Genomic DNA, 57,671 nt, shown 5'->3' on the forward strand with positions numbered 1-57,671 from the left:
CATTCAAACTGTTTATATCAAAACTACTTAAGGAACGCCTAACGGCGTCAATATGGGGCAATCTTGTTTTCTTTGGAAATAAATTTTTAAATCTTCCTTTTTCCAACCAATGTTCGAGTCTATTAAAACTTTTAAGTCTACAGATAAATGTGAACAGAACTATAAATGAAATAGTTGAAGTTTCAATTTGAGGATTTATTCTTCCATCTTTTAACCCCTTGATTTTTTCTCCAAGATGGTATACCTTAGAGAAGTAGGTGAGCATTTGTTTTAAATAACGTTTGTTCATCTCAAAACATCCTTTCTATTGGGTTTGTAGCAAAATTCATTATAGAAAGGATGTTTTCATTTTTAAACCCTAAATTTTTTCCAGTAAAAATCGGAATTTACATATTTCAATTATTATTCATCTAAACCATTACATATCAAGGGGCTACGCCCTATTTATTTTTTAATCTGCGAAACTTCTGAATAATAATAAGAAATATGCAGAATTACTAAAAACTGTTATAAAACAAATAAGCTTATTAAAGGGTGAAATACAACAAGAACAATTATCAATTGATAATATATCTAATATAAATGATGAAAGAATTAAAAAATTTTATGATGAATATCTTTTGTTTTTAAAAAACTACAAAAAAGGTGATATTAACTCGTGTTTACGTAATTTGGCTAATGAGATTATAATATTAAAAAATTTTCATTAGTCCAAATTTCATAATAAAGAATGTTAGTAAAATATCAAACAAGGGGAGTGAAATTATGAATCAACAAAATTGCTGCTGTTGTGGTGGAAATCAAGTAGACGAAAGATTAGAAAATGCAAAAGAGGTTATCCAAAAATACAAGGATGTTAAAGGTGGCCTAATACCAGTATTACATCAAATTCAAAACATTTATGGTTATCTTCCTGAAGATGTTTTAAAGATTGTATCACAGGAGCTAAATGTTCCAATGTCAGAAATTTATGGTGTAGCTTCCTTTTATTCATATTTCTCACTTGAACCAAAGGGTGAACATATAATTAGAGTATGCCTTGGAACAGCTTGCTACGTTAAAGGTGCACAAGGTCTTATCGATAGACTATCTAAGGAGCTTGGAATTGAAGTTGGAAAAACAACTGCCGATGGAAAGTTTACATTAGAAGCTACAAGATGTCTTGGTGCGTGTGGCCTTGCTCCAGTTATGGTTATTGGAGAAAAAGTATATGGTAGATTAACCCCAGAAGATATTCCAAACATCTTAAAGGAGTATAAATAAGAGGAGATTTTATGAGGGAAATTTCTCTTCATATTATGGATATAGTAGAAAATTCGATTAATGCGGAGGCTACGTTGATTGAAATAGAAATAAAAGAAAATATAAATGATAATCTTCTCACAGTTAAAATAAAAGACAATGGCAAAGGGATACCTAAAGATATGTTAGAATCTATTACTGATCCTTTTGTAACTTCAAGGACAACAAGAAAAGTTGGCTTAGGCTTATCTTTATTTGAGGCAACATGCAGGGCTTGTAATGGGTTTTTAAAGGTTTCTTCACAGGTAAGTAAAGGAACAGAAGTTGTTGCTGTAATGCAGTATGATCACATTGATAGGCCTCCGATGGGTAGAATTGAAGAAACGATTGTATCCTGCTTGTTGAATCCTAAAATAGATTTTGTTTATACACATAATATTAACGGTAAATTATTTTCAATTGATACGAGGGAAGTAAAAAAAATTTTAGGCTTTGATGACTTAAATCATCCAGAAGTTTTGATGTGGATAAAGGAATATATAAAAGATAATTTAAAAGAAATAGGTGGAGGTGCCTAAAATGAAAACATTAAAGGAATTAGAGGAAATAAGACAAAGGACCCTTGATAGAGTAAACCAAAGGAAGGACAGAACAACAACAAGAATAGTAGTTGGTATGGCAACCTGCGGAATAGCAGCAGGAGCAAGACCTGTTCTTCTTGCTATTATGGAAGAGGTTGAAAAGCTTGGATTAGCAGATGTTACAGTTGCTCAAACAGGATGTATAGGTCTTTGTAAAATAGAGCCCATTGTTGAAGTGTCTAAACCTGGCGAAGAAAAGGTAACTTATGTAAAGATGGACGCAGAAAAGGCGAGAAGAATAGTAAGGGAGCATGTTAAGGACGGTAAGGTAGTAGAGGAATATACACTTCATGTAGTTCAAGGTAAGATACTAAACGATTTTAAGGCAGAAAATGAATGATTGGAGGGGAAGTTATGGCATTTTATCGTTCACAGGTATTAATCTGTGGTGGGACAGGCTGCACATCATCAGGTTCAATGGATTTAAAGGAAAAGTTTCATGGAGAAGTAAAGAAAAATGGAATAGAAAATGAAATAGAAATAATAAGGACTGGATGTTTCGGACTTTGCGAATTAGGCCCAGTAGTTATAGTATATCCAGAGGGAGCTTTCTACAGCAGAGTAACGGTTGAGGATGTAGAAGAGATTGTAAAGGAACACCTTGTAAAGGGGAGAGTAGTAAAAAGACTTTTATATACAGAATCAGTAGACGAAGGAAGAATAAAGTCATTAAACGAAGTAGACTTCTACAAGAAACAATACAGAATAGCCTTAAGAAACTGCGGTGTAATAGACCCTGAAAACATAGACGAATACATAGCTTTTGATGGATACAAGGCTTTAGCGAAGGTTTTAACAGAAATGACGCCACAGGAAGTTATAGAAGTAGTTAAGAAGTCAGGTTTAAGAGGAAGAGGAGGCGGAGGATTCCCAACAGGACTTAAGTGGGAGTTTACGGCAAAGTCACAGGGTGATCAAAAATATGTAATATGCAACGCTGATGAAGGGGACCCAGGTGCCTTTATGGATAGATCTGTTCTTGAGGGGGACCCACATTCAGTATTAGAAGCGATGGCAATAGCAGGATATGCAATAGGAGCAAATCAAGGGTACATTTATGTAAGGGCGGAGTATCCAATAGCGGTGCAAAGACTTGAAGTTGCAATAAAGCAGGCAAGGGAATATGGAGTTTTAGGCAAGAACATTTTTGGGACAGGCTTTGATTTTGATATAGAGGTAAGACTTGGAGCAGGAGCCTTTGTATGTGGAGAAGAAACAGCTCTAATGAACTCAATAGAAGGAAAAAGAGGAATGCCAAGACCAAAGCCTCCATTCCCAGCACAGTCAGGACTATGGGGCAAACCAACAGTAATAAACAATGTTGAGACCTATGCAAATATTCCACCAATCATTTTAAATGGAGCGGAATGGTTTGCATCTATAGGAACAGAAAAGAGCAAGGGAACGAAGGTATTTGCCCTTGGTGGAAAGATAAGAAATACAGGGCTTGTAGAAGTTCCAATGGGGATAACATTAAGAGAAATAATATATGAAATAGGTGGAGGAATACCAAACGGAAAGAAGTTTAAGGCAGTTCAAACAGGAGGGCCATCAGGAGGATGTATACCTGCAGAACATTTAGATACTCCAATTGATTATGATACATTAACAGCTTTAGGTTCAATGATGGGATCAGGCGGTATGATTGTAATGGACGAAGATAACTGTATGGTAGACGTTGCAAGGTTCTATTTAGAGTTTACGCAAGATGAATCCTGTGGAAAATGCACTCCATGTAGAATAGGAACAAAAAGATTATTAGAGATACTTGAAAAGATAACAGAAGGAAAAGGAACAGAAGAGGATCTTGAAAAATTAGAAGAACTATCTATTCAGATAAAGAATACAGCCCTTTGCGGACTTGGACAGACGGCACCAAATCCAGTATTATCAACTTTAAAATACTTTAGACATGAATATGAAGCACATGTAAAGGAAAAGAGATGTCCAGCAGGAGTATGTAAGTCACTTATGAAGTATGAAATAGTAGCAGAAAAATGTAAGGGCTGCAGCATCTGTGCAAGAAACTGTCCAGCAAACGCAATAAGTGGAAAGGTAAAGGAACCATTTGTTATAGACCAAGATAAGTGTGTAAAATGCGGCGTATGTATGGAAAAATGTCCATTCAAGGCAATCGTGAAAAAGTAATTTAAGGGGTGAAGACGATGGAATTAGTTAAATTAACTATAGATGGCTTTGAAGTTGAAGTTCCAAAGGGAACAACTGTCCTTGAAGCTGCAAGAAAGATTGGAATTGAAATACCTACACTTTGCTATTTAAAGGATGTTAATAAGTTTGGAGCTTGTAGAGTATGTGTTGTTGAAGTTGGTCCAAGGCTTCTTGCTTCATGCACACTAGAGGCTGAAAATGGCATGGTTGTTAAAACAAATACTCAAAAGGTTAGAGAGGCAAGAAAGGCTGTTGTTGAATTGATCCTTTCAAATCATAAGAGAGAATGCACAACTTGTATAAGAAGTGAAAACTGTGAACTTCAGAAAGTATCAAAGGAGCTAAATATAAGGGATTTAAGATTTGAAGGAGAAAAGACTCATGAAGATATAGACAGTGCTTCAGCTTCAGTTGTCAGGGATCCTGAAAAGTGCATACTTTGTGGTAGATGTATTGCAACTTGTAGCGAAGTTCAGACAGTCTATGCTATTAACTTTGCAAGAAGAGGATTTAAAACAAAGGTTTCGCCTGCCTTCAATAAATCGTTAGCTGATACTGTTTGTATAAACTGCGGACAATGTATAATGGCATGTCCTGTCGGTGCATTGTATGAAAAGGAAAATATAAAAGAAGTATGGAAGGCGATTTCTAATCCAGAAAAATTTGTTGTAGTTCAAACTGCGCCAGCTGTTAGAGTTGCTCTTGGTGAAGAATTTGGCATGCCAATTGGAACAAGAGTAACTGGTAAGATGGTGGCAGCTTTAAGAAGATTAGGCTTTGACAAGGTTTTTGATACAGATTTTGGAGCTGACGTTACAATCATGGAAGAAGGAACAGAGTTATTAAATAGATTAAATAAAGGCGAAAGGTTACCACTTATGACATCCTGCTGCCCTGGATGGGTAAAGTTTGTTGAACATTATTATCCTGAAATGACGGAAAATCTTTCAACCTGCAAGTCGCCAAGTGAAATGGAAGGAGCTTTAATTAAGACTTATTTTGCTGAAAAGATGGGAATCGATCCAAAGAATATAGTGACTGTTTCCATAATGCCCTGTGTAGGTAAAAAATTTGAAGGACAAAGAGAAGAATTGTCCCATAACGGCTTACAAGACGTAGACTATGTATTAACAACAAGAGAATTAGCACAAATGATAAAGGAAGCAGGTATTGACTTTGTAAACCTTCCTGATGAAGAATTTGATAATCCATTTGGAGAATCAACTGGTGCCGGTGTAATTTTTGGGGCTACTGGAGGAGTTACAGAAGCTGCATTAAGAACTATATATGAAATAGTTACTGGAAAGGAACTTGAAAATATCGAAATTACAGCAGTAAGAGGAGTAGAAGGAATTAAAGAAGCTGAAATTGAATTAAACGGAAAGGTAGTTAAGGCAGCAATTGCACATGGACTTGCTAATGCAAGAAGAGTATTGGAAATGGTAAAAAGTGGAGAAAAGCATTATGACTTTATAGAAGTAATGGCTTGTCCAGGTGGATGTGTAACAGGTGGCGGTCAGCCTATAGTTGATGCAAAAACAAGGGAAAAAGTTGATGTGAGAGTAGAAAGAGCAAAGGCTATATACGAAGAAGATAGACACTTACAAATCAGAAAATCCCATAAAAATCCATATGTAATAAGACTTTACGAAGAGTTCTTAGGTGAGCCAAATAGCCATAAGAGCCATGAGTTGTTGCATACACACTATGTAAAAAGAGAAAAGTATTAATTTAATATAAAGCGTGCAAGATGTCTTGCACGCTTTATTGATACTTGTTTTTATTCATAATTAATGCTAAACTATAAAAGAGAATTTGATAAGTATGTTTAAAAATTAATAAAATGTTTAAAAATTATTAAAGGGGTAGTCAATATGGGTAAGTATAATTATAGGGGAATAGGTTATCTAATAATACTGCTTTTAATATTTGGCCTTGCAGGGACAATGCTTGGAGAGATAATTGGTTCATCCCTTAATCAACTTTCTATTTTACAAAAAAGTTATTTCTTAGGGCTTAATAAACCAATATTTTTGGATTTAAAGATTTTTACATTGACCTTTGCTTTATCTTTTAAAGTTAATATACTTACTATTGTAGGAATGATTTTGGGCTTTTTCCTTTATAAAAAAATGTAGGTGATGATATGAAAAGAATCCTTCTTGCTTCATCATCCCCAAGAAGAATTGAATTGCTTCGTAAATTCAATATAGATTTTGATATTGTCCCTTCAAGTTTTGAAGAAAAAATTTTCGAAATGGATCCTATATCATTAGCAATAGATATGGCAAAGGGTAAAGCTCTTGATGTTGCTAAAAATATTAATAGAGATTTTATAATAATTTCAGCTGATACCATTGTTACTAAGGATGGTAAAGTTTTTGGAAAGCCTAAAGATGAAGAAGATGCAATTAAAATGTTAAAGGTATTAAGTGGCAGCACCCATGAAGTTGTAACAGCTATTTGTGTATACGATTTAGGTAAGGAAATTTTAAAATGCGACTTTGAGAAAACAGAAGTGGTTTTTAAGGAATTAACAGAACAAGAGATTTTGGATTATATAAATACAAAAGAACCCTTTGATAAAGCAGGGGCATATGCCATTCAAGGCATTGGTAGCTTGTTTGTCAAGTCAATAAATGGATGTTTTTTTAACGTTGTTGGTTTACCAATATTTAAACTAGATCAACTTTTAAGGGAAGTGGGGGTTAATTTGTTAAAAGGGAGTGTTTCTTTTGAGTAATTTTAGAATCAGGGATATCCCCCACGATGAAAGACCAAGGGAAAGACTTATAAAATTTGGTCCAGAATCTTTATCAAATGCTGAACTTTTGGCAATATTGTTAAGAACAGGGACAAAGGATTTTAGTGCAATAAATTTAGCACAAAACATAATTTCAAAAAATGGTCTTGACTTTTTATCTAATTGCACTATTGAAGAATTAAGTAGTATTAAGGGCGTAGGCTTAGCAAAGGCTGCACAAATCAAAGCTGCCATTGAATTAGGTAAAAGGTTAAGAGGTTTGAGAAATTCAAACAAAATCAAAATTACTTCTCCAAAGGATGTATTTAACTTAATAGGAGAAGACATGAGGTATTTAAAAAAGGAATTTTTAAGAGTTATTTTTCTAAACACTAAAAATATTGTTATTGATATAAAGGACATTTCAATAGGAAGTCTTAATTCTTCTATAGTTCATCCTCGTGAGGTGTTTAGTGAGGCTATAAGAAGGAGCAGTTCTTCCATAATTATATGTCATAATCATCCATCAGGTGATCCTGAGCCAAGCATGGAGGATATAAATATAACTAAGAGGTTATTCGAAGTTGGCAAATTAGTTGGGATAGAACTGCTTGATCATATTATTATTGGAGATGGCTGCTATATTAGTTTAAAGGAAAAAAATTTATTCTAGGAAAGGAGTATATGACATGGCATTATTTGGATTTTCAAAGGATATGGGTATCGATTTAGGAACAGCAAACACATTGATATATGTAAAAGGAAAGGGTATTATATTAAGGGAGCCTTCAGTAGTTGCTATTAGAAACGACAATTCAAGACAAGTATTAGCAGTTGGCGATGAAGCAAAAGAAATGATAGGAAGAACACCTGGAAATATTGTGGCAATTAGACCATTAAAGGATGGGGTTATTGCTGATTTTGACGTTACACAGACAATGCTAAAAAAGTTTATACAAAAGGTTACTAATGGAGGTGCCTTTGTAAGACCAAGAATTGTTGTATGCTATCCATCAGGTGTAACAGAAGTTGAAAAAAGGGCAATAGAAGAAGCAACTAAACAAGCAGGAGCAAGGGAGGTTCATTTATTAGAGGAACCAATGGCAGCAGCAATTGGTGCAGGACTACCTGTAAATGAACCTACGGGAAGTATGGTTGTAGATATTGGTGGTGGAACAACAGAGGTTGCTGTTATTTCATTGGATGGCATTGTAACAAGTAAATCTCTAAGAATTGCTGGAGATGAACTTGACCAGTCAATTGTTAATTATATAAAGAAGGAATATAATTTAATGATTGGAGAAAGAACAGCCGAACAAATAAAGATTCAAATTGGTTCAGCCTTCCCAGAAGATGAAGAAATGACTATGGATATAAAGGGAAGAGATTTAGTTTCAGGTCTACCAAAGGTTATAACAATTACTTCATCAGAAATAAGAGAGGCAATAAAGGAGCCTGTTACAGCAATAGTTGATGCTATAAAATTTACATTAGAAAAAACTCCACCCGAACTTGCAGCTGATATTATGGATAAAGGAATTATGCTAACAGGTGGAGGAGCCTTATTAAGAGGACTTGATAAATTAATTAATAGTGAAACACATATTCCAGTTCATGTTGCTGAAAATCCATTAGATTGCGTGGCCATAGGAGCTGGTAAGGCATTAGAATATATCGATAAACTTTCTGGAACTAAAGGATTTGGACTTTCCAAATCAAAATAGAAAGAGGGATAATTATGGACTTTTTAAAGAACAAGCTACTTACAATAGTGCTTGTTCTTTGTCTTGCATTTACGATATTTATAGGAATAACCGCTGGTAATAAAGGAAATACTGGCATAGTTCAAAATATATTAACAATGGGGTTTAGACCCCTTCAGAAAACTTTATATGTAGCAGGGCAAAGAATAAGTAATATTTTTCAGTTTGTATCCTCTCTTGCCAGTTTAAAAAAAGAAAACGATGAATTAAAAAAGGAAGTAGAGGAGCTAAGGCTTAAATTAGTAGACTTTGAAAAGTTTAAAAAGGAAAACGAAGAGCTTAACAAGCTACTTAATTTTAAAAATTCCAATAGAAATATTAAATTATTAGGAGCAAATGTTATAGCAAAAGTTGGTGGGGAATGGTTTGATATTTTATTGATTGATGTAGGAAGTAACGATGGTGTAAAAAAGGGTCAATATGTTATTGCAGGAAACGGTTTTGTTGGACAAGTAATAGAAGTTAATCAAAATAATTCCAAGGTAATGACTATTTTGGATGAAATGGCTAATATTCCTGCTAAAGTTTCTTCTACTGAGGATATTGGTCTTCTTACAGGTATAAAATCAATCAACAAAGACAAACAATGCAAAATCAGTATGCTTCCCTATGATACTAAGGCAAAGGAAGGAGATTTAGTTGTAACTACCAATATTATTTCTGAAGGAGATAGTATCATTCAAGACAATATTTTAATAGGGAAAATAACATCAATTGAAGAGGAAAAGCCAAATCTTACAAAAGTTGCCTATATAAAACCAGAAGTAGATTTTAAAAAATTAGAAAAAGTTATGGTTATTATTAAGTAGGGGAGAAGAATAAAGTGAAAAGAGCTTTAACTTTTATTTTAATTTCAATTTTTATTTTAATATTGCAGCAATCCTTTTTATCAGGGCTGAAAATAAACTTTTTGGCCCTTGATGCTACTCTAGCTTTTATTGCTTGCTCATCTTTGCTATTAGATGAGGTTGAATCCTTTATTGTTGCATTAGTAACAGGACTAATTGTTGATAGCTTTTCACCCTATGTTTTTGGAGTTAATTCGATTATATATATATCTATATCGTATTTGTTTGCATTAGTCCAAAAAAAGATTTATAAAGAAAGAACATTAATACTAATATTATTAAACGTCTTGGCGGTTATATTGAAATATTTGATTATATTTGGGAGTTATTATATTGCATCAATAAAAATTGACTTTATAAAGATAATTAAAGATGTAGTTCCTTTTGAGCTGATTTCTAACACAATTTTTGCTATTTTACTATTTAGCTTTTTAAAAAAGATAGTTAATATTGCTTTTTTACAAAAAGAATGGAAGTTTTAGAATAGGGTGATAATATGAAAAAAAATGAAGCAGCAAGAATTGCTGCCTTTAAATATATTATTTATTTTGTTTTCATTACATTGATATCAAGAGTATTCTATCTACAAGTCGTTAACGGCGAATATTATAGAACACTTGCAGAAGAAAAGGGAAGAAAGTTTATAAATGAAATTGCACCAAGGGGAGAGATTTTAGATAGAAATGGCAATAAACTTGCAACGAATGTTCAAAGTTTTAACATAACTTATAATAACGTCAAGTCAAAGGCAGATAATGATGAAATTAATAAGGTTTTATTAGACACGATTAGATTAATAATTAAAAATGGTGACGAACAAAAGATAAATACACCAAATTTTCCTATAGTGTATGAAAATGGTATCTTTAAATTTGATTTTGGCTCATCAGAGAAGGAGATAAATAAAAAAAGAGAAGTAAAATTTAAAGAATTTTATAAACTTGATGAGGGCTTAAATGCAAAGGAAAGTTTTATAGAATTAGCAAATAAGTTTGGCCTGTTAGATTCATATAACAATAATAAATTTATCTTTAAATATAATATGACAATTGACGAAGCTTTGAAGTTAATCGCCTTCAGGCATTCTATTCAAGAGTCGATATTTTCACAATATAGGGCAATATATGTTGCAAAAAACGTTAGCAAAAAAACAGCCCTTGCTGTTGAATATAAAAGAAACAATTTGCCAGGGATTTTTACAGAAATATCACCAATAAGAAAATATCCATATGGTGAAGTTGGTTCAGCCTTTTTAGGATATTTAGGTAAAATTAGTGAGGAGGAAAAGGACTACTATTCAAGCTTAGGCTATGATATAAGCAGGGAATTGATAGGAAAGCAGGGACTTGAAAAAGCATTAGAAAATAATAAGGAGTTAAATATAGCACTAAGGGGAGAGCCAGGAGGTATTGAAGTTGATGTAGATAAATTTGGAAGGATACTGCACGAAACAGCAAGACTTGATTCAATACCTGGGGATTCAGTTGTAACGACCATTGATGTTGAATTACAAAAGGTTGCCGAAAAGGCCCTTGATGAAACTATGGAAAATATTAGAACAAGAAAAATTCCAACTGATGAACCATATCCTAACGCAAACATTGGCGCTGCAGTTGTCGTTGATGTAAAAACTGGAGAAATTTTAGCTTTAGCAAGTAGGCCAGGATTTGATCCAAACTTGTTTGCAGAAAAAGGGTCACCACCAAAGGAGCTTGTAGAGTATCTGTGGCCACAGGGTCGAGATTTTGGTTTAGTTCCTCTTCCTACATTTAATTATGCAACTTATGGGACTGCACCACCAGGATCAACATTTAAACCATTGGTTGCTATTGCAGGATTGCAGGAGGGCGTGATAAGTCCAGACACAATAATAGTTGACAAAGGGGTATATGATGGATTACCAGGATTTCATCGTGCCTGCTGGATATGGAATGAAAAAAGAAGGACTCACGGTCCTGTAGATGTTGCAAAGGCTATACAGGTTTCCTGCAACTACTTTTTCTTTGAAGTAGGAAAAAGATTAGGGAGGGAAAAATTTAACGAATGGGCATATAAATTTGGACTTATTAGAGACCCTAAAACAGGAGAGATGCCTAAAACGGGAATTGAGATACAAGAAAATCCAGGTGAAGTTGCAAACCCTCAAAAAATAGTGAGAAGCAATGTTGATTATACTATGTATGTTATAAAAGAAACACTAAAAAATAAATACAAAATTTACACAATCGATAGTGGAACGCCTGGATATAGGGCATTAAGAAATATGCTAATATCGGGCCAGTATGATGAAAATTTACTTGATTCAATTGGAATATTTGATGAAAAGGCTAAAAAATTTATAAAAAGTGAATTAAATATTCTTCATACTGATGCAAATAAATTTTATCAGATTTTAAATGCTTCGATTGGTCAAGGTTATACGGATTTAACTCCCCTTCAGATGGCAAGCTATGTTTCTACTTTGGTAAATGGAGGAACAAGATATAAACTGCACCTTGTAAAAAAGGTATTAAACCCTGATGGGACGGTTAAATATGAAAATAATCCTGAAGTTTTGCAAAAATTAAACTTAAATCCTAAATATGTTGAAGCTGTTAAGGAAGGTATGAGGAAGGTTACAGAAGAGGGTGGAACAGCTTCTTCAACATTTAGAAATTTCCCTATTCCAACAGGTGGGAAAACAGGAAGTGCTTCGGTAGATGATTCATTAAAGCTCAAAGGGCGTGCTGCCTATGGCTGGTATATTGGATTTGCTCCCTATGATAATCCAGAAATTGCGGTTGTTGTTGTAATTTACAATGCAGGACACGGAAGCTATGCTGCACCTGTTGCAAGGGCAATATATGAACAATATTTTGGGCTCAATAAACCTGCAACTAATTCCACAAATAATACAAATAGTAGTTCGAATAATCAGCTCAATAGAAATAATTAAGTTTGGCTGTCGTTTTGCGAAAACGACAGCTTTTGTTCACTTTATGTATTTTTTTAGTTTCTTTTGTATGATAAAATAATAATTAAACGAAAAAATAATTTGAAATTATGAAGGATTTAAGCTTTTTGTGAAGAATTATATTAAATAGAAAGTGGAGGTTAGGAATGGGTTCTGTAGTTTTCAAAGGCAATAGAAATGGTATTGTTGTTTATGTTTTAGGAAAAGAACCTAACGAAATTAAAAAGGATATCTTTGAGAAATTATGTCAGGGCAAGGACTTTTTTTATGGAAGTAGGATGTATCTTAAAAGTGACTATGAGCTTTCAGAGGAATTCCTACATAGCTTGAAGGATGAGTTATTAAAGGAATTTAACATAAACTTGATTTTTGAGGATAAAAAGACCAATACACCTAAAAAAGGTCAAGATTTAAATGAAGCGATAACAAAAATATATAAAAGAACAATAAGATCAGGACAAAGAATCTTCTATGATGGCAACATCGTCATTATAGGCGACGTAAATTCAGGGGCTGAAGTTGTAGCAACTGGGAACATAATAGTTCTTGGAGTTGTAAGAGGTATTGTCCATGCAGGGGCAGATGGAAATTATAAGGCCTTTATAGCGGCTTATGAATTACAGCCGGAACAGATTAGGATTGCTGATGTGATATCAAGATCGCCGGATGATAAGATGAATAAACCTAAGATTCCAGAGGTGGCAAAAATTAAAGGAAAATTTATTTCTATAGAACCATATTTACCTAATAAACTAATCTAAAGTGGAGGGATTTTAATGGGAACATCGATAGTAGTAACATCTGGAAAGGGTGGAGTAGGAAAAACCACAACTACAGCAAATATAGGAACAGCCCTTGCAATGCTTGGGAAGAAGGTTGTAGTTGTGGATGCTGATACTGGTCTTAGAAATCTTGATTTACATTTAGGTTTGGAAAATAGGATTGTTTATAACCTTGTAGATGTAGTTGAGGGAACCTGCAAATTAAAACAAGCTCTTATAAAAGATAAGAGGCTCGATAATTTATTCTTGCTTCCGACAGCACAAACAAAGGACAAGACAGCAGTTACGCCTGAGCAAATGCAGGAACTTGTTGAAAATCTAAAAAACGAGTTTGACTATGTTATTATAGACTGCCCTGCAGGTATAGAACACGGTTTTGAAAATGCTGTAGCAGGAGCCGACAGAGCAATAGTGGTTACAACCCCTGAAGTATCAGCAGTAAGGGATGCAGATAGGATAATAGGAAAGCTTGAAGCAAAGGGCTTAGAGGACCATCAGCTTATAATAAACAGGATTAAATTTGAAATGACGAAAAAGGGAGAGATGCTAAATATTGATGATATGACTGATATTTTAGCGATTAAGCTATTAGGAATCGTTCCTGATGATGAAAAGATAGTCATTTCAACAAACAGGGGAGAGCCAGCTGTAACTGATCCGGCATCTAAAGCAGGACAAGCTTATAAAAATATAGCAAGAAGGCTTTTAGGTGAAGAAGTGCCATTTATGGAATTAGATAACGAAGAATCCGGATTCTTCTCAATATTCAAAAAGCTATTTAGAAGATAGGAGGGGTGTTATGGATTTTTTAAAATTATTCAGCAAAGAGCCTCCGTCAAAGGATGTAGCTAAGGAAAGGCTTAAATTAATATTGATACATGATAGGGCAAATGTTTCTCCCACTTTTCTTGAAATGCTAAAAAGCGATATAATTAGAGTGATATCCGATTATGCTGAAATAGATGAGAGAGGTTTAGAAATAAAATTAACTAAAGCAGGTGAAGAAGGAATCAGCACTCCAGCTTTAATTGCAAATATTCCAATTAGAAAAATGAAGGATACCGCAAAATAAAAATCATAACCCTTTACAAGAAATATATATTTACCTTGTAAAGGGTTATGATTTTTAATATAATTATTTAGTAAAAGAGCCTATATATAAGGAGTGTTGTTATGCTAACAAAATTAAGCGTTGATAAGAAAATTATGAAAAATATAGATTATTCTATTATTTTTAGCATGATATTTATAATTGCATCTGGCATAATATCGATAGGAGCAGCAACTTTAGCCTTTAGCCAGGGAAACTTGCAGAGGCTAATTTTTCAATCCTTATTCTTTATAATCTCTATGGCAATATTTTTTCTAATTATATTTATTGATTATAATATAATTGGTGGATATTATAAGATACTTTATTCCATCTCAATTATCTTATTAATAGCAGTTCTATTATTTGGAAGTGTAAGAAATAACGCAAAGGCATGGCTAGGGGTAGGACCATTAGGTATTCAGCCTTCGGAGTTTGCTAAATTAGCGACTATAATAACAATAGCAAAGGTTTTAGAGGATATTGAAAACATCAATACCTTTAAAAATTTATCAAAGATAGCCATAATAGCATTAATTCCTATGGCCCTTATACAACTTCAGCCGGATACAGGAACCAATTTAATATTTGCAATGACTATCTTAGGCATGATTTTTGTGGCGGGGCTTGACCTTAGATTTATTTATTGGACTGCAATTGCTGGATTAACTTCATTTATAGCTGTTTGGAAGCTTAATATTTTAAAGGAATACCAAAAAAACAGAATTTTAGTTTTTCTAAAACCAGAAATGGACAAACTTGGTGCAGGCTATAATGCTTATCTGGCTAAAATAGCAGTAGGTTCAGGGAAGTTTTTTGGAATTGGGCTTTTCAACTCTGGTTTAACCGATGGAAAGTTTATTCCCGAAGCACATACAGATTTTATATTTTGCGTTTTTGCTGAGAAATTTGGGTTCATTGGCGTTCTTTTATTATTACTTGCTTATTTGAATATTTCCTTGAAGGGATTATATATAGCTAAAAATTCTAAGGATAGATTTGGAAGGTTCTTGGTTATCGGAATTTTATCTATGTTTGTATTTCAAATATTGCAAAACATAGGTATGGATATAGGACTTATGCCAATAACAGGGATACCTCTTCCATTTATGAGTTATGGCGGTAGTTCACTTCTTACTAACGTCATATCAATAGCACTTATTGTTAACGTCGGAATGAGAAAACAAAAAATAAACTTTTAAAATTTCCCCCTTAACATATAGGAATAATTTAATTCATATAATGTTAAGGGGGTGATTATATTGTATTCACAAAATTATTATAATCACATTAGAAATAGAAATAAAAAATCAAGCGATTTTTTAAGCAAGTTAATAAATAATTTATCGATAGTTCTTATAATATTAATTTTTTTTATAGTATTAAAGGCTGTAAAGACAAATACAGCCCTTTGGATGAATGAAGGAATTAAAAATGCCTTTTACAAGGACTACACACAGCAAATAAAAAGCTTTGCAATGAATAAACTAAGCTCATTTAACTTAGGCTCGATTAAGGTTTTCAAACAGCAGGAATTTATTATCGATCAGGTTCCAATTGAAGGGAAAATAGTTTTAAAGTTTGGTGAAAAAATAAATGAAGATAATATTTCAAAAGGCATTATTTATGAAACGGAAACTTCAAAAGATGTTAAGGCAATTTTTGATGGAGTTGTAGAAAAAATAGAGGCAAATGATGAATATGGGCTTTTAATCACTATAGATCATAAGAATGGTTATAAATCTATATTCGGTTACTTAGATGAAATAAGATTAACTGAAGGGGAGACAGTAAAAAAAGGAATGGTAGTTGGAGTTAACGGTTTGATTCCGAAAACAAAAAAGTATGCATTATACTTTGAACTGCAATTCAATAATACTTCTGTTGATCCATTAAAATACATAAAGCAATATTAACCGCCAATTGGCGGTTATATATTTTTATTGCTTATTTTAGAATACTTTGTTATTATATGATATGTTAATATTAAGCTGCTTTGGGAGGAATTTATATGGTAAAAATACCTGAAGATATATTAAGGAGAGTTCAAAAGCCTGCTAGGTATATAGGAAATGAAATAAATATGGCAGTTAAAGATCCGACAACCGTTAAGGTTAGATTTGCTATGTGTTTTCCTGATGTTTATGAAGTTGGGATGTCGCATCTTGGGATTAAAATATTATATCATCTATTAAATGAAAGGAAAGATACATATTGTGAGAGGGTTTTTGCTCCATGGGTGGATATGGAGGATGAGATGAGAAAGAATGATATTCCTCTTTATGCCTTAGAAACTAAAGATCCTATAAAAGATTTTGATTTTGTTGGTTTTACTTTGCAGTATGAAATGAGTTATACAAATATAATAAACATGCTTGATCTTGCAGGCATTCCCTTCCTTTCAAAAGATAGGGAATCGGGTCCTTTTGTAGTTTTTGGCGGTCCTAGTGCCTTTAATCCTGAACCTTTAGCAGATGTTGCTGATTTCTTTATAATAGGCGAAGCAGAAGAGGCATTAATAGAGGTTATTGATATATATGTAAAGTGGAAGGAAAGAAGAGGCAAAAGAATAGAATTTTTAGAAGAAATAACAAAGATCCAAGGAGTATATGTTCCTCAGTTTTACGATATAGAATACAATGAAGACGGAACTATAAAAAGAATGATTCCTAAGAAGGAGGAATATCCAAAGGTAATTAAAAAAAGAATTATAAAGGATCTTAATAAATCTTATTATCCAGAGGCCTTTATTGTTCCATTAACCGAAATAGTCCATGATAGAATAATGCTTGAAACCTTTAGAGGCTGCACAAGGGGATGCAGGTTCTGTCAAGCAGGCATGATATATAGGCCTGTTAGGGAAAGAACTGCAAACAAACTATTAGAAATGGCTGAAAAACTTGTAAATAATACAGGTTATGATGAAATATCGCTAACATCCTTAAGTATCTGTGACTATTCTGATATTCAAAATTTAGTAATGAGCTTAATATCAAGATATGAAAAGGATAAGGTAGGTATTTCACTACCTTCATTGAGAATAGATGCTTTTTCGGTTAATTTAATAAACGAAATTCAAAAAGTTAGGAAAACAGGACTAACCTTTGCCCCTGAAGCAGGTTCACAAAGGATGAGGGACATTATAAATAAAGGCGTTACTGAGGAGGATTTAATAAATTCCGTAACTTCGGCCTTTCAGTCGGGATGGAATACAATAAAACTTTATTTTATGATAGGACTTCCCTTTGAAACCATGGAGGATGTTGAAGGCATTGCCCATTTAGCCCAAAAAGTGGTTGATGCATATTTTTCGTTGCCTAAGGAAAAAAGGACAAAGGGGTTAAGCGTAACCGTCAGCACATCCTCCTTTGTTCCAAAACCCTTTACTCCCTTCCAGTGGGAACCTCAGGACAGAATTGAAACTTTACAGGAAAAACAAAGATTCTTAAAGGGAAAAATAAAAAGCAAATTTATAAATTATAACTATCATGAATCCTATATAAGCTTTCTTGAAGCGGTATTTTCAAGGGGAGATAGAAGATTAACAAAGGTCCTAATAAAGGCTTGGGAAAAGGGATGTAAATTCGATGGCTGGCAGGAATACTTTAAATTCGACAAATGGATGGAGGCATTTAAAGAGTGTGGCATTGATCCTGAATTTTATGCTTATAGGAAAAGAGCACTTGATGAAATTCTTCCATGGGATTTTATAGATGCAGGTGTAAGCAAGGAGTATTTAATAAAGGAATACCAAAAGGCAATGGAGTGTATATTAACTAAAGATTGTAGGTTAGGTTGCACAGCCTGTGGTATAACAAAATATCTTGAAGGTGGTGCTTGTTTTAATGGTGCGATATTTAATAAAGTTTCAAAAGACTGATTTAGTAAAGTTTCTTTCCCATTTAGATACTTTAAGGACTTTACACAGGGCTATTAAAAGGGCTAAGCTTCCAATAGTTTATTCTAAGGGTTTTAACCCACATCCTTCAATATCGATTGCTTCTCCTTTATCAGTAGGGATTGGTAGTTTAGGTGAATATGCAGATATTGAGCTTGAGGGGGATTTTGATGAGGAAGTTATTAGGGATAGTTTAAATCAATGCCTTCCTAAAGGCCTATATATTACTGATTGCATAAAGATAAAATCAAAAAAGCCTTCAGCTATGAGTGTGGTAGAAGCTGCAAGTTATCAAATACAGCTAGCATGTAACTTTTATAAGTTAGGTGGTGTTATCGAAAAAGTAAAAAATGAAAAGTATATATTAAGAATAAAAAGGACAAAATCAGGAGAAAAGGAAATAAATATAAGACCGATGATCTATGAAATTTCTTTAGAGAATAACGAAAAAATAAGTAACTTGAAGGTGTTAGTTCAAAATAGCAATAAAGGAAGTTTAAATCCTGAGATGCTTATTGAAGTATTAAGGGATTATGGAGTTGACTTTTCAATTTTTGAAATAACAAGATTAGAGCTTTATGCAAAGACAAACGATTTTATAGCATTAGATAAATTTTTTAGACTACCATAGAGGTGTTTGGATTGAAGAAAATTTTTGTTGACACTGGAATAACACAAAATAGGTTTTTAGTTTTTGAAGATGAGGAACTAATTGATATTTATATTGAAGATATTTCATATAAAAAATTAGAGGGAAACATATATAAAGCACGGGTAGAGAACATTAACGCTTATTTAAACATAGCCTTTTTAAATATAGGCGAAATCAAAAATGCCTTTATAGATTTAAAAGAAGCTCCAAATTTAAAAATTGGCGATGAAATAATAGTGCAAATAAAGAGGGATTCTGAAGGCAAAAAAGCTCATAAAGCTTCCAGTCGAATATTATTTCCTGGGAAAAAATTACATTTGTTAGTGGGCATAAAAGATATAAAATCACCAAATAAAGAAATTTACAAGAAAATAAAATCAATGTTTGAAAATAACATAAAAGAAAATTATGGTGTTTTAGTTGAAGCTGAAGAATTTAATACTGAAGAGTTAATAAATGAATATCATTCTTTAATAGAAAAGTGGGAGAATATTAAAGACAAAGCAAACTACATAAAGGCTCCATGTCTTTTGATGAAGTCAAAAGATTATATTTCAAAACTGATAGATGATCACATTAATGGAAAAGAATCCATAGAACTTTATTTTTCAAAGGAAAAGGATAAATCTTTATTTCAAAAATACATCGACGTCAAAAACTTTAACGTAAGTATAGATATAATTAACACCATCGATAATTGCATTTTGGATACCATGAAAAGGAAGCACTTCTTGATAGGTGAAGCCAATATCGTGATGGATGAAGTAGAGGCATTTACAATAATAGATGTTAATTCAGGAAATATAGATTATCATAATGCTGAAATTAAATCATTGATGGAATTTAATAAATTGGCCGCCCAAAGGATATTTAGACTTTTAAAGCTTAGAAATACAGGAGGAATTATATTTATCGACTTTGTGGATGTAGAAAATAAGCAAAAACAAGAACTATTAAATTTTATTATGGAACTGTCAAAAAACGATAATAATATAAGCAGGATTTACGGTTGGACTAAATTAGGAGTTCTTGAGCTTGCAAGGGCAAGAAAGGGTAAGAAACTGAAGGAACTAATCTATTACGATTATTATAAGGATATTTTAAATCCAAGTTATGTTTTAAAGCTTATTGAAAATAAATGCCTCTACAACAAGGAAAAGTTTTTTAAAAAAGAATTTGTCGTATCCATTCCACAAACTACATTTGAATTATCAGAAAAGATTGGCTTTAAGGATAAATTAAAAAAAGAGTGGGATATAGAATTAAAATTTTTAATAGAACCAAATGTCATAAATTATGAATTCAAAAATTAGATTGTCCATTGACAAACTAAGGGTATTATGTTAGAATTGCTTTGTAAACCGCTCGCAACGGGCTAAAAGGTAAGACCTGCCTAGATTGCGGCGAGTCTCGGTTGAGGAGGTGTAAAGGAATGTACGCATTAATAATGACTGGCGGAAAACAGTATAGGGTTCAAGAAGGTGACGTGCTATTTGTTGAAAAGCTTGCTGCAGATGTTGATTCAACAGTAGAAATCAAGGAAGTTCTTGCAGTTTCAAAGGATGGCAAGCTAGTTGTTGGAAAACCATTCGTTGATGGTGCTAAGGTGACTGCAAGAGTAGTAAAGCACGGAAAGGCAAAGAAGATAATCGTTTTCAAGTTTAAGAAGAAAAAGGATTACAGAAGAAAACAAGGTCACCGTCAACCATATACTCAAATTAAGATTGAAAAAATCGAAGCATAATTGAAATAGAAGGCCTTCAAAGGAGGTGTAATAAATGGCTCATAAGAAAGGTGTCGGCAGTTCCAAGAACGGTAGAGATAGTGAATCCAAAAGACTGGGGATTAAAAGACATGATGGTCAATTCGTTTTAGCGGGAAATATACTTGTAAGACAAAGAGGAACTAAGATTCACCCAGGAGCAAACGTTGGAAGAGGAAAGGACGATACTTTATTTGCTCTTGTAAGCGGAATCGTAAGATACGAAAGATTAGGAAGAGACAGAAAAAAGGTAAGTGTATATCCACAAGAAGCTGTTCAATAATTAGATTAAAATGCACCCTTAAGGGTGCATTTTTGTGGTTTAATAGAGGTGGATTTTATGGATGAAGAAAAATTAGTCGAATATACAGTTAAACAGCTAAGATTATTAAGACATAATTTTATGAATACTCTCCAGGTTATATATGCTTATTTACAGATAAATAAACCGGATAAGGCTATTGAGTATATGAAAGAAATAAATAAAAATATGTTTAGTTTAAGTTTAATTTATAACCTCGAAAATCCCTTTATTTCTCTGCTTATGCAGGACATAATAATGGAAGTAGAAAAAATCGGGGCAGACTATGAAATAATAACAAATATTGATTACATACCAACTGAAGTTTTTACAAAAAATAAAAACGAAATACTAACATTGTTTGAAAACATTAAAAAGTATTTGCTTAATGGCTTAAAAGGCAATAACGTTAGTAAAAAACTCTACATTGAAATAGGCGAAGATGATAAGGCATACTTAATCGACTTTTATAACACTGGCCTAAAGGAAAAAATTAAGTCTACCAATTATGAAACGCCATATAAAATAGATGGTTTAAATTTAAGGCTTTACGAATTTGGAAACTCCTTTCTTTTGGAAGTGAGTATTGAAAAAAGTAGGTGATTATATGTTCGTAGATGTTGCTAAAATATATGTCAAAGCCGGAGACGGAGGACATGGAGCAGTATCTTTTAGAAGAGAAAAATATGTTCCGTTTGGTGGACCAGATGGAGGAGACGGAGGAAAAGGCGGAGATGTAATTTTTGTGGTCGACAAAGGCCTTAGAACTCTTTTAGATTTTAGATACAAGAAAAAATATATAGCTATGTCAGGAGAAAATGGGGGAACGAACAACAAGTTTGGTAAGGATGGAGAGGATTTAGTCATTAAAGTTCCACCAGGAACAGTCATAAAGGATGCAGAAACTAATAGAATTATAGCAGATCTTAAGGATGAATCAGATGTGGCAGTTGTTGCAAAGGGAGGACGCGGAGGTAGAGGAAATACGAAATTTGCAACCCCTACAAGGCAAGCTCCTAACTTTGCTGAACCAGGAATGCCTGGCGAAGAAAGATGGATCGTTTTGGAGCTCAAATTATTAGCAGATGTTGGTCTCGTTGGATTCCCGAATGTTGGAAAGTCAACTATATTATCGATGGTTACAGGGGCAAAACCTAAAATTGCCAACTATCATTTTACAACTTTAACTCCTAATTTAGGCGTTGTAGATCTTCCAGGAGTTAAAAGCTTTGTTCTAGCTGATATTCCTGGAATTATTGAAGGCGCCCATGAAGGAGCGGGCTTGGGAATAGACTTTCTAAGGCACATTGAAAGAACAAGGGTGCTTATTCATGTTGTGGATGTTTCGGGAATAGAAGGAAGAGATCCCATTGAAGACTTTTATCAGATAAATGAAGAATTAAAATTATATAACGAAAAACTTTCTAAGAAGCCTCAAATAGTAGCAGCTAACAAAATGGACATTCCTGGTGCAGAAGAAAATTTTGAAAGGCTTAAGGCTGAAATGGATAAACATGGAATAAAGGTCTTTAAAATTTCAGCAGCAACCAATCAAGGCCTTAAAGAACTTATGCAGTATGTAGGACAGGTTTTAGAAAATGCACCTTATGATGAGGAACCATTAGGTGAATTTTATATCCCTGAAGACAAGAAATTCACATATACTATTAAGAGGGCAGATGATGGCGCATTCGAAATAACTGGATCTTTTGTAGATAGACTGCTGCTTAGCGTTAATATTTATGATTCTGAGTCATTAAAATACTTCCATAAGGTATTAGAAAGAAAAGGTATTATCGAAGAATTAAAGCAAATGGGAATTAAGGATGGAGATATAGTAAGGATGAATGATTTTGAATTTGAATTCGTCGAATAGAGGTGAATATATGCTGAAAGGAAAGCAGAGGAGCTATTTAAGAGGCCTTGCCAATAATATTGAATCGATTATCCAGATAGGCAAAAATGGATTAGATGAGGCGGTATTAAAGCAAATAGATGAAGCCTTAACTGCCCGTGAATTAATCAAAATAACCGTTTTAAAAAATAGTCTTTTAGATCCTTATGAAACATGCCAAGATGTTTGCCATAGTTTAAAAGCTGAGCCGGTTCAAGTTATAGGAAACAAATTTGTAATTTATAGACGAAACGACAAAAAACCTCAAATAAATTTTCCAAATTAGTCCCTTAAGGAATTATCCTTAAGGGATTTTTTATGATATAATAACATTTGGAATTTTAATTTGGAGTGATGCCATTTGCAAAATATAGGCTTATTTGGAGGAACCTTTAATCCAATTCATTTGGGACACTTAATCATTGCAAACGAAGTTTTGGAAAGCTTGAGATTGGATAAGATAATTTTTATCCCAACCGGTGTTCCACCCCATAAGGACATAGGAGTTGTTAAAGGGAAACATAGATTCGAAATGGTTAAACTTGCAATAGAGGATAACCCCTATTTCGAGGTAAGCGATATAGAAATAAAAAGATTAGATTATTCCTATACATACGATACATTAAAAGAATTACAAAAAATATATTATGTAAACAAATTTAGGTTTATTATTGGATACGACGCATTTTTAGAAATAGACAGCTGGAAAAATGTAAAGGAAGTTTTTAAAATGGCACAATTTGTAGTAGTAAATAGAAATGTAGAATCGAGAGAAATGTTAAAATTGATTGAGGAAAAATGTAATAAATTTGATGGAGAAGCTATATATTTAAAAGTTCCAAATATAGAAATATCTTCAACTGAAATAAGAAAAAGAATAAACGAAGGAAAAAGTATAAAGTATTTGCTTCCGGATAAAGTTATTGATTATATCCAAAAAAATGACCTATATAGAGGAGATTGATAACATGATTCATAAAATAGAACAAAAATTAAAGGAAATGCTAGATGAAAAAAGATATATTCATTCAAAGAATGTTTTAAAAGCCGCAATAGAACTTGGTAAAAATTTCAATGTTGATTTAGAAAAAATAAAGATAGCCGCATTACTACATGACTGTGCAAAAAATTTAAGGGATGATGAATTGTTAATTAAAGCTTATAAATATGGTATAATTGTTGATGAAATACAGAAAATACAGCCTTTTCTCTTGCATGGTCCTGTAGGAGCATATTTGAGTAAATTTGAATTTGGGATTGATGACGAGGATGTTTTCAATGCAATATACTATCATACAACTGGAAGAAAGGATATGACGACTTTTGAGGAAATAATTTACCTTGCAGATTTTATATCTATTGATCGTAATTTTGAAGGCGTTGAAGAAATAAGAAAAAAAGCCTTTGAAAATTTTGAAGAGGCGCTTTTAATGTCCTGTAACAGCACACTAACTTATGTTATTAATAGAAATCTTCCTATCCATCCCTTGACTATTGAATTTAGAAATTGGCTTTTAATGAAAGGTGGAAAATAGATGAACAAAAGGACTAAAAGGGCTAGAAAGAAAAGTGTAAAAAAATTTTTTTTAATGTTATTAATTTTCTTTATTTCCTCTATTGGATTAGCTTTTGGATATGGTTTTTACCAGCTTAATAAAATGTCAAATGATGATTTTAAAGGGACAAAATTAAGTTATAACGAACCTGTTAATATATTGGTATTAGGCGTTGATGCAGGAGATTATAAAAATAAAAAATCATCTCATACTCGTTCTGACACAATAATGCTGGTAAATTACAATCCAAATGAAAATAAAGCCTTTATTTTATCTATTCCTAGGGATACAAGGGTAAAAATTAACGGCGATTATTGTAAAATAAATTCTGCCCATTCCATCGGGGGGACGGAACTAACTATTAAAACAGTAGAAAATTTTTTAAATGTCCATATAGATTATTATGTTGAGATAGACTATGAAGGCTTTAGAAGGGCAATAGATGCCATAGGTGGAGTTGATGTAGTAATTCCGAGGGATATGCATTATAAATCCTATGATCTCGATATTAACTTTAAAAAGGGAGAAAAGGTCCACTTAAATGGGGAGCTTGCTGAAAAATTTATAAGATGGAGAAAAAACAACGATGGGACTGGATATGCAACGGGGGATTTAGGAAGAATCTCAACTCAACAGGAATTTTTAAAGCTTATTCTTATGAAACTTAAGACTCCGGAAGGAATAATTAGAATTCCCAATTTGTTGAATACAGTTGTAAGATGGACTAAAACGAATATTCCACCTAAATTGATGGTTTATTATGCCTATAAGGCTATCGGAATGCATGCTGACTCTATTGAAAGTGAGACATTAAAGGGGGAACCTAAATATATTTCGGGGATTTCATATTATATATATGATGAGGATAAAAATAAAGAGGTTCTATCATATTTTAAAAAAGATAATGATTTAAAAATAATTATTTTAAATTCTACAAATGTTAATGGACTTGCAAAGAAATATAAAGAAAGGTTATCACAATTAGGTTATAAAAATATTAAGACTGGAAATTATTCAGTTGCCTATGAAAAAACAGAAATACAAACATCAAATGTTGAAATTGCCCACAAGATTAAGGAATTTTTAAAAATTGGAGAAGTAAATTATTTGAAAGATAACGAAAATGAAATTATAATTATACTTGGGACAGACGCTATTAAATGAAACTAATGTCATAATAAAACATAAAATATACTAAGATAAAATGAGGAGGTTATAATTTGAAAAGTTCAGCAAGCTTAGCTTATTATATTTCTAATGCTGCTTTAAATAAAAAGGCTAAGGATGTTAGGATATTAAACGTATCCCATTTAAGCCCAATCGCAGACTATTTTGTAGTATGTAGCGGAACTTCTACAGTCCAAGTTAAGGCAATAGCCGATGAAATAGAAGAAAAGCTTTCGGAGAAGGGGTTTTACGTAAGGCATAAGGAAGGATATAATTCTGCAAGATGGGTTTTATTAGATTATGGTGATATAATTGTGCATGTCTTTTATACAGAGGACAGGGACTTTTATGATATAGAAAGGCTCTGGGCAGATGCAATTGCAGTAAATGTATAAAACTTTGACAAAATTTAAATATTAATTTATAATATACCATAATTGAATATTGATAGCATATTAAAAGGAGTAGTAAATAGGCACGGCTTTCAGAGAGCTGGTGGAGGGTGCAAACCAGTAAGCACGGCTTATTGAACTCGCCTTTTTAGCAATATGCAGGGAGACCTTTATCTAAACGAGAGGGCCTATGGCCAATTAGGGTGGTACCGCGGGGTTCCCCGTCCCTAAAAAGGGATGGAGAACCCCTTTATTTATATAATACTTTAGGAGGTGGAATCATGGCTTTTTATGATTTTTTAGAAATTGAAAAGAAATGGCAAAAGATTTGGGAAGAAAAGAATAATTTTCATGGTGAGGATTTTTCAGATAAGGAAAAATATTACATGCTAGTTATGTTCCCATATCCATCTGGAAAATTACATATGGGCCACGTAAGGAATTATTCCATAGGTGATGTTATTGCAAGATTTAAAAGGATGCAGGGATATAATGTTTTACATCCAATAGGATTTGATGCCTTTGGCCTTCCAGCTGAAAATGCAGCAATAAAACACGGAATTCCTCCAAAGGATTGGACAATAAATAACATGGAGGAGATGGAAAAACAATTAAAAGCACTTGGAATTAGCTACGACTGGGATAGAGAAGTTAAAACTTGTATGCCGGATTACTACAAATGGACTCAATGGATGTTCCTTCAAATGTATAAAAACGGCTTAGCGTATAAGAAAAAGTCCTTTGTAAATTGGTGTCCATCCTGCCAAACTGTTCTCGCTAATGAGCAGGTTGTAAATGGTAAATGTGAACGTTGTGGAACTGCTGTAGGCAAAAAGAACTTAGAGCAATGGTATTTTAAAATCACCGATTATGCAGATAGACTGTTAAAGGACATTGAAAAATTAAAGGGTTGGCCTGACAAGGTTAAGATAATGCAGGAAAACTGGATAGGAAAGAGCGAAGGTGCCCAAATAGATTTTGCTATTGAAGGAAGACAAGAAAAGATTACAATATTTACAACAAGGCCTGATACCGTATTTGGTGTAACCTATGTTGTTCTTGCTCCTGAACATCCGCTTGTTAAGGAGCTTGTAAAAGGAACAGAATATGAAGAAAAAGTATTAGAGTTTGTAGATAAAATGCAGTATTTAAATGAAATTACAAGAACATCAAATGAAACAGAAAAAGAAGGTGTATTTACTGGCGCCTACGCAATAAATCCAGTTAACAATGAAAGAATTCCAATTTGGATAGCCAATTATGTTCTTTTAGATTATGGAACTGGTGCAGTTATGGCAGTTCCTGCCCATGATGAAAGGGATTTTGAATTTGCTAAAAAGTATAATCTTCCAATAAAGGTTGTAATATCACCCAATGGAGATGAAAGCTTAACCCTAACAGAAGCTTATACAGGCGAGGGAATAATGATTAATTCTGGCAAATTTAACGGAATGAGAAACTCTGAAGCCTATGGTGAAATTGTAAAGTTTATAGAAGAAAATAATTATGGAATAAAAAAGGTAAACTTTAGATTGAGGGATTGGCTGATTTCAAGACAAAGATATTGGGGAGCACCAATTCCGATAGTTTATTGTGAAAAATGTGGTGAAGTTCCAGTTCCAGAGGATAAGCTGCCAGTATTGCTGCCAGAGGATGTTGTATTTACAGGTAAAGGGGAATCACCACTTACTACATCAGAAAGTTTCCTTAATACAACTTGTCCTAAGTGCGGAGGCAGAGCTACAAGAGAAACAGATACAATGGATACATTTGTATGTTCTTCATGGTATTACTTTAGATATACCGACCCCCATAACGATAAAGAAGCCTTTAACTATGATAAGGCAAAATACTGGATGGCTGTTGACCAGTATGTAGGCGGGGTAGAGCATGCAATACTTCACTTATTATACTCAAGATTTTTTGCAAAGGCTTTATATGACTTTAAAATTTCACCAGTTGATGAGCCTTTTACAAACCTTTTAACGCAAGGTATGGTTTTAAAGGACGGGGCAAAGATGTCAAAGTCTAAGGGCAACATTGTAAGCCCGGAAGAAATAAGAGCAAATTATGGAGCAGATACAGCAAGATTATTCATCTTATTTGCAGCACCGCCAGAAAGGGACCTTGAATGGAGCGATCAAGGAGTAGAAGGATGCTTTAGGTTCTTAAATAGAGTATGGAGATTGGTTGATGAGCTGGAACCGATGATTAAAAAGGCAAATAAGTTGGATGTAAATAAGTTAACAAAACAAGATAAAGAAATGAGAAGAATTGCCCATTATACAGTAAAAAAGGTAACAGAAGACATAGCACAAAGATTCAATTTTAATACAGCAATAAGTGCAGTCATGGAGCTTGTAAATGCAATGTATCAATATAAAGACATTGAAAATCCAAATTACGATGTTCTTGCTGAGGCAATCGAAAAGATGCTGCTTATATTAGCACCTTTTGTTCCACACATAACAGAAGAACTTTGGGAAAGAATAGGAAAGACTGGCAGCATCCATGAGCAAAGATGGCCAGATTACGATGAAGATGCTCTTGAAGTTGATGAAATTGAAATAGTTGTTCAGATCAATGGTAAAGTAAAAGGAAAACTCATAGTTCCAGTTGATGCATCAAATGAAGAAATATTAAATACTGCAAAGGAAGATTCAAAGATTAAATCCTTCATAGAAGGAAAGACAATTGTAAAGGAAATAGTTGTTCCTGGAAAACTTGTTAATATTGTGGTTAAATAAAAGGAGGTAAAGTTATGGAAAAGGTTGTTCTTTCTACAACTAATGCTCCAGCAGCAATTGGACCATATTCCCAAGGTATTAAGGCTGGCGATTTTATCTTTACATCAGGCCAGCTTCCTATTGACCCTAAGACTGGAGACCTTATCAATAACGATATAAAGGCTGCTGCAAAACAGTGCTTGGAGAACATAAAGGCGATATTAGAATCAGCTGGTTCAAGCCTTGATGATGTTGTTAAAACTACAGTTTTCTTGAAGGATTTAAATGATTTTGCTAGTGTAAATGAAGTTTATGCTGAATATTTTAAAGAAAAGATGCCAGCAAGATCAGCCTTTCAAGTTGCAAGGCTGCCCAAGGATGCGCTAATTGAAATTGAAGCGATTGCCATTGCAAGATAATAAAAAAGTAAAGGGTCTATCCCTTTACTTTCCTTTTTTTATTTTAAATTTTCCTTTTCTTTTAAACTTTTTATAAAAGAATAGGGTTACGACTATTATAGTAGGAATTACAATCCAGTTTGAAGGTCTTTTCTTGTATTTACCAGTTTCAACATATTTAAGATCATAAAACAAACTACCAAAATCTTCATTTGCAATTAAGGGAACGGATTTAAGAAGATTATTATTTTTATAAATATCTACAGAACCTAAGGTTTCACCTTTTGTAAATTTTTCTATATTAGAAACAACATTAATCTTTTTTTCTATATCATTAAAATTATCATTTTTCTTTAATGTAATATATATATCTTCAGCTGGATAAAGGGGAATAGATTTGTTATCTATAATTATATGAGTGGCAGCTGTGTTTTTATCTAAAATCAGCTTTGTTTGGAAATCGTTAAAACCGTAATTAAAAAGTTTGATAATATCGTTATAATATTGGGCATTGCTTTTTAAAACTACAGCTATTAGGGTTCTGCCATCCTTAGTTGCAGAACCTACAAAGGCATGTTTTGATTTTATCGTATATCCAGTTTTAACACCATCTGCCCACTGATACCGATATCTTCTATTGCCATTAATAAGTTTATTATGACTATAAAGGTATCGGGTTTGGGGCTGTTTGTTGGTGGGTGGAATTTCATATCTAATTTTCGATACTATTTCTCTAAACTTTGGATATTCGAAGGCTTTTTTAGTTATTAGGTATAAGTCATATGCGCTGGTATAATGGTTAGGATCATAAAGCCCTGAAGCATTAACAAAATGAGTGTTTTTACAGCCTAATTCTACAGCCCTTTGATTCATTAATTTTGCAAATTCTTCTTCGCTACCGGAAATATATTCTGCAAGGGCCTGGGCAGCATCGTTGGCTGATTCAATCAAAAGGGCATTTAGAAGCTGTTCTACCGTTAACTCCTCGCCCTCTATGAGATAAATTTTGCTTCCATCTGCAAAGGGAGGCTTTTTCCCTATAATGACTTTATCGTTTAAGTTGCATTTTTCAATTGTTAAAAGAGCTGTCATTATTTTTGTTGTGCTTGCTGGTGCAAGCTTTAGATCCTTATTTTTTTCAAAAAGTATCTTGTCCGATTGCAAGTCTACCAACACACATCCTTCAGCATCAACATTTATGGAAGCATTTACATTTGCAATGTTAAAGAAAATACATATTAACATTAACACTAATACAGCATATTTTTTCATAAACATCTCCTTCCGTCATTCATAAACAAATTTATTTTAACAAAAAACTATATAATTATTCAATGTTTAAATGAATTAATTTTTGTCAATATTCTATTTGGGGTGATGTTCATGGATTTAACAAGGAGAGAAAAAATAGGCTTGGCTGTTTTCCTTTTTATTATCCTTTTTATAACCTCTTTTTATTATTACAAGGATAAAAGAAAAAACGAGATGATGGTTATTAAAACTTCAAGGCTTCAAGAAGAACAAAACGAAAATGATATTAAAGAGATAAAGGTGTATATATGTGGGGAGGTTAAGAAACCGGGGGTATATACTTTAATTGAAGGAGAAAGATTGTATAAGTTAATAGATATTGCAGGTGGATTTACTGATAAGGCAGCAAAGGAAAACCTAAATTTAGCTATGAAATTAAAGGATGAAGACTATATATTTGTTCCTTCAATTGAAGGCTTATTAAACAATAGTCAAGGTAAAACAATAAGTTCAAAGATAAATATTAACACAGCAACACTTGAAGAGCTAAAGACGCTTCCAAGAGTTGGTGATGCCATAGCCCAAAGAATTATTGAATATAGAGAAAAAAATGGGCCATTTAGAGATATAAAGGATATTAAAAATGTTAGCGGAATTGGAGATAAGATGTTTGAAAATATAAAGGATAAAATAACAGTAAGATAATATTGAACATATGTGCATTTTTGGCTAAAATTATCATGAGGATAGGATTAATGAATATAGGAAGGATGTGATGAAATGGAAAAGATAAAGCTAACTCAAATGGTTGAAGCATCTGGATGAGCTGCGAAAATTGGGCCGGAGGCCTTATCGGATATATTATCAAGATTGCCTAAATTTTATGATGAAAATCTTATAGTAGGATATGATACATCTGATGATGCAGCAGTTTATAAGATAAGCGATGAAATTGCCATCATTCAAACTTTGGATTTTTTTACCCCTGTGGTTGATGATCCATATACCTTTGGACAAATTGCAGCAACAAACTCCTTAAGCGATGTCTATGCTATGGGTGGTAAACCAGTTTTGGCATTAAACATCGTTACCTTTCCACAGTGCAAGGATATGGAAATTTTGGGTGAAATTTTAAGGGGAGGAGCAGATAAAGTAAAAGAAGCTGGAGCAATAATCGTAGGTGGGCATACCGTTGACGATGATGAACCTAAATATGGCCTTTCGGTAATGGGAATTGTCCACCCCAATAAGGTTTTATCCAATTCCAATGCAAAGGAAGGAGATATATTAATTTTAACAAAGCCAATAGGAACAGGGCTTATAAACACAGCAATAAAGGGAGAGTTAGCCAGCGAAAAGGAAATAAATGAAGCGATAAAATATATGGCTATGCTTAACAAAGGTGCAGCTGAGATTGCAGAAAAATATTCTATTAATTCCTGCACTGATATTACAGGCTTTGGCCTTATAGGACATGCTTTTGAAATGGCAAAGGGAAGTAATGTTACTATAAATATTATAAGCAAGAATATAAGATATATTGAAGGTGCCGTAGAATACGCTAAAATGGGTTTAATTCCTGCTGGAACATATCGAAACAAAAACTATTTGAACGATCAATATAAGAATAATACAACTGAAGATTATGTTCTTGATCTTTTATTTGATCCACAAACTTCTGGAGGACTTATGTATTCACTACCGGAAAGGGAAGGGCTAAAATTATTAAGTGAACTTATTGAAAATGGAATAGATGCTTATGTAGCTGGATATGTTGAAAAGTTTAAGGATTATCATATTATTATAAATTAATAGGAGGCAAAAGGATGCAAAATAAGAATCTACTTTTATCAAAGCTGCCTAAGGTTGATAGGATTCTATCTGATGATAGAATACAGGACTTTGATATTGCGCGGAATTTAAAAATTGACATTATAAGAAAAATTTTAGATAGCTATAGAAAAGATATATTAGATGGAAATATAGAAGAATTTACTTATGATGATGTAATAGATAAAATAATAAAACTTTTGAATGTTAAAAGCAAAAATCACTTAAAAAGGGTTATAAACGCAACGGGAACTATTTTGCATACCAATTTAGGTAGGGCAGTTTTATCAAAGGATGCGATTGATGCAGTTGTTGAGGTAGCATCAAGATATAACAATTTAGAATATGACCTTGAAAAGGGTGAGAGGGGATCAAGATACAGCCATGTGGAAGAAATCATTTGCAAAATAACTGGTGCTGAAGCAGCGATGGTAGTAAACAATAATGCAGCAGCAGTAATGCTGGTCTTGTCAACTCTTGCTAAGGGAAAAGAGGTTATAGTTTCAAGAAGCCAATTGGTTGAAATTGGTGGTTCCTTTAGAGTTCCTGCAGTTATGGAACAGAGTGGGGCTAAACTTGTTGAAGTTGGAACAACCAATAAAACCCATCTTTACGATTATGAAAATGCAATAAATGAAAATACTGCCCTTATCCTAAAGGTTCACCAAAGCAATTTTAAGATACTTGGATTTACTAAGGAAATTTCCCTTGAGGAGCTTGTGGAATTAGGGAAAAAATATAATCTTCCAGTTGTTGAAGATATAGGTAGCGGTGTATTGATAGATTTTTCAAAGTATGGACTTCCCTATGAGCCTACTGTTCAGGAGAGCATAAAAAGGGGGGCAGATGTAGTTACCTTTAGCGGTGATAAACTCCTTGGAGGCCCACAGGCAGGAATAATTGTAGGCAAAAAGCATTTAATAGATAGGATGAAGAAAAATCAATTAACAAGGGCATTAAGAATTGATAAAATGACTTTAGCTGCTCTAGAAGCAACTTTTAAGCTTTATTTAGATGAAGAAAGGGCAATAAAGGAAATACCTGCTCTTAGAATGATGACTATGAATATTGAGTTAATCCAAAAAAGGGCTAAAAAACTTTATAGTCAATTAAAGAAAATAATTTCAGATAGGGCGGAACTTAATATCGAAAAGGATGTATCACAATTTGGTGGAGGAGCAATGCCCCTTGAGACCATTACAACATATGTAATTACAATAAAACCTAAGTTTAAGAAAATTGAAGATGTAGAGTTAGAACTAAGAAGGCAGGAAGTTCCAATTATAGTTAGAATATATAAAGAAAATATTATTATTGATGTTAGAACATTATTTGATGATGATTTTCATATTATTGTTGATTCATTGAATAAAATTTTATAATCAGGGGTGGAATATATGCAGCATGTTATAATCGGAACAGCAGGACACATAGATCACGGAAAAACTACTCTAATTAAAGCCCTAACAGGAAGAGATACAGATACTCTAAAGGAGGAAAAGGAAAGAGGTATTTCTATAAACTTAGGTTTTACCTATTTTGATTTGCCTTCAGGAAGAAGGGCAGGAATAGTTGATGTTCCTGGACATGAAAAATTTATAAAAAATATGCTGGCAGGGGTAACTGGAATAGACATCGTTCTTTTAGTAATAGCAGCTGATGAGGGGATAATGCCCCAGACAAGGGAACATCTAAATATACTCAATCTTTTGGATATAAAAAAGGGCATTGTTGTTGTTACCAAAAAGGATCTTGTAGATGAAGAATGGTTAAAGATGGTTATTGAGGATATAAAAACAGAAATTAGTGATACGTTTTTAAGGGATGCACCAATTATACCTGTATCATCCTATACTGGAGAAGGTTTAGAAAAATTAGCTCTAACCATAGATGAACTTACAAAGGATATGGAGGATAGAGATACTTTTACTGATTTTAGGCTGCCGATAGATAGAGTTTTTAGCGTAAGCGGTTTTGGAACTGTAGTTACAGGAACATTAATATCAGGGACGATATACGAAGGGGATATATGTTCTATTTATCCTAAAGAAATAACAACAAAAGTTAGAGGATTACAAGTCCATGAAAAATCCGTTAAAACTGCCTATGCAGGTCAAAGGGTAGCTATAAATCTTGCAAATGTAAAAAAGGAAGATATTGAAAGGGGAGATGTTTTATCTAAACCCAACTCCCTTCAAGTTAGTATGATGCTAGACTGTAGACTAAATTATCTTAAGGATGCACCCTATCCCCTTGAAAATAGGGATAGAATAAGGATATATCATGGCACTAGCGAGCTTTTAGGTAGGGTATATATATTAGATAAAGAAGTGATAAATCCTGGAGAAACAGCTCTAATTCAAATAAGATTAGAATCCCCTATAGCGGCAAAAAGGGGAGATAAATATGTCATAAGGACATACTCTCCAATGATTACTGTCGGTGGAGGAACTATCCTTGATCCAAATCCAGTTAAGCATAAAGCCTTTGATGAAAAGGTTATTAATGAGCTTTTATTAAAGGAAAAGGGTGACCCTATCGAAATAATAGAACAAACTATTAAAAATAACAGCAAGGACTTTATCGGCATAAACGATATTATAAAGCTTTCGGGTAAAAACTACAGCAATTTGGACGATATATTGGAAACCTTGATAAGAAAAGAAAAAATCATAAAGTTAAATATAGGTGATGAGGAAGTTTATCTGCATAAGACCTATTTGGAAGAAATAAAGAAAAATATCGCACAAATTTTAGCAGATTATCATAGGATAAATCCATTGAAATTTGGAATAACTAAGGAAGAGTTAAAGATTAAAGTTTTTGGCAAAAATATTAAACAAAAGATTTATGATAAGATCTTAGAACTTTTATGCGATGATACAATAAAGATTGAAAACATTTATATATCTTTAAAGGATTTCAATATTTGTTTTAATCAAAAACAAGAAAATATAAAACAAGAAATTTTAATGCGTTTTGAAGAAGCGAAATATCAACCTCCAAAACCTGAAGATTTGATAAAAGGGTTTGGAAGGGATGAAAGGGATGCAAAAATGGTATTTGAAGCTTTAGTTGATTTAGGGACACTAGTTAAAATTAATGAGGAAATTTACTTAAAAGCTCAAGATTATGAAAGGGCAAAGGACATGCTAATAGATTTTATAAAAAGGGAAGGCAGTATAACCGCAGCTCAATATAGGGATATGCTTTCAACCAGCAGAAAGTATGCAGTAGCAATACTTGAATATTTCGATTCAATAAAGCTTACCAAAAGAATAGAAGATCAAAGGGTATTGGCTTAAATTAAAAAAGCCTGACGTCTTAAGACATCAGGCTTTATCTTATGGCGGGAGTGTGTGGGAATCGAACCCACCCAACGGGGTTTCAGCCCGTCAACACGGTTTTGAAGACCGGTAGGCACACCAGCACCTATCCACCCCCATGAACCGACAAGTTATATTCTATTAAAAAAATATATTATTGTCAACTGGTTAATTGGGTCTATAAATAATTCTCAGTTAAAAAATATTTTTTATTTTATATTTTAATAAAACTCAAATTTATGCTATAATTTTATATGTCAATTATAAACTGAGGTGAAAAGACATGGAAAAGTTTTTGGAAAGTTTTATAAATTTTATAAGTAAATTTGGTATAGTTGGACTTTCAGTTCTTTCCTTTACAGAGTCATCTTTTTTTCCTGTTCCTCCAGATGTTGTTTTAATACCTATGATGTTAGTTAACAAAAGTTTGGCTTTTTTTTATGCTGCAATAACTACTGTTTTTTCTGTTTTAGGAGGTATGTTTGGATATCTTTTAGGTTATAAACTTGGGCGCCCTTTTTTAAAAAGGTGGTTTTCACAGGAAAAAATAATAAAGGTTGAAGAGTATTTCAATAAATATAGCGGATGGGCTGTTGCAATTGCAGGATTTACACCTATTCCATATAAAATTTTTACTGTTTCAGCTGGAGTCTTTAGGATAAGAAAAAACGTATTTGTAATTGCGTCGATAATCGGAAGAGGAATGAGGTTCTTTTTAGAAGCAACGTTGATATTTTTCTTTAAGGATGCAGATAAGTTTATAAAAAACAATTTTGAATACATCACAATTGGAATCACCTTTATATTTTTATTAGCCTTCTATAGCATAAAAATATCGAAGGATAGACTAAACTTGAATAAAATAAAATTATTTTCTAATATAAAAAATTTAGTAGAAAATGTTTACAAAGGATTGCAAAAATACAGGATTTTAGAGAAGATTGGATATTACATGATTGCCACATTTTTATTATCATTGTTTATTTTGATGCTTATTTTTGATTTAATTGAAGATCATAGTTTTTATTTGTTTGAAAGATACGATGCATATATATTTAAGTTTATTCTTGCGCTAAGAAATCCATTTTTAGATGGACTTTTTAAAGCAATTACATTCCTTGGTAATTTTTGGACGGTATTAATTTTAACTTTAATTATTACGATAATATTATTAGCAAAGAATTATAAAGTGCTATCCCTTTATTTTGGAGCAAACATTTTTATAGTTTGGATATTTAACGAATATTTAAAATCCTTATTTAAAAGGCAAAGACCTTATAATTTTAGGCTAATAGATGCAGCTGGCTATAGTTTTCCGAGTGGACATGCAATGATTTTTTTAACATTATCCTTATTTATAATTTATTTGATTAAGTATGTCTTTAAGTTTAAACATCAAAATTTATATAAGGGGTTAGTCTTGCTTTTAGCAGTTTTAGTGGGTTTTAGTAGAATCTATTTAGGTGTTCATTACTTAAGCGATGTTTTAGCTGGTTGGATAGTTGCTGTTGTTTATTATTCTGCTTCAATTATATTGCTAAGGGGCATTAGCAGGAGGGGGGATTTTAATGAGTAATAGTGAAGGAAAAATAGGAATTAAATCAGGAAAAATAATTTATGTTGATGGGGAAAATCCGCCTAAAATTATAGTTGGAGAAGGTGTTGAGGTTTATATAAATGAAAAAAAGATAGACGGAGAGTGCCATGTAAAAAAAGAAGATATAGTTAAAGTTGTCCCCAAAATAATAGAGGGAAAAAGAAATTTGAACATTTACGTTACGGAAGATGCTATGGAAGTTTATATAGATATTTCCTATGAGCCATATATTGAATATGAAATAGAGGATATGGAACCCCAGCATGAATTATTTATAACTGGGAAAATAAAACATAAGAGCATAAAGAAATTCACAAGGGAAGAAATAGAAAAAAGCCTAAGGGAAAAAAATATTATTTATGGAATTAAAAAAGAAGAAATAGAAAGGGCAATAGATGGGGGCAGATTCCTTGTTGCTGAGGGGAAGAAAATCAAAGAACCTGAGGATGATAGGATTGTTTACTATTTTGGCAATAAAAATGAAGAAGATGTTGAAAATGCAATAAAAGTAGATTATTTTAATAGAATAACATACGAATATGTGGAAAAGGGAGATGTCCTTGCAGAAAAATTTGACGGGAGAGACGGGTCAATAGGTTTTGACGTTTACGGTCGACCGGTTAAGCCAAGAAAAAGGGTTGTTAAAAGGCTTTTATCGGGACCAGGATGTGTTGTAAATGAAAATAAAGCCTATGCTGAAATTTCAGGTATGCCAGAGGTTAAATCAGGAAAGGTATGTGTATTTGAAGTATTAAGGATAAATGGAGATGTTGATATAAAGACAGGAAACATAAAATTTGATGGGAATGTTGAAGTAGTGGGAACGGTAAAAGAAGGATTCAAAATAAGAGCAGGAAACAATGTTATAATCCATGGCGATGTCCTTGAAGCAGAGATTGCAACAAATGGCAATATTGTGGTTAAGAAAAATGTAATTTCATCAAATTTAATAGCAGGGTGTAATCAAATAAACAATGAGAAGGCCCTTAAGTTGATAAAAGATGTATATGATATTCTTAAAACTTCTCTAATTGCTTTAACGGAACTTATAAAGCTTGGCAAAATAAAGATCGATAAAAATATTGGACGCGTTTTAATGCTTATCATTGAATCAAAGTTTCCTAATAAAATGCAGGAGATCATAAAGAACGATGAGTTTATTTCATCAGGTTTTCATAATGATATTTATGTTAACTGGAAAAAATTATTTAATTATATTTTAATGATTAAGAATAATGATCTTTTGGACTATGATGGATTGACTAATATGCTTAAGGAAGTGGGAAATTTTATCGATACTTTTCAACTTCTTAACACTCCAGCAGATGTTTATGTTTCCTATTGTCAAAATTCGAAAATTTTTGCCAGCAACGATGTAGAAATAACTGGACAAGGTTGCTATAATACAAATATAGTAGCTAAAAATCAAATAAGGTTTATCTCCGACAAGGCTATATTTAGAGGAGGCCAGATGGTTGCGGAAAAGGCAATTAAGGCATCTGAAGTAGGTTCAAGCGCAGGGGTTGTAACGATCCTAAAAACATCAAAACATGGAATTATAGAAGCAAGGGTTGCCTTTCAAAACACATTAATCCAATTTGACGATATAACCTACAAAATAGAATATCCTGTAAAAAATTTAAAGGCCTACATCGAAAAGGGTGAACTCATTGTAGAAAAACTAAAATTATAGGGGTGATGCAGTTGGAAAGGAAGGTTATTATTTTTAAGCTGGGCAACGAGGAGTTTGCCTGTGATATTCAACATGTTGAGAGAATATTAGGTTATGTTGAACCTACAAAGATCCCTGAGGCTCCTTATTATGTTGAAGGAGTTATAAATTATCAAGAATCAATTTTACCTATCATTAATTTAAAAAGGAAATTTAACATGGATTACAATGAATCATCCGATAAAAAGATCATAGTAGTAAAGAGCAATCAAAAAACAGTTGGCTTTTTAGTGGATACTGTATTAGAGGTTTCAGATATAAGAAATGAAAACATTGAGACTTCACCTGATATTGTTACAGCTTCAAAAAATAGATATATTCAAAACATGATTAAACTTAGCGGTAGAATTATTTTAGAAATTAATCCAGATAAAATTTTAAGTAAAGATGATATCGACAGCTTACTAAACTAAAAAATGGAGTAGATAATATGGAATCAAAGGAAATTAAGGTTGGCATAGGGGATTTGAATACAGCCTTACCACCTGATAAACTAATAACTATTGGATTAGGTTCATGCGTAGGCATTGCTCTTTATGATGGAATAAAAAGAATTGCCGGTTTAGCTCATATTATGCTACCAGAAAGCTCTAAGTTTACAAATAATACCAATCCGATGAAATATGCTGATCTTGCCATACCAATGCTTCTTGATAGGATGTTAGAACTTGGAGCTAAAAAAACTAATATTACCGCTAAAATTGCAGGTGGAGCCAGCATGTTTCAAACTAGCGATAAATCTCCACTGATGGACATTGGAAATAGAAATGCTCGGGCTGTTAAGGAAATATTGGAAAAGCTAAATATCAAAGTAGTTGCTGAAGACCTGGGAGGAAACTACGGAAGAACTATGATAATAGACGCAGAAACTGGAAAGGTCTATATAAGGACAGTAGGAAAAGGAACGAAGGAGCTGTAGTTATGGATAAAATTAAGGTTTTAGTTGTAGACGATTCAGCCTTCATGAGAAAAATGATTACAGATATGATAAACAGTCAACCTGACATGGAAGTTCTCGATACAGCAAGGGATGGATTGGATGCAATAAAAAAGATAAACTCATTAAATCCTGATGTTATAACGCTTGACGTTGAAATGCCAAACAAAAACGGATTAGAAGTTTTAAGGGAGATCAAGGATAGTAATGTTGCAGTTATTATGTTAAGCAGCTTAACCTCTGAGGGTTCATCGACAACTATTGAGGCTTTAAGGCTTGGGGCCTTTGATTTTATTCAAAAACCTTCCGGTTCTATTTCCCTTGATATAGATAAGGTTAAGGAGGATTTAGTAGAGAAAATAAGATATGCAAAGGTTCACCTTAGAAAAAAACTAAAAAGAGAAAAGGCTATTGATAAATTTTCTCCGATAAACAAAAGTGCATATAATAAGAAAAAATATGAAGCAGTTTTGATTGGTGCTTCAACTGGTGGGCCAAAGGTTTTATTTGAATTAATAACTAAGCTTCCAAAGGATTTAGAGGTTCCCCTTCTTGTAGTTCAGCATATGCCAGCTGGTTTTACCAAAGCCTTTGCTGAAAGATTAGATAAATACAGCAATTTAAAAGTCATAGAGGCAAAGGATGGCGATAAAATAGAACCAAACGTTGTATACATTGCTCCAGGCGGGTTCCATATGTTCGTTAAAAACAAGCAAATAAAACTTGATTTGTCACCTCAAATTCATGGTGTTAGACCTGCAGTTGATAAGCTTTTTCTATCTGCGGCAGAGGAATTTGGTGAAAATAATCTTGCAGTAATTTTAACCGGAATGGGAAGGGATGGAGCAGAAGGAATAAAGGCTATCAAGTTAAAAGGCGGAATAACTATTGCACAAGATGAAGCAACATCCACAATATTTGGTATGCCTAAGGCAGCCATCGAAACAGGATGCGTCGACTACGTAATGCCAGACTACCAAATAGCAGAAGAAATAGTAAAAATTATTCGGGGGAGAAGTTGATGGACTTTAAGAAAATAGAAACATTTGTTTTTAAACAATACGGAATTGATCTTAGTGCATATAAATCAAAGCAATTAACGAGAAGAATTGAAAGCTTTATGACTAGGGCCGGCGCAACAAATGAAGATGACTTTATTTTAAAATTAAAAACAGATCCCAATCTAAGTAAAAAATTTTTGGATCACTTAACTATAAATGTTTCCGAATTCTTTAGAAATAAGGATCTTTTTATGGACCTTGAGAAGAAGATCAAAGAATTACTAAATCCTGATAAAAAAATATTAAAAATTTGGAGTGCAGCTTGTTCAAACGGCGCGGAGCCTTATACTTTAGCCATAATAATGGATAGATTGACTCCAAACAAGAGGCATCAAATTATAGCTACAGATATCGATAAAACTATTCTTGAGGTTGCTAAAAAAGGTGTATATAAGCCCCAAGATGTAAGAAATGTGGACAAAGAAATTTTAGATAAATATTTTACTATTGAAGGCGATAATTATATTGTGAAGGATGCTATAAAAAATAGAGTAACCTTTAAGCATCATGATTTAATATTAGACAAATATGAGACAGGCTTTGACCTTATTGTTTGTAGAAATGTAGTCATCTACTTTACACAGGAGGTAAAAAATCAGATATATAAAAAGTTTTATGAAGCTATGAACCCGGGAGGGCTTTTGTTTGTAGGGGCAACCGAGAGCATATATAATTATAGGGAACTTGGATTTGAAAAGGCGTCAACATTTATATATAGAAAACCAGGAGGCGTGTAATTATGGATATGTCACAATATCTTGATATATTTCTTGAAGAATCAGAAGAAAATATTCAAAGGTTAAATGAAGGCCTTTTATCCCTTGAGAAAAATCCAGATGATAAGGAAATTATAAACTCAATATTCAGAGCTGCCCATACTTTAAAGGGAATGGCTGCCAGCATGGCCTTTGAGAGGGTAGCAGATTTAACCCATAAGATGGAAAATGTCCTTGATAAAATTAGAAATGACCAATTAAATGTTAATTCTGATATTATAACACTATTATTTAAATGTGTAGATAAGCTTCAGGAAATGATTGAAAATATAAGGGAAAAAGGGACTGAAGATGCAGAGGTTGAAGAAATAATTGAGACCCTTAAAAACATTGAAAAAGGAAAAGCTGCATCTATTACAGAGAAAAAAGTAGAGCTAGAAATAGAATTTAATGAATATGATAAAGATATTATAAAAAGCGCCCTTGAAAAGAACTATAATGTTTTAAAGATAAATGTTACAATATATAAGGACTCCATATTAAAATCTGCAAGGGCATTTTTAGTATATAAAACCCTTGAAGAATTAGGAGAGATTATAAAATCAGTTCCTTCAATTGAGGATCTTGAACAGGAAAACTTTGAAAACCAATTCTATTTAATACTTATAACCCAAAAGAGTGAAAAGGATATTAAATCAAAGATAGAGGGTATCTCTGAAGTTGAAAAGGTAGAGGTTGAAAGGGTAAAAATAAAGAAGGATGACAGGAAGGAAGAAACAGTAGAAAAAGTTGAGGAAAATAAACAAAAAGATGTTGTAAATACTTCAGAAGTAAAAGAAGAAGATAAAAACACAAAAAAGGTATCCCAATCAGTAAGAGTTGATCTTGAAAGACTTGATAAATTCATGAATTTAGTTGGGGAGCTTGTAATCCATAGAACGAGGCTGGAGCAGATAAGCAGAGACTTTAAGTCTCAGGAGCTACATGAAACATTAGAACAAGTTGGAAGAATAACGACAGATCTTCAAGATCTTGTAATGAAGGTTAGGATGCTCCCAATAGAAAAGGTATTTAATAGATTCCCAAGGATGGTTAGAGACCTTGCCCAGGAACTTGGAAAGGAAATAGAATTTGTTATGAAGGGCGAGGATACAGAACTTGACAGAACAGTTATCGATGAAATAGGAGAACCCCTTGTTCACCTTCTTAGAAATGCAATAGATCATGGCATTGAAACACCTGAAGAGAGGATAAAACAGGGAAAAAGCTCAAAGGGGACTGTAAAGCTTGTTGCTTACCAAGAAGGAAATAAAGCCGTTATTAAAGTAGAAGACGATGGAAGGGGTCTTGATGTAAATAAAATAAAGAAAAAGGCAAATCAGCTTGGCATAAATACTGATGGTATGTCAGAGCAGGATATAAGAAACCTCATATTCCTTCAAGGATTTAGCACCAGCGAAAAGGTTACAGACATATCCGGTAGAGGCGTTGGAATGGATGTCGTTAAAACAAAGATAACTTCATTAGGTGGAAGCATTGAGGTTCAAAGTGAAGTTGGAAAGGGAACAGCCTTTATAATAAGGCTTCCATTAACATTGTCTATAATACAAGCCCTACTGGTAAAGGTTTCAGAAGAAACATTTGCAATATCCTTAGGCTTTATAGATAGGGTTATTAAGATAAATCTTAGTGAAATAAAAATATCCAATAATAAAGAGGTAATAATCTACAGGAACAATGTTATTCCTTTAATTAGACTCTCTGAAAAATTAAACTTAATGGAGGTAGAATTAGAAGAAAAATTCTGTGTTATCGTAAAGGTTGGAGAAAAAACTGTGGGACTATTGGTGGATTCCCTTTTAGGACAGCAGGAAATAGTTATAAAACCTTTAGGGAAGTTATTGCAAAAACAAAAAGAATATGTTGGCGCAACTATATTAGGAGATGGATTGGTAACTCTAATATTAGATGTTGCAGCCTTAGTATAAGCGGGTGATTTGCGTGGAATTTAACTTAAATGATATTCAGCTTGATGCCCTAAAGGAGATAGGCAATATTGGGGCTGGTAATGCTGCAACAGCCCTATCACAACTTATAAATAAAAAGGTCGATATGACGGTTCCACAGGTGGATGTCCTACTTTTTAATGATATGGTATCAAGAATTGGAGATGAAGAAGATTTAGTTATTGCTGTTCTTTTAAAGGTTTTTGGTGATGCCCCTGGTAATATTTTGTTTGTTATGAAACCTGATAGTGCAAGGCTAATAGCAGACGAAATGCTCATAGGATTTGACATTCCAAGTGAGGAAATTTATTATTCAGTATACCAGGAGCTTGGCAATATATTAGGCAATTCCTATTTAAACGCACTTTCAAGGTTTACTGAGCTTAATTTAGTCGGTTCAGTCCCTTACGTAGTTGAAGATATGCTTGCAGCAATTTTAAGCACTACCTTTATTGATGCAGAACAATATAGTGACTATGTTCTTGCTATTGATACGACGTTTATGCAGGAAAACAAGGAATCTGGTGGTTACTTCTTTTATATCCCAATGCCAGGTTCTTTAGAAAAAATATTATCAAAATTAGGATTATAAAGGGAGGATTTAACATGCCAAGAGTGTTAATCGTAGATGATGCTGCTTTTATGAGAATGATGTTAAAGGATATCTTAGTAAAGAATGGTTATGAAGTTATAGGCGAAGCTCCAAACGGTCTAAAGGCTGTTGAGATGTATAAACAAGAAAAGCCAGATGTAGTGACGATGGATATTACTATGCCTGAAATGGATGGAATACAGGCTGTTAAGGAGATAAGAGCCTTTGACCCAAATGCAAAAATAATTATGTGCTCTGCTATGGGACAGCAGGCAATGGTTATGGAGGCAATAAAATCTGGAGCGAAGGATTTTATTGTAAAGCCCTTTCAGCCTGAAAGAGTATTGGAGGCATTAAAGAAGGTTTTAGGATAGGAGTGACCTTTTATGCAGATAGTGATTTTTACGTTGGGTAATGAAAAGTTTGCCCTTGATACCAAACTTGTTCATGGAATAGAAAAAATGATGAGCATAACAAAAGTTCCAAATGCACCATACTATGTTAAGGGACTTATAAACTTAAGGGGCTCAATCATAACGGTTGTTGATTTAAAAACATTATTAAATAAGCAAAATAAAGATCAGGAGGAAAACATAATAATCGTTGAAATTAATCAGGAGAAAATAGGACTTATTGTCAACAAAGTTGATGAAGTTATTGAAATTGAAAACGATAAAATCGAAAAGCCTGTTGAAAATAATTCCTATATTAAAGGTATAATAAATCTAAAGGAATATATTGTAACACTATTGGAGGGAGAGGCCCTTATAGAAGGATAGGAGGGATTATATGGGAGAAATTTTGTCACAAAGTGAAATAGATGCCCTCCTTTCAGCCCTATCGGCTGGAGAAATTGAGCTTGAGGAACATTCTTCTGCAGAAAAACAAAAAGTAAAAAAATACGATTTTAAACGTCCCAATAAATTTTCAAAGGAACATTTAAGAACCCTTGAAATGATTCATGATAATTTTGGAAGGATTGTTGCCAACTATCTGACGGCAAACTTAAGGACGTCAGTTCAAATTAAAGTTATTTCTATAGAACAAATAACCTTTGAGGAATTTATACATTCTGTTCCTAATCCCACAATTTTGATGACCTTTTATTTAGAGCCCTTTACTGGGCCCTTTATGTTCGAAACTGGTCCTAATTATGTTTTTGAAATAGTAGACCTTATGTTTGGAGGATCAGGAAAGGGGCAGGTAAAGACAAGGGATTTTACGGATATAGAAAAGAATATAATAAAAAAATTAAATCTTAAAATTCTTGAAAACCTAAAAATGGCATGGGAAGATATTATAGATGTTAATATTGTCTTTGACAATATAGAAACAAACCCAATATTAAATCAAGTTATTGCCCCTAATGAACCTGTTTGCCTTATTACCTTTTCAACTCAAATTGGTAACAATCAGTGCTATATTAACATGTGTATTCCTTATATATCAATCGAAAACTATGTAGATAAGTTAGTCGTTCAATATAAAAGCACAGCTTCGGATAAGCTGGATCAAGATTTTAAAGAAAAAATTAAGAATAACCTCATGCCAGTTAAGGTGGATTGCTGCGTAGAATTAGGCAAAGCAATTTTAACAGTTGAAGACTTTTTAAACCTCGATGTTGGTGACGTTGTTAAGCTCAATAAAAAGACTAGTGAACCTCTTAATATGTTTATAGAGGATAAACTACATTTTAAAGTTTATCCTGGCAAAATTGGTAAAAAGTTAGGAGTTCAAATATTTGAAATAAAGGATAAGGATGTGGAAGAGGATGCATGATGGTATACTTTCACAAGCAGAAATAGATGCTTTGCTTAGCGGGGTTACACCTGCTAATATCGACAGTGATTTGACTGACGATGAAAAGGACCTTTTAGGAGAGATTGGAAATATATCAATGGGTTCAGCCTCAACGGCGTTATCAACAATATTAGGCAAAATGGTTAATATAACAACTCCAAGGGTTACTTTAACCACCTTAAACGATATGAAAAAGGAATTTAATGTTCCCATAATGGCCCTTGAGGTTGAGTATATAGAAGGTCTTAAGGGATCTAACCTATTACTTGTAAAGATTGATGACGCTTCAGTTATCGCCGATATCATGATGGGAGGAACGGGCTCAAACATTAAAACTGAACTTACTGAGATTGAAGTAAGTGCAGTTCAGGAGGCGATGAACCAGATGATAGGTTCATCGGCAACATCCCTTTCAACTATGCTAAATATGCCTATAAATATCACTCCTCCTTCGGCAAGAATATGGAATAGAGATGTTGATAAAATTTCTGAGCTAATTGATGAAAATGAAAGGATAGTTAGAATATCCTTTAGGCTTACGATTGCTGAACTATTAGATAGCGAAATTATGTTATTACTTCCTGTTGAAACTGCAAAGATGATAATAAACAAGATGACTGGCGGCCTTTCAGAGGAACCAATTGCTGAACCGGAACCTGTTAAAGAGGCTGCCTATGAAAAGGTTGAGGCAAAAGAACAAAAGATTGAGACAAGGCAGGAAATAAAAGAAGAAGTCAATGTCTCAAAGGCTTCCTTTGCTGAACTTACACCACTAACTCCAAAGGAAAAGCAAAACATAGAACTTATACTGGACGTTCCCCTTGAGATTTCTGTCGTTCTTGGAAGAACTAAAAAGACAATAAAGGAAATACTTGAACTCGGTCAAGGTTCATTAATCGAACTTGATAAGCTAACCGAAGAGCCTGTTGAAATTTTAGTAAACGGAAAAAGGGTCGCTTATGGTGAGGTTGTTGTTATAGATGAAAACTTTGGAGTTAGAATAACAAGCATAGTAAATAATGTTGAAAAAATTAAAAGCCTTCAGGGATAATCCTGAGGCTTTAAATTTTTGTGTAAAGTTTAATACTTAAATTACGATATATAATATAGAAAAAATTAAGGGAGTGATAAGAGTGAGGATAAGTTTAGATGTCAATAATGTCATAAATATATACAATAAAAACGCAAAGGCTGTAGCCAAGGAAAGCCCATCAAGAAAATCAGATACAATTGAAATTTCAAAGGAAGGAAAGGAAATTGCAAAATTTTTAGAGATAGCAAAGAATATCGAAATTGAAACTAAAGATGTTGAAAGGATAAAAACTCTTATCAAAGAAGGAAAATACCAAATAAACGATGAGGATCTTGCAAGGAGCATCCTAAATTTTATGAAGGAAAGTGATAAATAATGGATATAAAAGAGTTATTTTTAGAATTTATTAATCTTTTTCTTCAGCTTACTGAACTTTTAGATAAGGAAAGGGAAGCCCTTATAAAGGACCAAGGTGAGATTATTGCATCATTATTGGAGACTAAAAAGGATATAGCCATAAATATAAATAAGCTTGAGGGTGAAAGGCAAAGGCTTTTAAAGGATAAAAAAATACAAGACCTTGTAAAAGAAGGCCTTATATCTGAAGATTTAGCAAGAGAATTTGAAAGGCTTGCCCTTGAGGTTAAGGAGAAAAACGAAACAAACCTTGCCTTAACAAAGCAATCATTATCCTATATTAGAATGATGAACAATATCCTGTCACCTAATAAGAGTGTAACCTATAATCCAACAGGAGAGATAAACGCAAAATCTTCAAGCAATATATTTAATGCTACCGTTTAGGAGGAAGGGCCATGAGCGGACTTTTTAATACATTTAACATAGTAAAAAGGGGAATGTTTGCACAGCAGACAGCTTTAAATGTTGTATCCCACAACGTTGCCAATGCCAATACCGAAGGATATTCTGTCCAAAGAGCAAACCTACAAACAACTAAACCCTTCGGGATGCCCTCATTGACTACAGCAGCAGAACCAGGGCAAGTAGGAACAGGAGTTGAAGTTGCAAGCATCACAAGAACAAGGGATGAGTTTTTAGATTATTATGTTCGAAAGGAAACAAGCACCCTAAAAAGGTTTGAGTCAAGGGAATATTTTTTATCAGAAATAGAAGCCATTTTTACAGAACCCTCCGATACAGGTCTTGCAACTCTTTTAACCCGATTTTGGGATGCATGGCAGGGACTTTCTACAAACCCTGAAAGCTCAACAGCAAGAACCCTTGTTGTAAGCAACGCAGAGGCTTTAGTTAACGGCATAAACAAAAACTACGCCCAGCTTGTTGATAGGGAAGTTGGCATCGCTGACCTTATTCAGCAGCAGATTTTTGAAGTTTCGAATATATTAACTCAGATAGCTGATCTTAACGAACAGATTAAGGCGGTTGTAGTTGGAGGAAAAATCCCTAACGACCTTTTAGATAGAAGGGACCTTTTACTCGATAAATTATCCGAAAGATTTGATTTTGATATAAAAAAGACCGATTACATGGGGATTAAAATTATTCCTAAGACAGGAACCGGCCTTATTGATGAAAACAACCCAATCCTTACCGATTCAAAAATAAATAAAGGTCTTGCCTTTGTTAACGATGTGATAATGAATATAGATGGTAAAGAAATAAAGAAAAAGGATTTTCCATTAATTATTGAAAAGGACAAATTATCAAGTATAAAACTAAATATTAACATCAACGGTGATATAAATAAGCCCTACGATGTAGAAATTAGCGGAATAGATGAAATTAAAAAATATTTAAACATTGAAGAAATAAAGGACTCTAATGGGAATGTAGTATCCTACAAGATTAATTCTATAATGCCCCATGTTGTCCTTTACGATATGCAGGAGTTTAACCAGGGCAATTTAAAGATAGAGAGCATAAATTTTTATAACGGAAGCTTTAAGGGGTTAGATTCCCTTTATGGTGAAATAAACGACTATAAAACACAGCTAAACAATCTAGCAAGAGCCCTTGCAATATCCGTAAATACCATTCATTCAAACTCTTCAGACCAAAGCAAAGGAATCAATTTCTTTAATATAGAAGCAGAGACTGATATAAAGGCAGCAGAAAAATTATCGATAAACGCTAAAATTAAGGAGGATGTATTCCTTATTAATGGAGGTAAAATAATCGACAAGAATGATTCTAATTATGCTCCGGGAAACGGAGAAAGGGCACTTATAATAGGACAGTTAAGAAATATTAGAATGGAAATACTAAAGATAACATCAAGGGAAGAATTTTTGAAAAACGTTTATACAGACTCAAATGGAAATCCTATAACTTCTGTAGAACCAAGCGGTTTAAACCTTGCGGATAGAAATCAGACGAAAATATTTAGCAATAACTCAGGAACTACCATCGACAATTATTTTAAGGCGACCATATCCCAGCTTGGTGTATCAAACCAGGAGGCAAAAAGGATGGTAAAAAATCAACAGGCCCTTGTTGACCAGCTGGTTGTTCGTAGGGAATCCATATCTGGAGTATCCCTTGATGAGGAGATGACCAATATGCTTCAATTCCAAAGGGCCTACGAGGCAAACGCTAAAATGATAAGCGTAATAGACCAGCTTCTTGACGTTGTTGTGAATGGACTTGTAAGAAGGTAGGTGATTAGATGAGGATTACAAATAAAGTTTTAACTAAAAATTTTCTTTCAAATCTTAGGGTAAACCTTGAGGAGATGCAAAAATATCAAGACCAATTATCCTCTGGACATGAGGTAAGAAAACCCTCAGATGACCCCTTTAAGGTTGCAAGAACTATGGAATTAAAGGCATCGATTGCAGCCAATGAAAGATACCATACGAATATACAAGAGGGTATGGACTGGCTTAATACATTGGATGAGGCCCTTGGACAAATAGGGGAGGCTCTTCAGACTATCCGTGAAAAGACCATACAGGGCGGTAACGGCGCCTACACTAAGGAGGAGCGCCTTGCAATTGCAAAGCACATTAGCCAGCTTAAGGAGCACATTATGCAGGTTGGCAATACTGCCTATGACGGAAGATATTTGTTCGGCGGAGATAAGACAACAAATCCACCCTTTAAGATGGAAAACGGAAAGGTTATATATCAAGGTTCTAAAAATGGCCTATTTAAGGAGATGGCAAACGGAGTTATAATTGACATTTCCGTAAAGGGAAGCGATTTTGCTAATGATCCTTCTTCAACTGATGAGGGTGGAATATTTGCAACCCTTTCAAAAATAATCAATAAGCTGGAAAACGATCAAAACCCAAGCGACCTTTTAGGAGAGCTTGATGAGCATTTTAACAATCTATTAAGATTGAGGGCAGATGCGGGGGCAAGACAAAAAAGGCTTGAGGATATGCTCTCTAAAAATGAAACAGAGACCTTTAATATGACTGAGCTTTTATCAAAAACTTATGACGTTGATATTGCCAAAAAGGTTATGGAGTATAAGGTTATGGAATCCGTTTATACTGCATCACTTCAGACAGGTGCAAAAATTCTTCAGCCAAGTTTATTAGACTTTTTAAGGTAGGTTGATTTAGATGATAATAGAAACTAAATTTTTTGGACAAATTGAAATAGATGAAAATGATATAATCCATTTTGAAAAGGGGATCCCTGGCCTTGAGGAATATAAAAGATTTATCATTTCAAAGGTTGAGGAGGCAAACCTTTATTGCCTTCAAAGTATAGAAGAAAAAAACATAGCACTGCTTTTAATAATGCCTTGGGATCATGTTAAAGACTATGAATTAGAACTTTCAGAGGATGAGATCAAGGAACTTGATATAAAATCCCATGAGGATGTTTTGGTTTACAACGTAATTACCGTCCGTGAGGACAAAATAACCGCCAATCTCCTTGCCCCGATAATAATTAATGTAAAAAACAACAAAGGAAAGCAAATAATATTAAATGATAAAAAATATAGCATAAGGCAGGAGATAAAATGCTTATCCTAACACGAAAAGAAGGAGAATCCATCCTTATCGGTGAGGGCGTGGAGATTAAGATTTTAGAAATTTCTCAAGGGACAGTTAAAATAGGAATCGAGGCACCTAAGAATGTAAAGGTAATAAGAAAGGAGCTTTTAAAGGAGATCAGAGAAGAAAATCTTGAATCCCTTAAAAATGTTGAAAAAATCCTAAAGGGGCTTTAGGAGGTGAATTTATGCCAAGCACCTTAAGAATTACAGGCCTTGCAACAGGCCTTGATGTGGACAACATGGTCAAGCAGCTAATGCAGGCGGAAAAAACAAAGGTTGACAAAGTAAAGCAGCAAAGGCAGTTAATTCAGTGGAGACAGGACCTTTATAGGGAGATAATAGGCGATTTAAACACCTTTAAAAGCACCTTCTTTGACGTTCTAAACAAGGACAAGTATATATTATCAGCCAACAGCCTTGCACCATATTCTGTTTCAATTGATTCAAATGCTCCAATAAAGGTTACTGCAACAGCCGATGCCCAATCAGGGCAGTATGAAGTTGCAGTATCCCAGCTTGCAAAGGGAGCAACGGTTGTTGGAGAGCTTAATGCTGAAAATTTGAATCTAGATACTAAGTTATCAAGTTTAGGATTATCAGGAATAACAAAAATTGATTTAACCTATAATGGGACAGGCACATCCATTGAAGTTAATGGTGATATGTCCATTAGAGATCTAATAAACGAAGTAAATTCTGAAACAAACGGAGCAGTTAAGGTTAGGTTTAGCGAACTTACAAAAAATATAACCTTTGAGACTTCAAAAACTGGCGAAAGTGCTTCATTAAAAATTACAGGTGCATCTTTTTTAAATATAAACGATATGACTGATGCAGTAACCGGACAAAACGCTAAATTTAAAATAAAAACCCCTAATAATTCTTCCTTTGTAGAAGTTCAAAGGGAAACCAATACATTTACTATAGATGGCATAACCTATACTTTAAACGGACTGGCTTCTGAAGAAAATCCTGTTAAGTTTACTGTAAATGTTGACTCTAAACCTGTTATTGATAAAATTAAAGAGTTTGTAAATAAATATAACGAAATTATAGACAAAATAAATAAAAAGCTTTCAGAAAAAAGGGCCTATTCCTATCAACCTTTAACTGATGATCAAAAGAAGGAAATGAAGGAAGACGAGATTAAAATGTGGGAGGAAAAAGCCAAAGAAGGTCTATTAAAGGGAGACAGCATCCTTCAAAATATGATCTTTAATTTAAGACAAGCCTTTTTCCAATCGGTAAAGGATGTAGGAATATCCCTCCAGGAAGTAGGTCTCTCAACCTCCAGCGACTATACCCAAAAGGGAAAAATAATAATCGACGAAGCAAAACTAAAAACAGCCCTTGAAACAAGAGGCCAAGACGTTATAAACCTATTTGTAAAAACATCAACCATAGCATACGATCCAAATAAAACCTATAGCGGAAGAGAAGACAGAAATGCAGAAATAGGAATCTTTCAAAGGATTAAGGATATTTTAGAAGATAATATAAGAACAACAAGAAACAGCTCAGGTAAAAAGGGGCTTCTTCTTGAAAAGGCAGGAATAAAGGGAGATTTTACTGAATTTAATAACCTTTTATCTAAAGAATTACAAGAAAAAGATAGACTTATTGATGAGCTTAATAAAAAACTTGCCGAAAAAGAAGATAAATACTATAGAGACTTTGCAAAACTTGAAGCAGCGATGCAAAAATTTAACGACCAGGCAAACTGGCTATATTCCCAACTAGGAGCGATGAATAAATAATGGATGTATTTGATATTTTAGCTCAGTATAAAAATATCTCATTAGAAATTTTAAAAGCCCTTTTAGAGGATGAATTTGATAATCTTGATACTTTGCTTGACAAAAGGCAGGAGCTTATAGATATTCTAAATGATAAAAATAAAAACCAATTAAACAATATAATTGAAGAATTAAACTTATTGGAATTAGAAACAAAAATACAAAATCTTTTAAAGGAAAAATTGCAATCTTTACGAAACCAACTAAAAAACTTCAACGAAAAAAAATCAGCCGCAAAGGCTTATACTAACAAAGAAAACCTTGACTCGATATTTTTAAACAAAAAATTTTAAAAAACCCCTAAAGTTTATCTAAAACCTTCCGAAACTAATATTAGAAAACAAAAAGCGGCCGCTTAAAGTTAAAGCTAATAAAGAGGGAAAGGATTCCCTCTAAAATATAAATCAAGGAGGAGATATCATGATAATCAATCACAATCTTAACGCGATGAACGCACACAGAAATCTTGCTATGAATAACACTGCTTTAGGAAAGTCAGTTGAAAAGCTTTCATCAGGTCTTAGAATCAACAGAGCTGGGGATGACGCAGCAGGACTTGCAATTTCAGAAAAGATGAGAGGACAAATCAGAGGTCTTGAACAAGCTGCAAGAAATTCACAAGATGCTATATCACTTATCCAAACAGCAGAAGGTGCATTAAATGAAACTCATGCAATTTTACAAAGAATGAGAGAACTTGCAGTTCAAGCAGCTAACGACACAAATGTTGAAGAAGATAGAACAGCTATATCAAATGAAATTAGCCAATTAAAGAGTGAAATTGATAGAATAGCAGGACAAACTGAGTTCAATACCCAAAAGCTTCTTGATGGAACATTTAGTTCAAAGGCTTTCCAAATAGGTGCTAATAAAGCTCAAACAATAACATTTGGTATATCTAATATGGATTCATCTTCACTAGGACTTAGCTCTTTGGCTGTTGATTCTGCAACAAATGCTACTTCAGCTATTTCAACAATTGATGCTGCTATTAACAAGGTTTCAGCTGAAAGATCAAAACTTGGTGCTCTTCAAAACAGATTAGAACATACAATTAATAATCTTGGAACTGCTGCTGAAAACTTAACTGCATCAGAATCAAGAATTCGTGACGTTGATATGGCAAAGGAAATGATGTTATTCTCAAAGAATAACATACTTGCTCAGGCGGCACAAGCAATGCTTGCTCAAGCAAATCAGCTTCCACAAAACGTATTGCAATTATTAAGATAATAAATAAAGGCTCTGTTGTATCAGAGCCTTTATTTAATAATTAAGTGAGAGGAGCATACATTATGTTAATAAATGCGTTAAAAGAAAAAATTGATGGGCTTGCTAAGGCTTTAGATATTGGTAATACTGAAGAAATTAATTTATTTATTATAAAAATTATTGATGATTTAATTCTTTTTTCAAATAATATAAATGAAAGTATTTTTGATGTGAACTTTTTTAATGAAAAATTAAATGAAATGCTTTCTGCAATGAAGGAAGGAGATTATTATCTATTTTTAGATACTTTAAAATACGAACTTATGCCTATTATCGAAGAATATTTGAAACTTAGTGATAACTGAGGTGAGCTTATGCCTAAAATAAGCATATGTATGATGGTTAAGGATGAAGAAAAAAATATTAGAAGATGCTTAGACAGCATAAAAATATTACTAACTAACGATTTTGCTGAGCTTATTGTTGTAGATACTGGTTCAATTGATAAAACTCCGGATATAGTTAAAGAATATACGAATAATTTGCATTTTCATTCGTGGAACAATAATTTTGCAGAAATGAGAAATATTACAATATCCTACGCAAAGGGAGAATGGATATTCATATTAGATGCCGATGAAGAATTAGAGAATGCAAACGAACTTGTAGAGTTATTTAAGTCAATTGATACTAAAAAAATTAATACTATTGGAGTTTTAGTTAAAAATCCATCAAATCTAACTAGTAAAGAAGGATACATGATAAGCATGTCTCCGCGGTTGTTTAAAAATGATGGTGACTTTAAATATATAGGTGCTGTCCATAATCAACCTTTGTTTAAAGAACCTATTTATTATTCAAATATCTCAATTTGGCATTATGGCTATATAACTAATGATAAAGCTTTAATGGAGAAAAAATACAAAAGGACTGCTTCTATATTACAAGAAGAACTTAAAAAAAATCCAAATAATTTGTATTATAGGTATCAACTTGGCGTTAGTTATTCTATGTATGGTGAAATTAATAAGGCGTTAGAAGAATTTAGGAAAGCCTATGAATTATTGAAAAATAAAAAGTCTCAAGATAAATTTGTATATTCTTATATTTACTCTGCTTATGCTAGGGAAGCTTATAGAAATGAAAAATATAGAGAAGTTATAGAAGTAACTGAAGAAGGAATAAAAATTCGAAATGATTTTATCGATCTTTATTACCTAAAGGGATTTGCATCTTATAAATTAGGGTTAATTAATGAGGCAATCAATACTTTTGACAAATACTTAAAATTAAATGATGATATTAATAATCTTAACATTATCAAAGACATGTCGATTTCTTTATATAATATTGATAATAATTCAAAGGATAATGTTTATTTAGTTTACGTTCAATATTATTTAGAAAACAAAAACTATGATGATGCTTATAAATTTGCTAAAAAAATAAGTGACAACAAAAGAAAAATATATGAAATAATTAATATTTTAATAAAAGATGAAAAAATAGACGAATTAAAAAATGTTTATTTAAATATAAACATAGAGGAAGAAAAGAAATATTTTGAATTTGTTTTGGAAGAGCAGATTGATAAAATAGAAAAAGAAAAAGCTTTTTTGATTCGCAAAACATTTTCTCAAATAGAAAATAATTATGGCAAATTATGCCTTTCAATAATGTCTGATAATTTATTAGAAGTCTATAATTTTATAAAAAGTTTAGAATTAGATAAAGAACCTATATATTATTTTAAATTATTTAACAAATTAAAAGAAAATATGGAAGTTGTAATCAAGCTGTTAAAAGTTTTAAATCCAAATAAGCAAAGAAACGTGATTAATTTTTTGATTAATAGATATGAGTTTGAAGAACATTTCAAAAAATATTTGCATAACGTTAATTTTAATATTCGCGATCTACAAATGATCGTATTATTAAAAATAATTTTAGAGATTTTATTAACTAATTATGTAAGTAATACAGATATAATAATAAATGAATATTATGAATTATTTCTTAAATATATAGATGTTGGAACTATTTATATAGAAAATATGTATCAAACAGACAAAATTAGATTGAATTATAAATATGTAGAAAGTAATGAGATTAAATTTTTAATGATTTTCTACTTAATAAAAGTTCATCTATCAAAGAAAGAATACAAGATTGCTTTCAAGTATCTAAAGGAAATAATTGAAGTTCAACCAAATTATGCAAGATTAATTCAAATGTATATGGAAAAAATTGATTTTGAACTAAAAAATAATTGATTTTTATTTGGTGGTGTTGCTATGATTGAAGAAAGAAAGAAAAAAATTAAATCAATGATAGAAACCCTAATTAATGATAACAAGCTAGAAGATGCAAAGTTAGCAATTGAAGATTATAAAAAAGTTGTTCCAGATGATATAGATATTTATTCAATGCTTGGGGTAATTTATATTTTAAAACATGAATTAGATGATGCAAAAGAGATATTGTTAGAAGGGTTATTAAAAGATGAATCAAATTTTGATATTAATTATAATCTTGCTTTTATTGCTGAAGCAGAAAACAATAAAACTAATGCATATTATTTTTATAAGAGAGCTTATGAAATATGTTCTGATGCCGATTTAAAAAATCAAATAGATAATAAATTAAAAATCCTTTTAGAAGAAAGTAGAGAACTGTTAGATTATAATAGAACAAAATTAGCCATTTTCTGCATAAAAGGACTAGATAATTTCTTGTATGATATTATTGTTCATCTTTTATATGATTATGAAGTAAAATTAGTCTTAGTTTCAAACAATGAAGAATTAAGATTAGTTGATAAGTGGATGGAATGGGCAGATATTTGCTGGTTTGAATGGTGTAACGAGCTTGCTGTGTATGGAAGTAGATTGCCTATTGCAAAGGAAAGAAAGGTTATATGTAGATTGCATAGCTATGAAGCCTTTACTGATAATATAAAAAATGTTAACTGGGAAAATATTGATAAAGTTATATTTGTATCAGAGAATTTAAAACAAATAGTTACTAAAAAAGTCAACATAGAAGAAGATAAAATTGAAGTTATACCTAATGGAATTAATCTAAAAAAATGGACTTTTAAACAGAGAGATAAAGGATATAATATTGCATACGTTGGATATATAAATTACAAAAAAGGTCCTATGCTCTTGCTTCATACTTTTAAGGCAATTTATGATAAAGATAATAGATACAAATTATATATTGCTGGAGAGATTCAGGATGAAAGATATGTACTTTATTTTAATCAAATGATAAAAGAGTTAGGATTAGAAAATAACGTCTTTTTCGAAGGATGGCAGAATGATTTAGATAAATGGCTTGAAGATAAAAATTATATTTTATGTACGAGCCTTTTAGAATCGCAAAATTTAAGTGTTATGCAAGCAATGGCAAAGGGAATTAAGCCTATAGTTCATAATTTTGCTGGAGCAAAAGATATTTATCCCAAAAATTATTTATGGAATTTAATTGATGAAGCAGTAAAAATGATTTTGTTAGATGAACACAATTCAAATAAATATCGAAAATTTATTGAAGATAGATATTCTCTTACAAAACAAATAACTAAAATAAAAAATGTTTTAAGAAGTATGCTATTTAACAAAGAAAAAGAAATGTTTTTAAAATTTAAATATATGTTAGGTGAACAAGTAAGTTTTGAAAGTATAGATAATTTAACAATTGTAATACCAACATATAACAGAGCTAATTTACTTAAAGAGGATTTAACTTATGGGCATAAGTTGGGTAATCAAAACAAAATTATAGTAGATGATTGTTCAAACACTGA

At 32.8% G+C, this 57,671-nt stretch carries 61 protein-coding genes and 1 tRNA gene (1 of these 62 running past the window's edge); 59 read left to right on the top strand and 3 right to left on the bottom strand.

Features of this window, described 5'->3' with window-relative positions; translation table 11 throughout:
- Positions 1–289: hypothetical protein (locus Q3V94_RS09695; protein ID WP_368506515.1), on the bottom strand; the 289-nt coding region annotated here is incomplete at its 3' end.
- A 476-nt stretch (positions 290–765) separates the two neighbouring features.
- Here Q3V94_RS09695 and nuoE point away from each other — a divergent pair.
- The 31 genes from nuoE (at position 766) to Q3V94_RS09850 (ending at position 28,998) form a co-directional block, all read left to right on the top strand.
- Entirely contained in the window at positions 766–1,263 is a 498-nt protein-coding gene (nuoE, locus tag Q3V94_RS09700; protein ID WP_303527225.1) for an NADH-quinone oxidoreductase subunit NuoE, read from the top strand.
- Positions 1,264–1,274: 11 nt separating this feature from the next.
- Positions 1,275–1,820 (top strand): sensor histidine kinase, encoded by a 546-nt coding sequence (locus tag Q3V94_RS09705; RefSeq protein ID WP_303527227.1) that lies wholly within the window; start codon positions 1,275–1,277, stop codon positions 1,818–1,820.
- A gap of 1 nt (position 1,821) precedes the next feature.
- A complete protein-coding gene (locus Q3V94_RS09710) occupies positions 1,822–2,223 on the top strand; it encodes a ferredoxin (protein ID WP_303527230.1) in 402 nt (133 codons plus the stop codon).
- 14 nt (positions 2,224–2,237) lie between these two features.
- A complete protein-coding gene (gene nuoF, locus Q3V94_RS09715; RefSeq protein ID WP_303527231.1) occupies positions 2,238–4,031 on the top strand; it encodes an NADH-quinone oxidoreductase subunit NuoF in 1,794 nt (597 codons plus the stop codon).
- Positions 4,032–4,048: 17 nt separating this feature from the next.
- Positions 4,049–5,782 carry an NADH-dependent [FeFe] hydrogenase, group A6 gene (locus Q3V94_RS09720; RefSeq protein WP_303527233.1) on the top strand — a complete coding sequence of 578 codons (1,734 nt, stop codon included), beginning with the start codon at positions 4,049–4,051 and terminating at the stop codon, positions 5,780–5,782.
- Between the two features lie 144 nt (positions 5,783–5,926).
- Complete coding sequence (locus Q3V94_RS09725) at positions 5,927–6,190, top strand: DUF4321 domain-containing protein (protein ID WP_008907581.1); 264 nt, start codon at positions 5,927–5,929, stop codon at positions 6,188–6,190.
- 8 nt (positions 6,191–6,198) lie between these two features.
- Positions 6,199–6,795 (top strand): nucleoside triphosphate pyrophosphatase, encoded by a 597-nt coding sequence (locus Q3V94_RS09730; RefSeq protein ID WP_303527237.1) that lies wholly within the window; start codon positions 6,199–6,201, stop codon positions 6,793–6,795.
- Positions 6,779–7,468, top strand: a complete 690-nt coding sequence (radC, locus tag Q3V94_RS09735; RefSeq protein WP_303527240.1) for a DNA repair protein RadC — start codon at positions 6,779–6,781, stop codon at positions 7,466–7,468. Before Q3V94_RS09730 ends, radC begins: the two co-directional genes overlap by 17 nt.
- 16 nt (positions 7,469–7,484) lie before the next feature.
- Positions 7,485–8,519 carry a rod shape-determining protein gene (locus Q3V94_RS09740; protein WP_303527243.1) on the top strand — a complete coding sequence of 345 codons (1,035 nt, stop codon included), beginning with the start codon at positions 7,485–7,487 and terminating at the stop codon, positions 8,517–8,519.
- A gap of 14 nt (positions 8,520–8,533) precedes the next feature.
- Entirely contained in the window at positions 8,534–9,367 is an 834-nt protein-coding gene (gene mreC, locus Q3V94_RS09745; RefSeq protein WP_303527246.1) for a rod shape-determining protein MreC, read from the top strand.
- Positions 9,368–9,381: 14 nt separating this feature from the next.
- Positions 9,382–9,888 (top strand): rod shape-determining protein MreD, encoded by a 507-nt coding sequence (mreD, locus tag Q3V94_RS09750; RefSeq protein ID WP_303527249.1) that lies wholly within the window; start codon positions 9,382–9,384, stop codon positions 9,886–9,888.
- 14 nt (positions 9,889–9,902) lie between these two features.
- Positions 9,903–12,341, top strand: a complete 2,439-nt coding sequence (locus Q3V94_RS09755) for a penicillin-binding transpeptidase domain-containing protein (RefSeq protein WP_303527252.1) — start codon at positions 9,903–9,905, stop codon at positions 12,339–12,341.
- Positions 12,342–12,505: 164 nt separating this feature from the next.
- A complete protein-coding gene (gene minC / locus Q3V94_RS09760; RefSeq protein ID WP_303527253.1) occupies positions 12,506–13,120 on the top strand; it encodes a septum site-determining protein MinC in 615 nt (204 codons plus the stop codon).
- A gap of 15 nt (positions 13,121–13,135) precedes the next feature.
- Entirely contained in the window at positions 13,136–13,930 is a 795-nt protein-coding gene (gene minD / locus Q3V94_RS09765; protein ID WP_008907589.1) for a septum site-determining protein MinD, read from the top strand.
- A 10-nt stretch (positions 13,931–13,940) separates the two neighbouring features.
- Entirely contained in the window at positions 13,941–14,213 is a 273-nt protein-coding gene (minE, locus tag Q3V94_RS09770; protein WP_008907590.1) for a cell division topological specificity factor MinE, read from the top strand.
- 101 nt (positions 14,214–14,314) lie between these two features.
- Positions 14,315–15,433 carry a rod shape-determining protein RodA gene (rodA, locus tag Q3V94_RS09775; RefSeq protein WP_303527255.1) on the top strand — a complete coding sequence of 373 codons (1,119 nt, stop codon included), beginning with the start codon at positions 14,315–14,317 and terminating at the stop codon, positions 15,431–15,433.
- Positions 15,434–15,493: 60 nt separating this feature from the next.
- Positions 15,494–16,147: a murein hydrolase activator EnvC gene (locus Q3V94_RS09780; protein ID WP_303527257.1), complete on the top strand. Its 654-nt coding sequence runs from the start codon at positions 15,494–15,496 to the stop codon at positions 16,145–16,147.
- A gap of 95 nt (positions 16,148–16,242) precedes the next feature.
- Complete coding sequence (locus Q3V94_RS09785) at positions 16,243–18,111, top strand: TIGR03960 family B12-binding radical SAM protein (RefSeq protein WP_303527259.1); 1,869 nt, start codon at positions 16,243–16,245, stop codon at positions 18,109–18,111.
- Complete coding sequence (locus Q3V94_RS09790) at positions 18,077–18,760, top strand: TIGR03936 family radical SAM-associated protein (RefSeq protein ID WP_303527262.1); 684 nt, start codon at positions 18,077–18,079, stop codon at positions 18,758–18,760. Before Q3V94_RS09785 ends, Q3V94_RS09790 begins: the two co-directional genes overlap by 35 nt.
- A gap of 11 nt (positions 18,761–18,771) precedes the next feature.
- Complete coding sequence (locus tag Q3V94_RS09795; RefSeq protein WP_303527263.1) at positions 18,772–20,094, top strand: ribonuclease E/G; 1,323 nt, start codon at positions 18,772–18,774, stop codon at positions 20,092–20,094.
- Between the two features lie 119 nt (positions 20,095–20,213).
- The gene (gene rplU, locus Q3V94_RS09800) at positions 20,214–20,525 is read left to right on the top strand and encodes a 50S ribosomal protein L21 (RefSeq protein WP_008908687.1); all 312 of its coding nucleotides are present in this window, start codon (positions 20,214–20,216) and stop codon (positions 20,523–20,525) included.
- 34 nt (positions 20,526–20,559) lie between these two features.
- Complete coding sequence (gene rpmA / locus Q3V94_RS09805; protein ID WP_008908688.1) at positions 20,560–20,826, top strand: 50S ribosomal protein L27; 267 nt, start codon at positions 20,560–20,562, stop codon at positions 20,824–20,826.
- A gap of 57 nt (positions 20,827–20,883) precedes the next feature.
- Positions 20,884–21,447: a Spo0B domain-containing protein gene (locus Q3V94_RS09810; protein ID WP_008908689.1), complete on the top strand. Its 564-nt coding sequence runs from the start codon at positions 20,884–20,886 to the stop codon at positions 21,445–21,447.
- 4 nt (positions 21,448–21,451) lie between these two features.
- The gene (gene obgE / locus Q3V94_RS09815) at positions 21,452–22,720 is read left to right on the top strand and encodes a GTPase ObgE (RefSeq protein WP_274768128.1); all 1,269 of its coding nucleotides are present in this window, start codon (positions 21,452–21,454) and stop codon (positions 22,718–22,720) included.
- A gap of 10 nt (positions 22,721–22,730) precedes the next feature.
- The gene (gene yhbY / locus Q3V94_RS09820; RefSeq protein ID WP_008908691.1) at positions 22,731–23,024 is read left to right on the top strand and encodes a ribosome assembly RNA-binding protein YhbY; all 294 of its coding nucleotides are present in this window, start codon (positions 22,731–22,733) and stop codon (positions 23,022–23,024) included.
- A gap of 75 nt (positions 23,025–23,099) precedes the next feature.
- A complete protein-coding gene (gene nadD / locus Q3V94_RS09825; protein ID WP_303527270.1) occupies positions 23,100–23,702 on the top strand; it encodes a nicotinate-nucleotide adenylyltransferase in 603 nt (200 codons plus the stop codon).
- Positions 23,703–23,706: 4 nt separating this feature from the next.
- Entirely contained in the window at positions 23,707–24,273 is a 567-nt protein-coding gene (gene yqeK / locus Q3V94_RS09830; protein ID WP_303527273.1) for a bis(5'-nucleosyl)-tetraphosphatase (symmetrical) YqeK, read from the top strand.
- Positions 24,274–25,458, top strand: a complete 1,185-nt coding sequence (locus Q3V94_RS09835) for an LCP family protein (protein WP_303527276.1) — start codon at positions 24,274–24,276, stop codon at positions 25,456–25,458. It abuts the gene before it with no gap.
- Positions 25,459–25,514: 56 nt separating this feature from the next.
- Positions 25,515–25,856, top strand: coding sequence for a ribosome silencing factor (gene rsfS / locus Q3V94_RS09840; RefSeq protein ID WP_008908695.1), 342 nt, complete (start codon positions 25,515–25,517; stop codon positions 25,854–25,856).
- A 275-nt stretch (positions 25,857–26,131) separates the two neighbouring features.
- Positions 26,132–28,600, top strand: a complete 2,469-nt coding sequence (gene leuS, locus Q3V94_RS09845) for a leucine--tRNA ligase (protein WP_303527481.1) — start codon at positions 26,132–26,134, stop codon at positions 28,598–28,600.
- Positions 28,601–28,614: 14 nt separating this feature from the next.
- Positions 28,615–28,998: a RidA family protein gene (locus Q3V94_RS09850; RefSeq protein WP_303527281.1), complete on the top strand. Its 384-nt coding sequence runs from the start codon at positions 28,615–28,617 to the stop codon at positions 28,996–28,998.
- Positions 28,999–29,022: 24 nt separating this feature from the next.
- Here Q3V94_RS09850 and Q3V94_RS09855 read toward each other — a convergent pair whose 3' ends face one another.
- Complete coding sequence (locus Q3V94_RS09855) at positions 29,023–30,249, bottom strand: D-alanyl-D-alanine carboxypeptidase family protein (RefSeq protein ID WP_303527283.1); 1,227 nt, start codon at positions 30,247–30,249, stop codon at positions 29,023–29,025.
- A gap of 111 nt (positions 30,250–30,360) precedes the next feature.
- On the opposite strand from Q3V94_RS09855, the gene Q3V94_RS09860 reads away from it, so the two are divergent.
- The 4 genes from Q3V94_RS09860 (at position 30,361) to selB (ending at position 35,363) form a co-directional block, all read left to right on the top strand.
- Positions 30,361–30,933 (top strand): ComEA family DNA-binding protein, encoded by a 573-nt coding sequence (locus tag Q3V94_RS09860; RefSeq protein WP_303527285.1) that lies wholly within the window; start codon positions 30,361–30,363, stop codon positions 30,931–30,933.
- A gap of 75 nt (positions 30,934–31,008) precedes the next feature.
- Positions 31,009–32,040 (top strand): selenide, water dikinase SelD, encoded by a 1,032-nt coding sequence (gene selD / locus Q3V94_RS09865; protein WP_303527286.1) that lies wholly within the window; start codon positions 31,009–31,011, stop codon positions 32,038–32,040.
- Positions 32,041–32,054: 14 nt separating this feature from the next.
- A complete protein-coding gene (selA, locus tag Q3V94_RS09870; RefSeq protein ID WP_303527289.1) occupies positions 32,055–33,440 on the top strand; it encodes an L-seryl-tRNA(Sec) selenium transferase in 1,386 nt (461 codons plus the stop codon).
- Positions 33,441–33,455: 15 nt separating this feature from the next.
- Positions 33,456–35,363, top strand: coding sequence for a selenocysteine-specific translation elongation factor (gene selB / locus Q3V94_RS09875; RefSeq protein WP_303527292.1), 1,908 nt, complete (start codon positions 33,456–33,458; stop codon positions 35,361–35,363).
- A 42-nt stretch (positions 35,364–35,405) separates the two neighbouring features.
- On the opposite strand, the gene Q3V94_RS09880 is transcribed toward selB, so the two are convergent.
- A tRNA-Sec gene (locus Q3V94_RS09880) sits at positions 35,406–35,502 on the bottom strand.
- Positions 35,503–35,667: 165 nt separating this feature from the next.
- On the opposite strand from Q3V94_RS09880, the gene Q3V94_RS09885 reads away from it, so the two are divergent.
- The 24 genes from Q3V94_RS09885 to Q3V94_RS10000 all read left to right on the top strand — a co-directional run.
- Positions 35,668–36,960, top strand: coding sequence for a phosphatase PAP2 family protein (locus Q3V94_RS09885; protein ID WP_303527295.1), 1,293 nt, complete (start codon positions 35,668–35,670; stop codon positions 36,958–36,960).
- Entirely contained in the window at positions 36,953–38,674 is a 1,722-nt protein-coding gene (locus tag Q3V94_RS09890) for a DUF342 domain-containing protein (RefSeq protein WP_303527298.1), read from the top strand. The genes Q3V94_RS09885 and Q3V94_RS09890 overlap by 8 nt, the downstream gene beginning before the upstream one ends.
- A gap of 5 nt (positions 38,675–38,679) precedes the next feature.
- A complete protein-coding gene (locus tag Q3V94_RS09895; protein WP_303527300.1) occupies positions 38,680–39,126 on the top strand; it encodes a chemotaxis protein CheW in 447 nt (148 codons plus the stop codon).
- Between the two features lie 17 nt (positions 39,127–39,143).
- On the top strand, positions 39,144–39,632 hold the full coding sequence (locus tag Q3V94_RS09900; protein WP_303527302.1) for a chemotaxis protein CheD: 489 nt from the start codon (positions 39,144–39,146) through the stop codon (positions 39,630–39,632).
- Positions 39,633–39,634: 2 nt separating this feature from the next.
- Complete coding sequence (locus Q3V94_RS09905; RefSeq protein ID WP_303527304.1) at positions 39,635–40,672, top strand: chemotaxis response regulator protein-glutamate methylesterase; 1,038 nt, start codon at positions 39,635–39,637, stop codon at positions 40,670–40,672.
- Positions 40,672–41,448: a protein-glutamate O-methyltransferase CheR gene (locus tag Q3V94_RS09910; RefSeq protein WP_303527306.1), complete on the top strand. Its 777-nt coding sequence runs from the start codon at positions 40,672–40,674 to the stop codon at positions 41,446–41,448. The genes Q3V94_RS09905 and Q3V94_RS09910 overlap by 1 nt, the downstream gene beginning before the upstream one ends.
- Before the next feature lie 2 nt (positions 41,449–41,450).
- Positions 41,451–43,415, top strand: a complete 1,965-nt coding sequence (locus Q3V94_RS09915) for a chemotaxis protein CheA (protein ID WP_303527307.1) — start codon at positions 41,451–41,453, stop codon at positions 43,413–43,415.
- Positions 43,416–43,428: 13 nt separating this feature from the next.
- Positions 43,429–44,025, top strand: coding sequence for a chemotaxis protein CheC (locus Q3V94_RS09920; protein ID WP_303527308.1), 597 nt, complete (start codon positions 43,429–43,431; stop codon positions 44,023–44,025).
- Positions 44,026–44,039: 14 nt separating this feature from the next.
- Positions 44,040–44,399: a chemotaxis protein CheY gene (cheY, locus tag Q3V94_RS09925; protein WP_008909038.1), complete on the top strand. Its 360-nt coding sequence runs from the start codon at positions 44,040–44,042 to the stop codon at positions 44,397–44,399.
- A gap of 12 nt (positions 44,400–44,411) precedes the next feature.
- Entirely contained in the window at positions 44,412–44,804 is a 393-nt protein-coding gene (locus Q3V94_RS09930) for a chemotaxis protein CheW (RefSeq protein WP_008909039.1), read from the top strand.
- Positions 44,805–44,814: 10 nt separating this feature from the next.
- Positions 44,815–45,804, top strand: coding sequence for a flagellar motor switch protein FliM (gene fliM / locus Q3V94_RS09935; RefSeq protein ID WP_303527310.1), 990 nt, complete (start codon positions 44,815–44,817; stop codon positions 45,802–45,804).
- Positions 45,797–46,876, top strand: a complete 1,080-nt coding sequence (gene fliY / locus Q3V94_RS09940) for a flagellar motor switch phosphatase FliY (RefSeq protein WP_303527313.1) — start codon at positions 45,797–45,799, stop codon at positions 46,874–46,876. Before fliM ends, fliY begins: the two co-directional genes overlap by 8 nt.
- An 82-nt stretch (positions 46,877–46,958) precedes the next feature.
- Entirely contained in the window at positions 46,959–47,234 is a 276-nt protein-coding gene (gene flgM, locus Q3V94_RS09945; RefSeq protein WP_303527316.1) for a flagellar biosynthesis anti-sigma factor FlgM, read from the top strand.
- Positions 47,234–47,662: a flagellar protein FlgN gene (locus Q3V94_RS09950; protein ID WP_303527318.1), complete on the top strand. Its 429-nt coding sequence runs from the start codon at positions 47,234–47,236 to the stop codon at positions 47,660–47,662. Before flgM ends, Q3V94_RS09950 begins: the two co-directional genes overlap by 1 nt.
- A gap of 11 nt (positions 47,663–47,673) precedes the next feature.
- Positions 47,674–49,497 (top strand): flagellar hook-associated protein FlgK, encoded by a 1,824-nt coding sequence (flgK, locus tag Q3V94_RS09955; protein WP_303527321.1) that lies wholly within the window; start codon positions 47,674–47,676, stop codon positions 49,495–49,497.
- Between the two features lie 8 nt (positions 49,498–49,505).
- Positions 49,506–50,399, top strand: coding sequence for a flagellar hook-associated protein FlgL (flgL, locus tag Q3V94_RS09960; protein ID WP_303527324.1), 894 nt, complete (start codon positions 49,506–49,508; stop codon positions 50,397–50,399).
- Positions 50,400–50,409: 10 nt separating this feature from the next.
- On the top strand, positions 50,410–50,829 hold the full coding sequence (gene fliW, locus Q3V94_RS09965; RefSeq protein ID WP_303527327.1) for a flagellar assembly protein FliW: 420 nt from the start codon (positions 50,410–50,412) through the stop codon (positions 50,827–50,829).
- Positions 50,817–51,026, top strand: coding sequence for a carbon storage regulator CsrA (csrA, locus tag Q3V94_RS09970; RefSeq protein WP_274767646.1), 210 nt, complete (start codon positions 50,817–50,819; stop codon positions 51,024–51,026). The genes fliW and csrA overlap by 13 nt, the downstream gene beginning before the upstream one ends.
- A gap of 11 nt (positions 51,027–51,037) precedes the next feature.
- Positions 51,038–52,609: a flagellar filament capping protein FliD gene (gene fliD / locus Q3V94_RS09975; protein WP_303527331.1), complete on the top strand. Its 1,572-nt coding sequence runs from the start codon at positions 51,038–51,040 to the stop codon at positions 52,607–52,609.
- Positions 52,609–52,941 (top strand): flagellar protein FliT, encoded by a 333-nt coding sequence (fliT, locus tag Q3V94_RS09980; RefSeq protein ID WP_303527333.1) that lies wholly within the window; start codon positions 52,609–52,611, stop codon positions 52,939–52,941. The genes fliD and fliT overlap by 1 nt, the downstream gene beginning before the upstream one ends.
- Positions 52,942–53,068: 127 nt before the next feature.
- The gene (locus tag Q3V94_RS09985; RefSeq protein WP_303527336.1) at positions 53,069–53,881 is read left to right on the top strand and encodes a flagellin; all 813 of its coding nucleotides are present in this window, start codon (positions 53,069–53,071) and stop codon (positions 53,879–53,881) included.
- Between the two features lie 62 nt (positions 53,882–53,943).
- On the top strand, positions 53,944–54,225 hold the full coding sequence (locus Q3V94_RS09990) for a hypothetical protein (protein ID WP_303527338.1): 282 nt from the start codon (positions 53,944–53,946) through the stop codon (positions 54,223–54,225).
- 9 nt (positions 54,226–54,234) lie between these two features.
- A complete protein-coding gene (locus Q3V94_RS09995; protein ID WP_303527341.1) occupies positions 54,235–56,133 on the top strand; it encodes a TPR domain-containing glycosyltransferase in 1,899 nt (632 codons plus the stop codon).
- Between the two features lie 21 nt (positions 56,134–56,154).
- Positions 56,155–57,671, top strand: partial view of a glycosyltransferase gene (locus Q3V94_RS10000; RefSeq protein ID WP_303527344.1) — the 5' portion only. 838 nt of this gene lie beyond the right edge of the window; only the first 1,517 of its 2,355 coding nucleotides appear in the window; it begins with the start codon at positions 56,155–56,157; its stop codon lies off the right edge, out of view.

The organism is Caloramator sp. CAR-1 (assembly GCF_030546345.1).
GTDB lineage: Bacteria > Bacillota > Clostridia > Clostridiales > Caloramatoraceae > Caloramator > Caloramator australicus.

What these genes read in the sequence shown, in the direction of transcription:
- flgK (WP_303527321.1), top strand. Translation starts at nt 47,674, where the DNA reads ATGAGCGGACTTTTTAATACATTTAACATAGTAAAAAGGGGAATGTTT.
- Q3V94_RS09905 (WP_303527304.1), top strand. Translation starts at nt 39,635, where the DNA reads ATGGATAAAATTAAGGTTTTAGTTGTAGACGATTCAGCCTTCATGAGA.
- Q3V94_RS09990 (WP_303527338.1), top strand. Translation starts at nt 53,944, where the DNA reads ATGTTAATAAATGCGTTAAAAGAAAAAATTGATGGGCTTGCTAAGGCT.
- fliM (WP_303527310.1), top strand. Translation starts at nt 44,815, where the DNA reads ATGGGAGAAATTTTGTCACAAAGTGAAATAGATGCCCTCCTTTCAGCC.
- selB (WP_303527292.1), top strand. Translation starts at nt 33,456, where the DNA reads ATGCAGCATGTTATAATCGGAACAGCAGGACACATAGATCACGGAAAA.
- fliT (WP_303527333.1), top strand. Translation starts at nt 52,609, where the DNA reads ATGGATGTATTTGATATTTTAGCTCAGTATAAAAATATCTCATTAGAA.
- flgL (WP_303527324.1), top strand. Translation starts at nt 49,506, where the DNA reads ATGAGGATTACAAATAAAGTTTTAACTAAAAATTTTCTTTCAAATCTT.
- rplU (WP_008908687.1), top strand. Translation starts at nt 20,214, where the DNA reads ATGTACGCATTAATAATGACTGGCGGAAAACAGTATAGGGTTCAAGAA.
- nuoE (WP_303527225.1), top strand. Translation starts at nt 766, where the DNA reads ATGAATCAACAAAATTGCTGCTGTTGTGGTGGAAATCAAGTAGACGAA.
- Q3V94_RS09860 (WP_303527285.1), top strand. Translation starts at nt 30,361, where the DNA reads ATGGATTTAACAAGGAGAGAAAAAATAGGCTTGGCTGTTTTCCTTTTT.
- Q3V94_RS09835 (WP_303527276.1), top strand. Translation starts at nt 24,274, where the DNA reads ATGAACAAAAGGACTAAAAGGGCTAGAAAGAAAAGTGTAAAAAAATTT.
- yhbY (WP_008908691.1), top strand. Translation starts at nt 22,731, where the DNA reads ATGCTGAAAGGAAAGCAGAGGAGCTATTTAAGAGGCCTTGCCAATAAT.
- fliD (WP_303527331.1), top strand. Translation starts at nt 51,038, where the DNA reads ATGCCAAGCACCTTAAGAATTACAGGCCTTGCAACAGGCCTTGATGTG.
- Q3V94_RS09810 (WP_008908689.1), top strand. Translation starts at nt 20,884, where the DNA reads ATGGATGAAGAAAAATTAGTCGAATATACAGTTAAACAGCTAAGATTA.
- obgE (WP_274768128.1), top strand. Translation starts at nt 21,452, where the DNA reads ATGTTCGTAGATGTTGCTAAAATATATGTCAAAGCCGGAGACGGAGGA.
- Q3V94_RS09915 (WP_303527307.1), top strand. Translation starts at nt 41,451, where the DNA reads ATGGATATGTCACAATATCTTGATATATTTCTTGAAGAATCAGAAGAA.
- Q3V94_RS09720 (WP_303527233.1), top strand. Translation starts at nt 4,049, where the DNA reads ATGGAATTAGTTAAATTAACTATAGATGGCTTTGAAGTTGAAGTTCCA.
- Q3V94_RS09930 (WP_008909039.1), top strand. Translation starts at nt 44,412, where the DNA reads ATGCAGATAGTGATTTTTACGTTGGGTAATGAAAAGTTTGCCCTTGAT.
- Q3V94_RS09790 (WP_303527262.1), top strand. Translation starts at nt 18,077, where the DNA reads ATGGTGCGATATTTAATAAAGTTTCAAAAGACTGATTTAGTAAAGTTT.
- nuoF (WP_303527231.1), top strand. Translation starts at nt 2,238, where the DNA reads ATGGCATTTTATCGTTCACAGGTATTAATCTGTGGTGGGACAGGCTGC.
- Q3V94_RS09850 (WP_303527281.1), top strand. Translation starts at nt 28,615, where the DNA reads ATGGAAAAGGTTGTTCTTTCTACAACTAATGCTCCAGCAGCAATTGGA.
- Q3V94_RS09740 (WP_303527243.1), top strand. Translation starts at nt 7,485, where the DNA reads ATGGCATTATTTGGATTTTCAAAGGATATGGGTATCGATTTAGGAACA.
- Q3V94_RS09910 (WP_303527306.1), top strand. Translation starts at nt 40,672, where the DNA reads ATGGACTTTAAGAAAATAGAAACATTTGTTTTTAAACAATACGGAATT.
- fliW (WP_303527327.1), top strand. Translation starts at nt 50,410, where the DNA reads ATGATAATAGAAACTAAATTTTTTGGACAAATTGAAATAGATGAAAAT.
- rodA (WP_303527255.1), top strand. Translation starts at nt 14,315, where the DNA reads ATGCTAACAAAATTAAGCGTTGATAAGAAAATTATGAAAAATATAGAT.
- Q3V94_RS09890 (WP_303527298.1), top strand. Translation starts at nt 36,953, where the DNA reads ATGAGTAATAGTGAAGGAAAAATAGGAATTAAATCAGGAAAAATAATT.
- Q3V94_RS09710 (WP_303527230.1), top strand. Translation starts at nt 1,822, where the DNA reads ATGAAAACATTAAAGGAATTAGAGGAAATAAGACAAAGGACCCTTGAT.
- Q3V94_RS09995 (WP_303527341.1), top strand. Translation starts at nt 54,235, where the DNA reads ATGCCTAAAATAAGCATATGTATGATGGTTAAGGATGAAGAAAAAAAT.
- Q3V94_RS09725 (WP_008907581.1), top strand. Translation starts at nt 5,927, where the DNA reads ATGGGTAAGTATAATTATAGGGGAATAGGTTATCTAATAATACTGCTT.
- fliY (WP_303527313.1), top strand. Translation starts at nt 45,797, where the DNA reads ATGCATGATGGTATACTTTCACAAGCAGAAATAGATGCTTTGCTTAGC.
- Q3V94_RS09950 (WP_303527318.1), top strand. Translation starts at nt 47,234, where the DNA reads ATGGATATAAAAGAGTTATTTTTAGAATTTATTAATCTTTTTCTTCAG.
- Q3V94_RS09730 (WP_303527237.1), top strand. Translation starts at nt 6,199, where the DNA reads ATGAAAAGAATCCTTCTTGCTTCATCATCCCCAAGAAGAATTGAATTG.
- csrA (WP_274767646.1), top strand. Translation starts at nt 50,817, where the DNA reads ATGCTTATCCTAACACGAAAAGAAGGAGAATCCATCCTTATCGGTGAG.
- minD (WP_008907589.1), top strand. Translation starts at nt 13,136, where the DNA reads ATGGGAACATCGATAGTAGTAACATCTGGAAAGGGTGGAGTAGGAAAA.
- Q3V94_RS09895 (WP_303527300.1), top strand. Translation starts at nt 38,680, where the DNA reads ATGCAGTTGGAAAGGAAGGTTATTATTTTTAAGCTGGGCAACGAGGAG.
- mreC (WP_303527246.1), top strand. Translation starts at nt 8,534, where the DNA reads ATGGACTTTTTAAAGAACAAGCTACTTACAATAGTGCTTGTTCTTTGT.
- Q3V94_RS09985 (WP_303527336.1), top strand. Translation starts at nt 53,069, where the DNA reads ATGATAATCAATCACAATCTTAACGCGATGAACGCACACAGAAATCTT.
- yqeK (WP_303527273.1), top strand. Translation starts at nt 23,707, where the DNA reads ATGATTCATAAAATAGAACAAAAATTAAAGGAAATGCTAGATGAAAAA.
- selA (WP_303527289.1), top strand. Translation starts at nt 32,055, where the DNA reads ATGCAAAATAAGAATCTACTTTTATCAAAGCTGCCTAAGGTTGATAGG.
- Q3V94_RS09705 (WP_303527227.1), top strand. Translation starts at nt 1,275, where the DNA reads ATGAGGGAAATTTCTCTTCATATTATGGATATAGTAGAAAATTCGATT.
- Q3V94_RS09785 (WP_303527259.1), top strand. Translation starts at nt 16,243, where the DNA reads ATGGTAAAAATACCTGAAGATATATTAAGGAGAGTTCAAAAGCCTGCT.
- Q3V94_RS09755 (WP_303527252.1), top strand. Translation starts at nt 9,903, where the DNA reads ATGAAAAAAAATGAAGCAGCAAGAATTGCTGCCTTTAAATATATTATT.
- Q3V94_RS09855 (WP_303527283.1), bottom strand. Translation starts at nt 30,249, where the DNA reads ATGAAAAAATATGCTGTATTAGTGTTAATGTTAATATGTATTTTCTTT.
- Q3V94_RS09900 (WP_303527302.1), top strand. Translation starts at nt 39,144, where the DNA reads ATGGAATCAAAGGAAATTAAGGTTGGCATAGGGGATTTGAATACAGCC.
- cheY (WP_008909038.1), top strand. Translation starts at nt 44,040, where the DNA reads ATGCCAAGAGTGTTAATCGTAGATGATGCTGCTTTTATGAGAATGATG.
- Q3V94_RS09885 (WP_303527295.1), top strand. Translation starts at nt 35,668, where the DNA reads ATGGAAAAGTTTTTGGAAAGTTTTATAAATTTTATAAGTAAATTTGGT.
- rpmA (WP_008908688.1), top strand. Translation starts at nt 20,560, where the DNA reads ATGGCTCATAAGAAAGGTGTCGGCAGTTCCAAGAACGGTAGAGATAGT.
- minC (WP_303527253.1), top strand. Translation starts at nt 12,506, where the DNA reads ATGGGTTCTGTAGTTTTCAAAGGCAATAGAAATGGTATTGTTGTTTAT.
- minE (WP_008907590.1), top strand. Translation starts at nt 13,941, where the DNA reads ATGGATTTTTTAAAATTATTCAGCAAAGAGCCTCCGTCAAAGGATGTA.